This is a genomic window from Acutalibacter caecimuris (assembly GCF_034335085.1).
In the GTDB taxonomy this organism is placed as follows: Bacteria; Bacillota; Clostridia; order Oscillospirales; family Acutalibacteraceae; genus Acutalibacter; species Acutalibacter caecimuris.
Genome location: NZ_JAWXXJ010000016.1, coordinates 1 through 57671 on the forward strand (window position 1 = coordinate 1; position 57671 = coordinate 57671).

General features: G+C 61.0%; 53 protein-coding genes (1 of these 53 running past the window's edge). 33 read left to right on the forward strand and 20 right to left on the reverse strand.

Features of this window, described 5'->3' with window-relative positions; translation table 11 throughout:
* The first annotated feature begins 455 nt into the window (after nt 1-455).
* The 9 genes from U8U01_RS10515 to U8U01_RS10555 all read left to right on the forward strand — a co-directional run bounded on the left by U8U01_RS10515 (nt 456) and on the right by U8U01_RS10555 (nt 11463).
* Nucleotides 456-1328, forward strand: coding sequence for a MurR/RpiR family transcriptional regulator (locus U8U01_RS10515; protein ID WP_322173990.1), 873 nt, complete (start codon nt 456-458; stop codon nt 1326-1328).
* Nucleotides 1325-2572, forward strand: a complete 1248-nt coding sequence (locus U8U01_RS10520) for a BaiN/RdsA family NAD(P)/FAD-dependent oxidoreductase (RefSeq protein WP_322173991.1) — start codon at nt 1325-1327, stop codon at nt 2570-2572. The genes U8U01_RS10515 and U8U01_RS10520 overlap by 4 nt, the downstream gene beginning before the upstream one ends.
* On the forward strand, nt 2560-3576 hold the full coding sequence (locus U8U01_RS10525; protein WP_322173993.1) for a GNAT family N-acetyltransferase: 1017 nt from the start codon (nt 2560-2562) through the stop codon (nt 3574-3576). The genes U8U01_RS10520 and U8U01_RS10525 overlap by 13 nt, the downstream gene beginning before the upstream one ends.
* Nucleotides 3577-3966: 390 nt before the next feature.
* The gene (gene cmk / locus U8U01_RS10530; RefSeq protein ID WP_322173995.1) at nt 3967-4665 is read left to right on the forward strand and encodes a (d)CMP kinase; all 699 of its coding nucleotides are present in this window, start codon (nt 3967-3969) and stop codon (nt 4663-4665) included.
* Complete coding sequence (locus U8U01_RS10535; RefSeq protein WP_322173997.1) at nt 4649-5329, forward strand: lysophospholipid acyltransferase family protein; 681 nt, start codon at nt 4649-4651, stop codon at nt 5327-5329. Before cmk ends, U8U01_RS10535 begins: the two co-directional genes overlap by 17 nt.
* Nucleotides 5326-7332 carry a bifunctional 4-hydroxy-3-methylbut-2-enyl diphosphate reductase/30S ribosomal protein S1 gene (locus U8U01_RS10540; protein WP_322173999.1) on the forward strand — a complete coding sequence of 669 codons (2007 nt, stop codon included), beginning with the start codon at nt 5326-5328 and terminating at the stop codon, nt 7330-7332. The genes U8U01_RS10535 and U8U01_RS10540 overlap by 4 nt, the downstream gene beginning before the upstream one ends.
* Nucleotides 7333-7617: 285 nt before the next feature.
* Nucleotides 7618-9963 carry a protein translocase subunit SecF gene (gene secF, locus U8U01_RS10545; RefSeq protein WP_322174001.1) on the forward strand — a complete coding sequence of 782 codons (2346 nt, stop codon included), beginning with the start codon at nt 7618-7620 and terminating at the stop codon, nt 9961-9963.
* 126 nt (nt 9964-10089) lie between these two features.
* Nucleotides 10090-11031: a transglutaminase-like domain-containing protein gene (locus U8U01_RS10550; RefSeq protein ID WP_322174002.1), complete on the forward strand. Its 942-nt coding sequence runs from the start codon at nt 10090-10092 to the stop codon at nt 11029-11031.
* 210 nt (nt 11032-11241) lie between these two features.
* Nucleotides 11242-11463, forward strand: coding sequence for a DUF378 domain-containing protein (locus U8U01_RS10555; protein WP_437124391.1), 222 nt, complete (start codon nt 11242-11244; stop codon nt 11461-11463).
* 152 nt (nt 11464-11615) lie between these two features.
* Here U8U01_RS10555 and U8U01_RS10560 read toward each other — a convergent pair whose 3' ends face one another.
* From U8U01_RS10560 to yfcE, 5 genes are all read right to left on the reverse strand, one after another.
* Nucleotides 11616-12542 carry an alpha/beta hydrolase gene (locus tag U8U01_RS10560; RefSeq protein WP_322174005.1) on the reverse strand — a complete coding sequence of 309 codons (927 nt, stop codon included), beginning with the start codon at nt 12540-12542 and terminating at the stop codon, nt 11616-11618.
* Nucleotides 12543-12559: 17 nt separating this feature from the next.
* Entirely contained in the window at nt 12560-12793 is a 234-nt protein-coding gene (locus tag U8U01_RS10565) for a hypothetical protein (RefSeq protein ID WP_322174007.1), read from the reverse strand.
* 159 nt (nt 12794-12952) lie between these two features.
* Nucleotides 12953-14155 carry a GNAT family N-acetyltransferase gene (locus U8U01_RS10570; RefSeq protein WP_322174009.1) on the reverse strand — a complete coding sequence of 401 codons (1203 nt, stop codon included), beginning with the start codon at nt 14153-14155 and terminating at the stop codon, nt 12953-12955.
* Nucleotides 14156-14430: 275 nt separating this feature from the next.
* Nucleotides 14431-15525, reverse strand: a complete 1095-nt coding sequence (gene ychF / locus U8U01_RS10575; protein ID WP_322174011.1) for a redox-regulated ATPase YchF — start codon at nt 15523-15525, stop codon at nt 14431-14433.
* 36 nt (nt 15526-15561) lie between these two features.
* The gene (yfcE, locus tag U8U01_RS10580) at nt 15562-16128 is read right to left on the reverse strand and encodes a phosphodiesterase (RefSeq protein WP_322174012.1); all 567 of its coding nucleotides are present in this window, start codon (nt 16126-16128) and stop codon (nt 15562-15564) included.
* Between the two features lie 533 nt (nt 16129-16661).
* On the opposite strand from yfcE, the gene U8U01_RS10585 reads away from it, so the two are divergent.
* On the forward strand, nt 16662-17156 hold the full coding sequence (locus U8U01_RS10585) for a methylated-DNA--[protein]-cysteine S-methyltransferase (protein WP_322174014.1): 495 nt from the start codon (nt 16662-16664) through the stop codon (nt 17154-17156).
* A gap of 62 nt (nt 17157-17218) precedes the next feature.
* On the forward strand, nt 17219-18430 hold the full coding sequence (gene alr, locus U8U01_RS10590) for an alanine racemase (protein WP_322174016.1): 1212 nt from the start codon (nt 17219-17221) through the stop codon (nt 18428-18430).
* A 106-nt stretch (nt 18431-18536) separates the two neighbouring features.
* Here the strand turns inward: alr and U8U01_RS17630 are convergent, their stop codons facing one another.
* Nucleotides 18537-19418, reverse strand: coding sequence for a DUF6106 family protein (locus U8U01_RS17630; protein ID WP_496196410.1), 882 nt, complete (start codon nt 19416-19418; stop codon nt 18537-18539).
* Between U8U01_RS17630 and U8U01_RS10600 the strand changes: the two genes are divergently transcribed.
* The 9 genes from U8U01_RS10600 (at nt 19398) to U8U01_RS10640 (ending at nt 28569) form a co-directional block, all read left to right on the forward strand.
* Nucleotides 19398-21359, forward strand: a complete 1962-nt coding sequence (locus U8U01_RS10600) for an S-layer homology domain-containing protein (protein WP_322174020.1) — start codon at nt 19398-19400, stop codon at nt 21357-21359. The two genes, U8U01_RS17630 and U8U01_RS10600, sit on opposite strands and share 21 nt — an antisense overlap.
* Before the next feature lie 630 nt (nt 21360-21989).
* The gene (locus U8U01_RS10605; RefSeq protein WP_322174022.1) at nt 21990-22967 is read left to right on the forward strand and encodes a ComEC/Rec2 family competence protein; all 978 of its coding nucleotides are present in this window, start codon (nt 21990-21992) and stop codon (nt 22965-22967) included.
* 39 nt (nt 22968-23006) lie between these two features.
* Entirely contained in the window at nt 23007-23672 is a 666-nt protein-coding gene (gene pyrE / locus U8U01_RS10610; protein ID WP_322174024.1) for an orotate phosphoribosyltransferase, read from the forward strand.
* A gap of 6 nt (nt 23673-23678) precedes the next feature.
* Complete coding sequence (locus U8U01_RS10615) at nt 23679-24413, forward strand: RsmE family RNA methyltransferase (RefSeq protein WP_322174026.1); 735 nt, start codon at nt 23679-23681, stop codon at nt 24411-24413.
* Nucleotides 24414-24627: 214 nt separating this feature from the next.
* Nucleotides 24628-24900 (forward strand): hypothetical protein, encoded by a 273-nt coding sequence (locus tag U8U01_RS10620; protein WP_322174027.1) that lies wholly within the window; start codon nt 24628-24630, stop codon nt 24898-24900.
* Nucleotides 24900-25304 (forward strand): HAD family hydrolase, encoded by a 405-nt coding sequence (locus U8U01_RS10625; RefSeq protein WP_322174112.1) that lies wholly within the window; start codon nt 24900-24902, stop codon nt 25302-25304. The genes U8U01_RS10620 and U8U01_RS10625 overlap by 1 nt, the downstream gene beginning before the upstream one ends.
* 11 nt (nt 25305-25315) lie before the next feature.
* The gene (gene ymfI, locus U8U01_RS10630; RefSeq protein WP_322174028.1) at nt 25316-26056 is read left to right on the forward strand and encodes an elongation factor P 5-aminopentanone reductase; all 741 of its coding nucleotides are present in this window, start codon (nt 25316-25318) and stop codon (nt 26054-26056) included.
* Entirely contained in the window at nt 26053-26535 is a 483-nt protein-coding gene (locus U8U01_RS10635) for a GNAT family N-acetyltransferase (RefSeq protein WP_322174029.1), read from the forward strand. Before ymfI ends, U8U01_RS10635 begins: the two co-directional genes overlap by 4 nt.
* A gap of 336 nt (nt 26536-26871) precedes the next feature.
* A complete protein-coding gene (locus tag U8U01_RS10640) occupies nt 26872-28569 on the forward strand; it encodes a phospho-sugar mutase (RefSeq protein WP_322174031.1) in 1698 nt (565 codons plus the stop codon).
* A 107-nt stretch (nt 28570-28676) separates the two neighbouring features.
* Here the strand turns inward: U8U01_RS10640 and U8U01_RS10645 are convergent, their stop codons facing one another.
* From U8U01_RS10645 to U8U01_RS10680, 8 genes are all read right to left on the reverse strand, one after another.
* The gene (locus tag U8U01_RS10645; protein ID WP_322174032.1) at nt 28677-28862 is read right to left on the reverse strand and encodes a hypothetical protein; all 186 of its coding nucleotides are present in this window, start codon (nt 28860-28862) and stop codon (nt 28677-28679) included.
* Between the two features lie 33 nt (nt 28863-28895).
* The gene (locus U8U01_RS10650) at nt 28896-29018 is read right to left on the reverse strand and encodes a hypothetical protein (protein WP_322174034.1); all 123 of its coding nucleotides are present in this window, start codon (nt 29016-29018) and stop codon (nt 28896-28898) included.
* A 110-nt stretch (nt 29019-29128) separates the two neighbouring features.
* A complete protein-coding gene (locus tag U8U01_RS10655; protein ID WP_322174036.1) occupies nt 29129-29317 on the reverse strand; it encodes a hypothetical protein in 189 nt (62 codons plus the stop codon).
* 212 nt (nt 29318-29529) lie between these two features.
* Nucleotides 29530-30189 carry a YczE/YyaS/YitT family protein gene (locus U8U01_RS10660; RefSeq protein ID WP_322174038.1) on the reverse strand — a complete coding sequence of 220 codons (660 nt, stop codon included), beginning with the start codon at nt 30187-30189 and terminating at the stop codon, nt 29530-29532.
* 4 nt (nt 30190-30193) lie between these two features.
* On the reverse strand, nt 30194-31066 hold the full coding sequence (locus U8U01_RS10665; RefSeq protein WP_322174039.1) for a DegV family protein: 873 nt from the start codon (nt 31064-31066) through the stop codon (nt 30194-30196).
* 290 nt (nt 31067-31356) lie between these two features.
* Complete coding sequence (locus U8U01_RS10670; protein ID WP_322174040.1) at nt 31357-32739, reverse strand: PFL family protein; 1383 nt, start codon at nt 32737-32739, stop codon at nt 31357-31359.
* A gap of 18 nt (nt 32740-32757) precedes the next feature.
* Nucleotides 32758-32889 (reverse strand): hypothetical protein, encoded by a 132-nt coding sequence (locus U8U01_RS10675; RefSeq protein ID WP_322174042.1) that lies wholly within the window; start codon nt 32887-32889, stop codon nt 32758-32760.
* Nucleotides 32890-32898: 9 nt separating this feature from the next.
* Nucleotides 32899-33177: an ACT domain-containing protein gene (locus U8U01_RS10680; RefSeq protein ID WP_322174044.1), complete on the reverse strand. Its 279-nt coding sequence runs from the start codon at nt 33175-33177 to the stop codon at nt 32899-32901.
* 374 nt (nt 33178-33551) lie between these two features.
* On the opposite strand from U8U01_RS10680, the gene U8U01_RS17460 reads away from it, so the two are divergent.
* Nucleotides 33552-35003, forward strand: coding sequence for a DUF2238 domain-containing protein (locus U8U01_RS17460; RefSeq protein WP_367575616.1), 1452 nt, complete (start codon nt 33552-33554; stop codon nt 35001-35003).
* A gap of 126 nt (nt 35004-35129) precedes the next feature.
* Nucleotides 35130-36413 (forward strand): carboxylesterase/lipase family protein, encoded by a 1284-nt coding sequence (locus U8U01_RS10695; RefSeq protein ID WP_322174046.1) that lies wholly within the window; start codon nt 35130-35132, stop codon nt 36411-36413.
* A gap of 72 nt (nt 36414-36485) precedes the next feature.
* Here the strand turns inward: U8U01_RS10695 and U8U01_RS10700 are convergent, their stop codons facing one another.
* The 6 genes from U8U01_RS10700 to U8U01_RS10725 form a co-directional block, all read right to left on the reverse strand.
* Complete coding sequence (locus U8U01_RS10700) at nt 36486-38711, reverse strand: ComEC/Rec2 family competence protein (RefSeq protein ID WP_322174048.1); 2226 nt, start codon at nt 38709-38711, stop codon at nt 36486-36488.
* Nucleotides 38711-39247, reverse strand: a complete 537-nt coding sequence (locus tag U8U01_RS10705; RefSeq protein WP_322174050.1) for a phosphoribosyltransferase family protein — start codon at nt 39245-39247, stop codon at nt 38711-38713. The genes U8U01_RS10700 and U8U01_RS10705 overlap by 1 nt, the downstream gene beginning before the upstream one ends.
* 193 nt (nt 39248-39440) lie before the next feature.
* Nucleotides 39441-39797 carry a histidine triad nucleotide-binding protein gene (locus tag U8U01_RS10710; RefSeq protein WP_322174052.1) on the reverse strand — a complete coding sequence of 119 codons (357 nt, stop codon included), beginning with the start codon at nt 39795-39797 and terminating at the stop codon, nt 39441-39443.
* A gap of 47 nt (nt 39798-39844) precedes the next feature.
* Nucleotides 39845-40369, reverse strand: a complete 525-nt coding sequence (locus tag U8U01_RS10715; RefSeq protein ID WP_322174053.1) for an AAA family ATPase — start codon at nt 40367-40369, stop codon at nt 39845-39847.
* Entirely contained in the window at nt 40366-42996 is a 2631-nt protein-coding gene (gene alaS / locus U8U01_RS10720; RefSeq protein WP_322174054.1) for an alanine--tRNA ligase, read from the reverse strand. Before alaS ends, U8U01_RS10715 begins: the two co-directional genes overlap by 4 nt.
* 62 nt (nt 42997-43058) lie before the next feature.
* Nucleotides 43059-43568, reverse strand: a complete 510-nt coding sequence (locus U8U01_RS10725) for a P-loop nucleotide/nucleoside kinase family protein (RefSeq protein ID WP_322174056.1) — start codon at nt 43566-43568, stop codon at nt 43059-43061.
* 623 nt (nt 43569-44191) lie between these two features.
* Between U8U01_RS10725 and typA the strand changes: the two genes are divergently transcribed.
* The 11 genes from typA to U8U01_RS10785 form a co-directional block, all read left to right on the forward strand.
* Nucleotides 44192-46024, forward strand: a complete 1833-nt coding sequence (typA, locus tag U8U01_RS10730) for a translational GTPase TypA (protein ID WP_322174058.1) — start codon at nt 44192-44194, stop codon at nt 46022-46024.
* Nucleotides 46025-46193: 169 nt separating this feature from the next.
* A complete protein-coding gene (gene pgeF, locus U8U01_RS10735; protein WP_322174060.1) occupies nt 46194-47876 on the forward strand; it encodes a peptidoglycan editing factor PgeF in 1683 nt (560 codons plus the stop codon).
* Complete coding sequence (locus tag U8U01_RS10740) at nt 47873-48772, forward strand: radical SAM protein (protein WP_322174062.1); 900 nt, start codon at nt 47873-47875, stop codon at nt 48770-48772. Before pgeF ends, U8U01_RS10740 begins: the two co-directional genes overlap by 4 nt.
* A gap of 51 nt (nt 48773-48823) precedes the next feature.
* Nucleotides 48824-49339 carry a CHAP domain-containing protein gene (locus U8U01_RS10745; protein WP_322174064.1) on the forward strand — a complete coding sequence of 172 codons (516 nt, stop codon included), beginning with the start codon at nt 48824-48826 and terminating at the stop codon, nt 49337-49339.
* A complete protein-coding gene (locus U8U01_RS10750; protein ID WP_322174066.1) occupies nt 49339-50223 on the forward strand; it encodes a GNAT family N-acetyltransferase in 885 nt (294 codons plus the stop codon). Before U8U01_RS10745 ends, U8U01_RS10750 begins: the two co-directional genes overlap by 1 nt.
* A gap of 226 nt (nt 50224-50449) precedes the next feature.
* A complete protein-coding gene (locus tag U8U01_RS10755; protein WP_322174067.1) occupies nt 50450-51745 on the forward strand; it encodes a M18 family aminopeptidase in 1296 nt (431 codons plus the stop codon).
* A 10-nt stretch (nt 51746-51755) separates the two neighbouring features.
* Nucleotides 51756-52154, forward strand: a complete 399-nt coding sequence (locus U8U01_RS10760; protein WP_322174069.1) for a GNAT family N-acetyltransferase — start codon at nt 51756-51758, stop codon at nt 52152-52154.
* Between the two features lie 22 nt (nt 52155-52176).
* Nucleotides 52177-54174: a GNAT family N-acetyltransferase gene (locus U8U01_RS10765; protein ID WP_367575617.1), complete on the forward strand. Its 1998-nt coding sequence runs from the start codon at nt 52177-52179 to the stop codon at nt 54172-54174.
* Nucleotides 54175-54269: 95 nt separating this feature from the next.
* Nucleotides 54270-54911, forward strand: coding sequence for a lysoplasmalogenase family protein (locus U8U01_RS10775; protein ID WP_322174071.1), 642 nt, complete (start codon nt 54270-54272; stop codon nt 54909-54911).
* 307 nt (nt 54912-55218) lie between these two features.
* Nucleotides 55219-56667, forward strand: coding sequence for a UDP-N-acetylmuramoyl-L-alanyl-D-glutamate--2,6-diaminopimelate ligase (locus U8U01_RS10780; RefSeq protein WP_322174073.1), 1449 nt, complete (start codon nt 55219-55221; stop codon nt 56665-56667).
* Between the two features lie 47 nt (nt 56668-56714).
* Nucleotides 56715-57671: the 5' portion of a C1 family peptidase gene (locus U8U01_RS10785; protein WP_322174075.1), read on the forward strand. The gene runs 378 nt beyond the window's last position; the window shows 957 of its 1335 coding nt (coding positions 1-957); the start codon lies at nt 56715-56717; its stop codon lies off the right edge, out of view.

Genomic DNA, 57671 nt, shown 5'->3' on the forward strand with positions numbered 1-57671 from the left:
CGCGCCCCCAACCCCATCGCCCCATCCCCCTCCCCGCGTAAAAGGGTTCCCAAAGGGGCTGTGCCCCTTTGGCAGGGTGCAGGGGCAGCGCCCCTGTCCGCCGGAGGCAAACTAGGCGCCCCTGTCCGCCGGAGGCAAAACCGGGGGTAAGATATGCCCAATACCTGCCAGATACCGGCCCAACACCCTGCTGGTATGTGGGGGATATCCCCCGCATAACCCCTCTCGAACGCCCCCGGCCGGGCCCGTTTTTGCAAGATGCCCGCCCCTTTGATGCAAAAAGCCCTTTTTTACCCCCTTTTCGTCCTTCCGTAGCCGGGGTTTGGGGGAGCGGGGTCTTTTGCCCCTCTATTTACAAGTTGCGGCTGCCTTTATTGCAAAAACCACTTGATTTTACAGAAAAAATGGCGTAAAATAGCCCTTATAACGTTTTTTTTGAAGGAGAGGACACACCTATGAACGATCAGCTATCCCAGCGCATCCAGAAGAACCGGCAAGGCTTTTCCAAAAGCCAGCGCGCCATCGCCCAGTATCTTCAGGAGCACCCAGAAGAGGTCGCCTTTATGACCGCCTCGCGGCTGGGGGCGACGGTAGGGGTCAGCGAGTCCACAGTGGTGCGTTTCGCTACGGAAATCGGCTATTCTGGCTACCCGGCCATGCAGCAGGCAGTGCAGGAGATGATCCGGAACAAGCTTACCAGTTTCCAGCGCCTGGAGATGACCTCCCGGAACATCCCCCAGGGCAAGCTGCTGGACGCGGTGCTGGAGCAGGACATCGACATCCTCCGCCGTACACGGGAAAGCCTGGAGCGGGAGGCGTTCTACCAGGCGGCGCAGGCCCTGGTAGGGGCCAAGCGGGTGTTTGTGCTGGGGGCGGGCAGTTCCCTGGCCCTGGCCACGCTGCTGGCCCACTATCTCCGGCTGATCTTTGACACCGTCCAGTTGGTCGAGGCCACCAGCGAATCGGCCATTTTCCAGCAGATGGTACGTGTCGGCCAGGGGGACGCCATTATCGCCATCAGTTTCCCCCGCTACTCCAAAAAGGCGGCAAAAGCCCTGCAATACGCCTCCGACCGGGGCATGACGGCCATCGCCATTACCGACAGCTACCAGTCCCCCCTGGCAAAATGGGCCTCCAACGTGCTGCTGGCCCGCAGCGATATGGTGTCCTTTGTAGACTCCCTGGTGGGCCCCCTCAGCCTTATCAACGCGCTGATCGTCACGGTGGCCATCCAAAAAAAGACAGAGGTGCTGGAAAACCTCCAGTACATCGAATCCATCTGGGACGAGTACGGGGTCTACGAAAAAGTGGAAGAGGGAAACGCTTGAGGGATATTATCATTATAGGCGGGGGCCCGGCCGGGCTCATGGCTGCGGGCACAGCCGCCGCCCGGGGCGCCGGGGTGCTGCTGTTTGATAAGAACCGCCGGTTAGGCCGCAAGCTGCGTATTACCGGCAAAGGGCGGTGCAACCTAACCAACCACTGCGCCCCCCAGGAGGTAGCCGCCCTGACAAACGGGGGCAAGTTTCTGTACGGGGCGCTGGCCGCCTTCCCGCCGGAGGCGGTCATGGCCTTTTTCGAGGGCCTGGGCGTGCCCCTTAAAACCGAGCGGGGCCGGCGGGTGTTCCCCCGTTCAGACAGCGCCCATGACGTCGCCGATGCCCTGGCAGCCTATGCCCTGGGCCAGGGCGTACAGGTGCGCCAGGAAACCGTCACCGGCCTGCTGATAGAAAACGGCAGGGTACAGGGGGTGGCCGCCGCTGGGCGGGAGTACCCGTCCCACACGGTGCTGGTCGCCTGTGGCGGGGCCTCCTACCCGGCCACGGGCTCCGACGGCGCGGGCTACCGGCTGGCCGGGCAGGCGGGGCACAGCATTGTGCCCCCCGCCCCGGCGCTGGTGCCGCTGGTGGCCGCGGGGGACGCCTGCCGGCGGCTGATGGGCCTCTCCCTGCGCAACTGCGGGGTCAGGGTGACCCGCACCGGGCAAAAAAAGCCGGTATATGAGGACTTCGGCGAACTGCTCTTCACCCATTTCGGGCTCAGCGGGCCCACCATCCTCAGCGCGTCCAGCCATATGCGGCCTATGGAGCCCGGTACCTACCGGGTGCATATCGACCTCAAGCCCGCCCTGGACGAGAGCCAGTTGGACGCCCGCCTGCTGCGGGATCTGGAAGAAAACAAAAACCGCCAGTTCTCCAACGCCCTGGACAGGCTGCTGCCCCAAAAGCTTATCCCCGTGGTGGTAGAGCGCAGCGGCATCCCCGGCGGCGCCCGCTGCAACGGGGTAACAAAGGCCCAGCGCCGGGCCCTTTTGGCACTTCTGAAGGACTTTACCGTAGAGATACAGGGTTTCCGGCCCATGGCAGAGGCTATCGTCACCGCGGGGGGCGTAACCCGCAGGGAGGTAGACCCCCGGACCATGGCCTCCAAGCTGGTAGAAGGGCTCTACTTTGCGGGCGAGGTGCTGGACGTAGACGCGCCCACCGGGGGCTACAACTTACAAATCGCCTTTGCCACAGGCAGGCTGGCCGGAGAAAACATGGCAGAAAGGAGCCTAAAATGGGAGCAATAGGGTATACGGAGGGAAAACTTCTGCGCCGGGAGGACATCCTGCGCATAGCCGCCGGGCTGGATTTTTTAGGCGAGGATTGCTGGCTGACCTCCGGCGCGGCGCTGGTGCTGTACGGTGTAAAGGAAACCACGCGGGATATAGACGTTATCTGCACCAGCCGGCTGGCAGACGAGCTGGAAAAGCGGGGCGTCCCCTTTAAGCGGGACGGGCTGGACAACACCCGCATATTTGCCGTCAACCCCTGGGTGGAGGTGCTGGAGGACTGGGAAACGGAGGAAGTCACCCAGGTGGCGGGCCTGCGGGCGGCCAGCCTGCCCAGCATCCGCAAGCAAAAGGCGGCCCTGGGCCGGGAGAAGGACTGGGCGGACATTGCCCGCATCGACGCCTTTCTGCAAAGGGAAGGGCCCCAAAAGATCCGGCTGGAAACAGGGCGGCTGGTGCTGCGGGATTATACCCCCGCCGACGAGGCGGAATACTACCAGTTGAAAAGCGACGAGGGGGCCATGCGCCGCTACCAGTGGGATATCATGTTGCATAGCCCGGAGGAGGCCCACAGGGAATTCGCCGGAATATTGGCCGATGCCCAAAAGCCCGACCGGGAATTCTACTTTCTGCGGGTCGAGCGGAAGGCCGACGGCCGGCAGCTGGGCTCGGTGGGGTACACGGTGGCAGGCCGCACCCCGGTAGGCAAGCTGGTACACGCCGGCTACTTCTATTTCCCCGCGTTCTGGGGCCAGGGCTACGGCACCGAGGCCATGAAAGCGGTCGTCCGCTTTGCTTTTGAGCAGAACGGGGTGTACCGGATCTCCACCGGCTGCCTGGCAGAAAACCGGGGTTCCGCGCGCATCATGGAGAAATGCGGCATGATTTTGGAAGCCCGGCGCCCCGGCTGGACCTGGCACGAGGGCCAGATGAAAACCCGCCTGGAATACCGCCTGCTGCGGGAAGAATATGAAACATTAAGCGTTTCCCCGGCCTCTTTGCCTCCGGCGGCAAAGAGTTAGCTGCGCTAACTCTGGGGCTTTGCCCCTTGGGAATCCCCACCACTTTTGAAAAAGTGGACAAAACTTTTATGTTCCCCCCCTTTTTTTACAATTCGAAACTTAAGCACTTTCCCCCTACGGAAAAAGCTAGGAAATAGGGCCCCTTTCCCCTAAAAACACCATGTTTCCCGCCAACCTCCCAACCCACCGGCCTTAGCCCCATTCCCAAGCCGGGAGCCCCACGGCACACCGGGTATGGCGGGAGGAATTTGAAAAAATAAGCGGAATCCTTTCTAAAAAGGCATTGCGGAACCCCCGCGGGATATGTTATAATAAAGTTTAACCTACCGGCGGGAGGGCCTGCCGGCGGGAGGCCCGCTATCATCACCATTGTTGGGAGGTCATATCAGAATGTTCGCCATTGCCATTGACGGCCCCGCCGGGGCGGGGAAATCCAGCGTGGCCAAGGCCGCGGCAAAAGCCCTGGGCTTTACCTATGTGGATACCGGCGCCCTTTACCGGGCCATTGCCCTGTATATGCTGGAAAACCAGGTGCCCCTTACGGAGCCCGAGGCGGTAATCGCCGCGCTGCCGGGCGTACAGGTTTCGCTGGAGTACGGCGAGGGGGGCCAGCGCACCCTTCTGTGCGGGCGGGATGTTTCCCAGCAGATCCGCACCGAGGAGGTGTCCATCGCCACCTCCCGCTGGGTAGCCCACATCCCTCAGGTCCGCGCCTTTTTGATAGGCCTGCAACAACAACTCGCCAAAAACGCCAACGTGGTCATGGACGGCCGGGACATCGGCACCGTGATTTTGCCCGGTGCCCAGCTAAAAATCTTCCTCACCGCCACCGCGGAGGAGCGGGCCCGCCGCCGCACCCGGCAGCTAGAAGAAACCGGCCAACTTGCCAATTACGCCCAGGTGTTGGAAGAGGTAGTGCGCCGGGACAAGCAGGATGCGGGCCAACTGGAACGCCTGCCCCCTGACGGGATCACCCTGGACACCACGGGCCTTAGCTTTGACCAGGTGGTGGAGCGGTTGACGGCCCTGGCCCGGCAGCGCATGGGCCTGCCGGAGGAGGGGGGTGAGGGCGTTGGCCCAAACGCTTAAGCCGAAACGCAAAACCGTGCTGTACGCCATTGGCCAGTTCCTTTTGGCTCTGTTCTATTACCCGGTATTCAGGATGCAGGTGAAAGGGCGGGAGAACATCCCCCAAACCGGCCCGGTGCTGCTGTGCTGCAACCATATGGCCAAGCGGGACCCGGTGATGCTGGGGGTGGCCGCCTGGCGCCAGGTGTTCTACATGGCAAAGGAGGAGCTGTTCCAAAACTGGTTTATTGGGGGGCTTTTGCGCAAGCTGGGGGCATTCCCGGTAAGCAGGGGCACCGGCGGGGCAGACGCCCTGGCCGAAGCCTACTGCCTGCTGGACAGCAACGGGATGGTAGGGGTATTTATCGAGGGGCACCGCTCTAAGGACGGGCGGCTGCAAAAGCCCAAAACCGGCGCGGCTTTACTGGCCTACCGCACCAAAGCCCCGGTGGTGCCTGTATGCATCACCGCCGGGGACGGGGGCCTGCCGAAGATGTTCAAGCGGCACATAGTGGTATTCGGCAAGCCCATCAGCCCCCAGGCGCTGGATATCCCGGACGACTCCGGGATGCAGTTGCGCAAGGCCAGCCGGGTGATCATGGGCGAGATCAGCGCCCTGCGGGAGGCCACCCTGAAGGAGCTGGGGCTGCCCTCCCAGCTACCGGAGGAGGTGGGGAAACCGTGAAGGTAGAGCTGGCCCCCTCCGCCGGGTTCTGCTTTGGGGCCCAGCGGGCGGTGGACATGGTGTACGCCCTGCTGGCCGGGGGCAAAAAGGCGGCCACGTTGGGGGCGCTGCTCCATAACCCCCAGTTGGTAGAGGAGTTGGCCGCCCTGGGGGTAAAAATCGCCCAAACCCCAGGGGATGTGCCGCCGGGCTATGTGCTGGTGCTGCGTTCCCACGGGGTAGAGCTGGCGGTGGAAGAAGAGGCCGCCCGGCTGGGGCTGGAAACCGCGGACGCCACCTGCCCCTTTGTGAAGAAGATCCACCACCTGGCCCGGCAGGCCGGGGAGGAGGGCCGGGCCTTTATCCTGTTTGGCGATCAGGGGCACCCGGAGGTGCAGGGCAGCGTTAGCCACTGCACCGGGCCCTATTATGTGTGCAAAAACCGGGAAGAACTGGCGGATTTGCTAAAAACCCACCCGGAATTGGCGTGTGCGCCGGTAGCGGCGGCGGCGCAGACCACTTTTCACACGAAAGAATGGGAAAATTGTTCCGAAAGTCTGAAAAAACTATGTACAAACGCCGCAGTTTTTGATACAATATGTAATGCAACAGCGAAACGGCAGAAAGAGGCGCTGGACCTGGCCCACAGATGTGACGTGATGGTGGTCATTGGGGGCAGGAACAGTTCAAATACGGCCAAGCTCCGGGACATCTGCGCGGGGCAGTGTAAAACGTACCTCATCGAGAAGGCGAGCGAGCTTTACGGCTTGCCTGTGTTTTCCGCCGGCCTGAGCGTTGGCATAACCGCAGGGGCGTCGACCCCCGCAAGCATAATTAAGGAGGTACTAGATACCATGGCTGAAGTTAACAACACCGAACTGAATTTTGAGGAGATGCTTGAGGAATCGCTCAAGAGCATGAATACAGACGAAAAGGTACATGGCGTAGTGGTTGGCATCTCCCCTACGGAGGTCTATGTAGATGTAGGCCGCAAGCAGGCAGGGTTCATCCCCGCCGCCGAGCTTTCCAACGACCCCTCTGTAAAGCCGGAGGACGTGGTGAAGATCGGCGACGAGATGGAATTGCTGATCATGAAAACCAACGACCAGGAGGGCACCATCATGCTCTCCAAGCGCCGGGTAGACGCCATGCGGGGCTGGGATGACATCCAGGCCGCGCTGGACAGCAACGAGGTTTTGGAAGGCAAGGTCATTGAGGTGGTCAAGGGCGGCGTTATCGTGCTGAAGGACGCCATGCGCATTTTCGTGCCTGCCTCCCAGGCCACAGCCAACCGGGGGGACGACCTCCAGGCTTTGCAGGGCCAGGAGGTGCGGTTCCGCATTATTGAGGTGAACCGCCAGCGCCGCCGGGCCGTGGGCTCTATCCGCAGCGTGCTGCGCGAGGAGCGCAAGGCAGCCCAGGCCAAGTTCTGGGAGCAGGTGGAGGAAGGCCAGAACTACACCGGCAAGGTGAAGTCTTTGACCAACTTCGGCGCCTTTGTGGACTTGGGCGGCGTGGACGGCATGGTCCATATCTCCGAACTGAGCTGGAACCGGGTAAAGCACCCCAGCGAGGTGGTGAAGGTGGGCGATACCGTAGACGTGTACGTAAAGGGCCTGGACCGGGAAAACGAGAAAATCTCCCTGGGCTACAAGCGGCCGGAGGATAACCCCTGGGTCAAGCTGGAGCGGGAGTTCCCTGTGGGCACGGTGTGCGAGGCCAAGATCGTGGGCATGACGGCCTTTGGTGCCTTTGCCAGCGTGATCCCCGGTATCGACGGCCTGGTGCATATCTCCCAGATTGCCGACCACCGTATCGACAAGCCCCAGGACGTGCTGAAGGTGGGCGACATGGTGAAGGTCAAGATCACCGACGTGGACCTGGAGCGCCACCGGGTGTCCCTGTCCATCCGCGCGGTGCTGGAGGACGAGCAGGCCGCGGCGGACGAGGCGGCGGAAGAGGCCCCGGAGGATGCGGTGGTGTTCAGCACCGAGGATACGGACGCCACAGAGATGCCCGTCTAAAAGGCATGGCCTTGTAGCGATTTAAGAAAAAAGCACGGGCCTGTGCCCTGGCGCCGGGCGGCATACAGCGCCCCCAAAGCGTTTGGGCGCGCCGGCCCTTTCCCTAAAAAGGCTTTGCTACTTCGCCCCCTGGTGTAAGTAGGCCGCCCCCAGCAGCAAACTGAAGATACAGACAGGGTAGTTTTTGCTGCCCTGTTTTGTATGTACAGGGCTGTGTGTATAAAAGTTTTGTTTCTGCCTGTGGATTTTTTAACAGTTTTGGGCAGGAAACGGAGGAATATCAACATGAGACGAGGAAAGAAACCTGTATTTTTCGTGGTGCTGCTTTTGATAGCCGCCCTGGTGTACACGGCGCTGTTCGGCGTGTATGGGCAAAACGGCGATTTCAAGGTCACGTACCTGAAGGGCGCCGGCGACATCCGCTGGGGCATTGACATCCGGGGCGGCGTGGAGGCTACCTTCAGCCCTGCCGGGGGCGTGGCCGCCACGGCCGGTGAACTGGAAAGCGCCAAGCAGATCATCGAAACCCGCATGGTGGCCCAGAACATCACCGACTACGAACTGTACACCGACGAGGCCAACAACCGCATCATCGTGCGTTTCCCCTGGAAAAGCGACGAAACGGATTTTGACCCGGAGAAGGCCATTAACGAGCTCTCCGCCACGGCCATGCTGACCTTCCGGGAGGGGGGCCAGTACGAAACCGTCGACTATGACGAGAACGGCCGGGAGATCTACAAGACCCCTGCCGGCACCACCGCCGACACCGTTATCCTGGAGGGTGCGGACGTGGTAAGCGCCCAGGCCGGCGTGCAGCAGAACCCGGAAACCGGCGCGACCCAGTATGTGGTGTCGTTGGAGTTTAGCGAGGCGGGCAAAGAGAAGTTCGCCGAGGCCACAGGCCGGCTGGTGGGCCAGACCATCTCCATCTGGATGGACGATGTGCGGCTCTCCGCGCCCACGGTCAATTCCGTTATCAGCGACGGCAAGTGCATTATCGAGGGCAACTTTACCAGCGAAGGCGCCACCACCCTGGCCGCCCAGATACAGGCCGGCGCCCTGCCTTTTGCCCTGGAAACCTCCAACTTCAACTCCCTAGCCCCCACTTTGGGCAGCCAGGCCCTGGATGCCATGCTGCTGGCAGGCGTCATCGCCTTTGCGGTCATCGCCGTGCTGATGGTGGTCTGTTTCCGCCTGCCGGGCGTGGTGGCGGTCATCTCCCTGGCAGGGCAGATGGGCATCTGCTTTGCGGCCGTGTCCGGGTTCTTCCCCAACATGAACTCCTTCACCATGACCCTGCCGGGCATCGCGGGCCTGATCCTCTCCATCGGTATCGGCGTGGATGCCAACGTAATCACCGCCGCCCGGGTGCGGGAGGAACTGAACACCGGCAAAACCCTGGACGGGGCTTTGCAGAAGGGTTTCCAAAGCAGTTTCTGGGCCATTTTTGACGGCAACATCACCACGGCCATTGTGGCCATTATGCTGATGATGGTCTTTGGCCCCAGCAATATCCTCTCCATGATCTTCGGCCAGTCCACCACAGGCTCCATCTTCTCCTTCGGCTTTACCCTGCTGGTGGGCATCATTGCCAACTTTGTCATGGGCGTGTTCGCCACACGGGTCATGACCCTCTCCCTGGCCGCCTTTAAGCCCCTGCGGAACCGCTGGCTGTTTGGTGGCAGCAAAGAGGGCCAGCCGGCGCGGCAGCCCAAGGCGCTTCGGTTCTTCCAAAGCCGCAAGACCTACTTTGCCATCTCCGCGGTGATCATTGTGGTAGGGCTGGCCGCCAGCCTGGTGATGGGCCCCAAGCTGGACATCCAGTTTGCCGGCGGCGCCATGATCCGCTATGCCGTAGACGGCACCGAGGTGGCCGGGGACGAGATCCGCAATGTGATCTCCAGTGAACTGGGGATGGACAGCGCCGTGTCTCTCAATAAGGATATGAGCACCGGCAAGGACCAGGTTACCATCTCCTTTGCGGGCAACAAGAGCCTGACCCCCGACGAGCAGGCAAAGGTGGCGGACACCCTCAGCAATGCCTTTGACCAGGCCAACTTCACCCTGCTGGAGTCCAACTCCGTAGACGCCACCATGGGCGCCAAGTTCTTCCAGAAATGTATGGTGTGCTTTGTGCTCACGGCCATTTTGCTGCTGGTGTATATCGCCCTGCGGTTTAAGAAGATCGGCGGCCTGTCCGCCGGCATGACCGCCATTGTGGCGCTGCTCCACGACGTAGTGATCGCCTTCTGCGTGTTTGTGGTATTCGGTATGCCCATCAATGACATTTTCATCGCCGTTGTGCTCACCCTGCTGGGCTACTCCCTGAACAGCACCATCGTCATCTACGACCGGGTGCGGGAGAACAAGCGCAAAAACGGCCCCCGGGCAGAGTTTACCGCCACCATGGACGAGAGCCTGAACCAGACCCTGGGCCGCACCCTGCTCACCTCGTTGACCACCTTCCTGGCGCTGGTGGTGGTGCTGGCCGTGGCGGGTATGTTCTCCATCAGCACGGTGGTGTCCTTCTCCCTGCCCATGATGGTGGGCGTGGCCGCGGGCTGTTTCTCCTCCCAGTTCATCGCCCCCAACCTGTTTGCCATGTGGCAGATAAAAAAGGCGCAGAAATAACCCAATAAATAGATAAAACAATGCCGTGGGGGCCTGGCCCCTGCGGCATTCCTGTTTTGACAGATTTCCGGTATAGGTAGGCCCATAAAAACACCCCAAAGGCAACCGGGAAAGGAAGGATAAGCAATGGACGGCAAAACATCACAGGCACAAATACTACAGCACTATTTGCAAACCAGCGTTTACACCTACGCAGGGGCCTACCGGCAGTTCCTGCAATCCCTGCCGGAGGATATCCCCCAAACCGGCAGGCTGGTGTGCGGGCAGATCACCCACCCCACGCTGCTGTATACAGCGCCCTCCGCCTATTTGGAGGAAACATACTTCGGGAAGTTCTCCGCCTACCCCCAACACCGTTTTAAAAACGAGGACGAGTTGTACATAACGGCCGTGGCCATGATCGCCGGAATATTGCGCCTGGATGAGCGGGGCTTTACCGAGGGCCGGGACGTAACCAAGCGCATTACGGTGTCTTGCCGCCAGGCCGCGGTGCTGTTTAGCGCCATTTTAAAGGCCAAGGGCATACCCTGCCGGTGCAGGGCCGGGTTTATGGATTTTGGCAATCAGGGGGCAAGCTACACAGAGCACTGGGTGAATGAGTACTGGAGCCGGCCGGAGGGCAGGTGGGTCCTGGTGGACGCGGACGGGTACTATGAATATGAGGGGCGTTTCGGGTACAGCCAGTTCGACCTGCCCCGGCGCAAGTTCCTGCCAGCCGCACAGGCGTGGCTGGCGCTAAGGCGCGGCACACTGGATAAGCAACTGGACCTGTTTGGCAGCAGCCTGCCCACCGGGGTCTGCGAATACCTGTTTATGGATTTTCACGCGCTGATGAACAACGAGATCTTTTACTCCTACCAGCCGCCCTGCCTGCGCCACGGGATAGAGAGGCTGGGGGAGCCTCTGCTGCAAAAGTTGGACCGCTTGGCAACATGGATGCTGGAGCCGGATGAAAATTTTGACAAAATTGCCGCGGCCTGGCAGAACGACGAGGCGCTGTATATCCTCACCAATAACACGCAAAATATCCATGAAGATTGCTTTTCGGGCGCGCAAAAGATAGAGTGAGCACAGCGCCGCGCCCAAAAGCGTAAACAGGCCCCAAACGTTTTCCCCCGGCTGGGGAAGTTGGGGGAATCAGGGAGAATAAGCGGGAAATGGTAATTTCATGCCAGGCATAGTTTGGGGCGGGCGGCGCAAACTAGCACAGAGGGGCATGGGCTGCCTGATAGGGGCAGCCCCGAAAACCGCCCTGAGAAAGAGGGGAAAGGTATGAACATCATTGACAGGATCGCATTGGCGCTGACGGTGATCGGCGGCGTGAACTGGGGCCTGGTGGGCGTGTTCCGCTTTGACCTGATAGCCTGGATTTGCGGCGGCCAGACCGGCGTTGTGTCGCGGATCATCTACACGCTGGTAGGTATCTCCGCACTGTGGTGCCTGGCCCTGCTCTTCCGCGATTGGGACAACGAGCGGGAAACGGCCAGCGTAGTGCACTAAAGGCGTTTCCGGCAGCCGGTTTCCGTTTAAAAGAAACCGCAGGCCCTAGGGACGTGTATACCGCCGCAAACATGGCGGTAAAAGATAGCGGCTGGCCATCCGTAGGCCAGCCGTTGTCTTTTTATACCGGAAGTTAGAGCCCTGCCTCCCCCTTAAGAGGCGGCCAGCTTATCAGAGAGCCAGCTAAGCAGGTCGGCATAGACGGCCTCCTTACCCTTCTCGTTAAGGACTTCGTGGCGCATACCGGGGTATAGCGTAAGGGAAACATCCTGCACACCGGCAGCCTTCAGCATAGCGGCCACCTGCCGGGGGCCTTCGCCGTAGTTGCCCACCGGGTCCTGGTCGCCGGCAATCAGCAACACAGGCAGGGTTTTCGGCACCCGCGCCGCCCATTGGGGCGAGGAGATCTCCGTCAGGCCGGTAAACAGGTCATGGTAGCCCGCGGCGGTAAAGGGGAAATTGCTCAGGGGGTCGGCCTCAAAGGCTTTACACACGCTGTCGTCGGTAGAGAGCCAGGCAGAGCCGTTCACCGGGTTCTCAATACGCCGGTTGTACCCGGCGGTAGCCAGGCTGTTCAGCTTTTTGCCAGAGGAGCGGGGGCCCATCAGCCGCATCTGCATGGCGGCCACCAGCTTGCCGGCCGCTACCCCAGGGTTTTTCCCCATCGTGCCGCAAAGGACACAGCCCGCCAGCGGCCGGCTGTACCGGGCAATATAAGAGCGGGTGAGGAACGACCCCATGCTGTGGCCCATAATCAGCAGGGGCAGCCCTGGGTGGGCCTCCACCGCATGGGCAATCAAAGCGTCTATGTCCTTAACCACGCAGGCCCAGCCGTCCTGGTCGGCAAAATGGCCCTTAATCTGGGCAGAGCGGCCGTGGCCGGCATGGTCGTTCATGTACACCGCAAAGCCCTTTTCCGCCATGTAACGGGCAAAGGGGCCGTAGCGGCCGCTGTGCTCCGCCATGCCGTGAACAATCACCAGCAGGGCCTTGGGCGCGGCACACTGCCAGCTACGGGAAAATATCTGCCCCCATCCACTACTGGCGGGGCGGAACCATTCGTTAACGGTAACACACATAGGGATGACCTCCTGAATCAAAGTTTGGGTTGTGCAGTTTGGTTTGCCTCCGGCGGGCAGGGGAACTTTTTGAAAAAAGTTCCCCTGCACCCTTCCAAAACTTTTAAGCCGTTACCTGCCGCAATGTCGCGCAGGGCTGCTTGCTCGACCACCGGCAGGGCAATGGGCCGGGTATGATTATTAATTTTTTTCTTTTTCTTTCTTTTATTCTTTTTAATTATAGTATACGCTAAATTTGCTGATATTGGCAAGGTGTTTAAAAACAGTAGGGGAATTTTTGCGCATCGCCAGAGGCCCCCCCGGAACCAGCGCCCGCCCCCGCAAAAGTTTTTGGGGATTCTTAAACCCCTTTTTTCAAAAAGGGGTTTAAGCCGCCGGAGGCAGTCCGGAGGCCGCCCGGAGGCACCCCTTTAGAAGAGGTCAAGCACATGGCAGCCCTTGCGGTAAAAGACCTGGCTGATGGCAGGGGTATCGTGGTGGAGGGCAATGCCCGGTGTCAGGGGGATGCTGGAAGCGTCCCGTGCGCCGCCCAGCAAGACGGCCAGGTCGCCCACATCCAGCGTAAGGTCCGGGTCGCCGCCGCGCTCCACCCGGTTTTCCCCACCGGGGGTGAAGGAAAGGGTAAAAACGCCGTCGTTCTCCGGCAGGATAGTGTCAGTCACCCGCAGGGATAACCGCCCCTCCCCCTTGCAGCGGCAGAGCCGCAGCAGGGTTTCCACGTCCAGGGCGCGGGCCATCCCGTTTAGGGCCGGGCGGCAGTCCATGCCGCTCAGCTCAGGGAGCAGCCCGCAAAGGTCCATATGGGCGGGAACGCAGAACTGGATATCCGCAAAATTGGCGATAAAAGCCGTGCGGACAAAGTTCAGCAAACCAATCAGCGCCGTGGGCCCGGTAAAGAGGAAAGCGTCCCGCGAGGAGAAATCCGGCACACAGTGCAGGGTGTCCTTATTCCGGGTGCCCACCAGCAGGCCGCCGGGAACCCCGTCCCCGTCATACCAAACAAACACCCAGCGCTTGGCAGCCAGGGGCTTGTCCCCTTCCAGCCCCTTGTCGAATACCTGCCGCAGGCAGGAGAAGTTGATGTCCCCGTACATCCGGTCGTAAATCTCCCGCAAAGGGGAGAGGTCATCTCCGGGGAAAAGCTGGCGCACCGTACCGCCCACCTCCGGCAGGCCCCGCAAATCCCGCAGTTTCACGGTCCAGCGGACGCTTTGCCCGGCCGGGGCAAAGCCGAACTGCCGGTAATAGGCCGTGCTAAAGGGGTAGAGATGGGAGAGGGCATAGCCCTCGTCCCGGAAATCCCGCAGGGCCTGGACCATGCAGGCCCTGATGGCCCCGCCCCGGCGGTTAGCCGGCTGGGTGGCCACGCCGCCCACCCCGGCCATCTTCACAATGTGCCCGTCAAAGCGCACTTCTTTGCGGTTCATCACCAAAGAGGCCACCGGGGGGCCGTCCTGGCTGAGGAAAGCGCCGTACTGCTCCTCGGTACCGTCCGGCTGGGCGCTTTGCGATTTTTCCCGCTCCTTCTCAAACTCAAAGGGGCTTTCAAAGGCCACGGCCATATTCAGGCCGGCAAGCCAGTATTCCTGTGGGCTAAGCTTTCTGGCAAACATAAAGTTGTTCCTCCTGTTCCGTAAAATTGTCGCCTAACGGGTTAAGGCAACACCGCACAAAGATTGTGCGTGCGTTGCGCCGTCAGATTTTTTGTCAAGGTGTACAGATTGAGCGCCGTCAATTCCGGGATTGGCAAGCGAAAGCTGTGTGCTATGACGGAAAATAGGCAAGCAGACCGTGAGCAAAGGCCGTAGGCCGGTCTTTGTGCGGTGTTGCCTTAAAACCGGGCAATTCTTCCGGGCGCGCCAAAAAAGGGCCCATACCCCTGTACCGCCTATACGTTAAACCGGAACAGCACAATATCCCCGTCCCGCATCACATACTCCTTGCCCTCCGAGCGCACCAGCCCCTTTTCTTTGGCAGCGGCCATGGTGCCGCAGGCCATCAGGTCGTCAAAGGAGATCACCTCGGCCCGGATAAAGCCCCGCTCAAAATCCGTGTGGATCTTCCCGGCAGCCTGGGGGGCCTTGGTGCCTTTGGTGATGGTCCAGGCCCGCACCTCGTCCTTGCCGGCCGTCATGTAAGACATTAGCCCCAGCAGGTCATAGCAGGCGGTGATCAGCCGGTCCAAGCCGGACTCGTCAAGGCCCATATCCGCAAGAAACAGTTCTTTTTCCTCCGGCTCCATCCCGGCAATCTGCGCCTCATTTTCGGCGCAGATGGGCAGCACCGCGGCACGCTCCTTCCGGGCGGCCGCCTGCACGGCCCGGAAGAAGGGGTTGCCCTCCACCCCGGCCTGGAAGTCCGCCTCGCTCAGGTTGGCGGCAAAGATAATGGGCTTGTTGGTCAGCAGGGAAACCGAAGCCAGCAGTTGGGCCTCCTCCTCGCTGCACGCCACGCTGCGGGCCGAGTTCCCCGCCTCCAGGGCCTCCCGCACCCCCAAAAAGAAGTCCAACTCACCCTGGAACTTCTTGTCCGATTTAAGCAGCTTGCGGGTCTTGTCAATGCGCCTGTCCAGCACCTCTATGTCCGAGAGGATCAGCTCCAGGTCAATGGTTTCTATATCCCTGGCCGGGTCAATGCTGCCCTCCACATGGACAATGTCCCCGTCCTCAAAGCAGCGCACCACATGGACGATAGCATCCACCTCCCGGATGTTGGAGAGGAACTTGTTGCCCAGCCCCTCCCCCTGCGAGGCGCCCCGCACCAGGCCTGCAATATCCACAAACTCTATGGTGGCGGGGGTAAACTTGTTGGGCTCATACATATCCCGCAGTTTTTCCAGGCGCTTGTCCGGCACCGTCACCATGCCCACATTGGGCTCAATGGTACAAAAGGGGTAGTTGGCAGACTGGGCCCCCGCGTTAGTAATGGCGTTAAACAGTGTGCTTTTGCCCACATTGGGCAGGCCGACGATTCCTAGTTTCATAGCATGGGTTCCTCGTTTCCTTATGATGATGGCAGATTATAGCGTTTCCCTGTCCCGTAAGTCCAGCCGGTCGTACGCCGTGCCGTCCAGGGCCTTCCACACAAACAGGCCGTCCTGTAAGGTCATGTACCCCCGCCGGCTGCCCTCTTTGGGCAGGGAAACCGAACCGGGGTTCAGGTACCACCAGCCGCCGGGGGCCAGGGTTTTGGCAGGCACATGGGTGTGGCCGTGCAAAAGCACCTCTCCGGGGGAGAGGGGCGGCGGGCTTTCCAGGTTATAGTGGTGGCCGTGGGTGGCAAAAACCAGCCGCCCGGCAGATTCCAGCAGGCAGTATTCCGCCATTACCGGGAAAGCCAGCACCATTTGGTCCACCTCGGCCTCACAGTTGCCCCGTACGCAAAAAATCTTCCCCTTCAGCCCGTTAAGCAGGGCGATGACCTCCTTGGGCGCGTAGTCCTCCGGCAGGTCGTTGCGGGGGCCGTGGTACAGCAGGTCGCCCAGCAAAAGCAGGCGCCCGGCGCCCTCCCGTTCAAAGGCATCCGCCACAGCCCTGGCATAACGCCGGGAGCCGTGGATGTCAGAGGCAATAAGCCATTTTTCCATGTCCAATCTCCTTTCTTCTGGGCCTTTGGTTCGTACGGCATGGGCTGCCAGGAACAGCCGGGCGTGTCCATAAAGAAGAGGTTAAAAGCGGGGTTCCGGCCAACAAATAGTAAAAGTTTCGTTTTCTCACCTGCCGGTTCGGTCGGCTCGTGACGGCCGTTCTACTTGGCTGCGCCAAGTAGCCGGCGGCCCTCGCCCTTTTCAAAGGTGGTGGGGTTCTTAGGGGGCGACAATCGCCAGTGGCGATTTCCCGTCGCCGACCGAGGCGGCAGCCGAGAATCAACGCCCACGCCGGAGGCCAAAATTTCGTCATAAACTCCCCTTTTCGTACACGCCCCTTTAGCCCGGAGGCTTGCGGTTTTTGCGGGAAAGTGGTATAGTATTCCGTGAAACGGCCGGGGCAAGCGCTGCGCCGGCCGCCGGGGTACCACCCCCCGCAGGATAAGGCCATTTTTCATATAGTATAACGGAAAAAGCCCCTGCCCGCAAGTGGAAAAGGAGAAAATCATGCAAATCGACAAGGAGGAAACACCATGGCCAGCTTATTTTGGGATTCCCCCCTGGGGCCCCTGACTTTGGCAGAAAAAGACGGCGCGCTGACCCACCTGCTGTTTGGCCGGGAGATACTGCCCGGCAGCCCGGAAGAGGAAACGCCCCTGCTGCTGCGGGCAAAGGGGGAGTTGGAGGAATACTTCGGGGGCAAGCGGCGGGCCTTTGGGCTGCCCCTGGCCCCCAAAGGCACCGGGTTCCAGCAGCGGGTCTGGCAGGCCCTGCTGGCCATCCCCTACGGGGAAACCCGCAGCTACCGGCAGTTGGCGGAAATGGTCGGCTGCCCCAAGGGGTTCCGGGCAGTGGGTATGGCCAACCACCGCAACCCCATCTCCATCCTCATCCCCTGCCACAGGGTCATAGGGGCCGACGGCTCCCTCACCGGCTACGGCGGCGGGATCGGCCGCAAGCAAAAGCTGCTACAGTTAGAAGGCGCCCTGCCGCCCACCCCCGCAGGGTGCCTTGCCAAGCAGCGGTAAAGGTGGTATAATACCCAAAAGATGGTCATGGAAAGCCCCGGCACCGGGAGAGGGAGGCGTTTATGGAAGAGATACTGAGAAGGACATGGGCGGAGATCGACCTGGATGCGCTGGCGCACAATTTCGCCCAGGTACGGCAGGCAGCCGGCCCCAAGGCCGCCGTCTGTTGCGTGGTCAAGGCAGACGGCTACGGCCACGGGGCCCAACGGGTTGCCGGCGAACTGGAGGCCCTGGGCGCCGGGTGGTTTGCGGTTTCCAACCTGGAGGAAGCCCTACAGTTGCGGCAGCAGGGTATCCGCCGGCCGGTGCTGGTGCTGGGCTTTACCCCGGCGGAAGAGGCCGCAACGCTGGCCCTGGAGGACATCTCCCAGTGCGTCTATTCCACCGAGTACGCCCAGGCCCTGTCTGCCCATGCCCAGCGGGCCGGGGTGCGGGTGAAGATACACGCCAAGGTGGATACGGGCATGAGCCGGCTGGGGTTCTACTTCCAGGACATCAACCGGGACGAAGGGGCGGTGGCCCAGGTCAGGGCGGCCTGCACCCTGCCGGGCCTGGAGCCGGAAGGCATCTTCACCCACTTTGCCGTTTCGGACGAGGGCCGGGCGGGGGACGCCTTTACCATGCGGCAGTTCGGCTGTTTTAAAGAGATGGTAGAGGCCCTGCAACGGGAGGGGCTGCGGTTTAAGTACAGGCACTGCGCCAACTCGGCGGCGGTGTTCGACTACCCCCTCTCCCATATGGATATGGTGCGGGCCGGGGTAGTGCTGTATGGCCTGCGCCCTTCGGGTGAGATGCGGGCCCAGCCCAGGCTGCAACCGGCGCTGGCGCTGCGGTCGGTGGTATCCCATGTAAAAACGGTGCAGGCCGGGGCAACGGTAAGCTATGGGCGCAAGTTTACCGCCCAGGGGGCCATGCGGGTGGCCACCGTGCCGGTAGGGTATGCCGACGGCTACCCCCGGGCGCTTTCCGGCGGCGGGGCGCAGGTGTTAATCCACGGGAAACGCTGCCCGGTGCTGGGGCGCATCTGTATGGACCAGTTGATGGCCGACGTGACCGCGCTGGGGCCGGTCAGTATGGGGGATAGGGTCACCCTGATCGGCCGGGACGGGGCGGAGGAGATCACCGCCACGGAGCTGGCCGGCTGGGAGGGCACCATCAACTATGAGGTGGTGTGCGCGCTGTCCAAAAGGGTGCCGCGGGTCTACCTAAAAGGCGGCCAAGTAGAGAGCATCTACAACCAGTTGATAAAAAATAACCCCCACAAAAGCCGTTGAAGACCCTGCGGGGACTTTCTACAGAAAGCCCCTTCTGTTTTATCTCCGATGAAACCGGCCGCAAAAAGAGAGGGAGCCCACAGGCTCCCTCTCTTTTTATGCCTTTTTACCCCCGGCCAAACTTTTCAAACTTCAGCGAGCGGGGGATATACTTCTTAATAGCCTCCAGCAAATCCTCATCCGGGTCAAACACAACCAGCGTTTTCCCGGTCTTGCCGCTGCGCACAATCATAAACCACGAGTCCCGGTGGTCCGAAAATTCCGTGGCATATACCCTGGTGTCAAAGGAGCGGGTCTTAAGCCGGGCCTCGTTTTCCGTAAACTTGCCGATGTCCTCGCAGGAGTCGCACTCAAACGAGGTCATCCGTTTCCGGCTGGATTTATTAAGGATCTTGTCCACCGTAACAAACCCGTTGGTCAGGCTGTATTCAAACTCCAGCATCCGCATACCCACCAATTTGTAGCCGCCAAAAACCGAGCCCGCCGCAACCAGCAGGGTGATCATGGGGAAGGGGATGATCATCATACCAACCACAAAACCCACCGCGCTCAGCAAAATGATCCCCAGCACCACCCCGATGACAACCAGCAGGTCGGTGCTCTCAAATCTCTTTTTTACCATGCGTTCTATAAATACATCGCCCATTTTGGTTTCCTTTCCCGGTGCACCGGTGCAGTTATAAATTTTCGTATAGCTTTTCCATTCATTGTACCATAACAGCGCGGGGAATTCAACCGCTATTTCATAAAAACTTACAAAATCCCCCGCCTTCCCCTGCCGTCCGGGTCGTAGGCTGCCGGTATTTTGGCGGCTTTGGGGAAGGGGCGGGCAGGGGGATGGAATTTGACGAGAGAAAAACCGCTGGGGTGTATTCCCTTTTGCGGGAATATATAGTATAATGGTCTTGCCGTTTCGCATAGATACGGGACGGCGGAGCATAAAAAGACGAAGAGGAGCAATGAAACCATGAAAACGCCCGTTTCCCATCCCCCCAAAAAATTCCGGCAGATCCTCTCCCTCTGCCTGTGTGTCCTGCTGGTGGCCTGCCTGGCGCTGCCGGCCTCCAGCGCCGCCGGGCCGGAAAGCGCCCCCGGCCTGACGGATGCCCCGGACGTAACAGCCCCGGAGGAGGACGGGGCCGCGGAAGAGGGCCCCGGCGAAAGCGGGCCCAGCAGCCCGGACGAAAGCAGCCCGGAGGAACCCGGCGAAGAATCCTCCGCCCCGGAAGAAAGCCCGGCCCCCGAAGAATCCCCGGCCCCTGGGGAAAGCCCGGGCCCGGAAGAAAGCCCCGCCCCCGAAGAATCCCCCGCCCCTGAGGAAAGCCCCGCCCCTGAAGAAAGCCCGGCCCCCAAGGAGAAGGTAACGGTCAGCTTTATCCTGCGCCCGGAGGAGTGGGTGGTCACCGTAACCCTCCTGGCCGGGGAAAGCCTGAAACCGGAAGATATCCCCACCGGCGCGGGGGAGGAACTGCTGCTGGACGGCTGGCTGGACGCGGACGGCCAGGAGGCCGACCCCCTGGCCCAGCCGGTCATGGAAGATACCTCTTTTACAGCCCGTTGGACAAAAACCATCGAGAGCCTGTTTGATACCGTGTCCCACCGGGCCTATATGCAGGGCTACGAAAACGGCACCTTTAAGCCCAATAAGAAGGTAACGCGGGCCGAGGCCGCGGCCATCTTTTACGGCCTGCTGAAAAAACAGACCGGCGGCGAGGCCCGGTTCTCCGACGTAACCACCCAGTGGTTCGCCCCGGCCGTAAACAAGATCCAAAGCCTGGGCGTCATCAACGGGTACGCGGACGGCACCTACCGGCCCAACCAGGTGATCACCCGGGCGGAGTTCGCCACCATTGCCGCCTCCTGCGACGGGCTGCTGGAAGGGGACTGCCCCTTCCCGGATGTAAGCGGGAACCACTGGGCCAGGGACTACATCATTTCCTCCTACCAGCGGGGGTGGATCAGCGGCGACCAGAAGGGCAACTTCAACCCCTCCCAGGGCATTACCCGGGCCGAGGCTGTCACCGTGGTCAACCGGATGATGGGCCGCACCCCCGAGGGCACGGTGCAGACCAAGGCCGGGGTCAAAAACTTCTATGACCTGTTCCCGGAAAGCTGGTTCTACGGCCAGGTGGTAGAGGCCACCACGACCCATGACTATATTATCCCGGTGCCGGGCAGCGAGCGCTGGACGGATTTTGTGGCAGATACCACAACCCCCAAAGTGGGCTGGCTGCAAGACGGCGGGCAGAAGTACTATGTGGGCCCCAAAGGGAAGTTCCTGCGGGGCGAGCAGGTGATCGACGGCAAAACCTACCTGTTTGACCAAAACGGCGCGGCGGCTACGGGCTTTTACATGAAATCCGGCTGGAAACGCTACTATAAAGACGGCCTGATGCAGGAGGATATCTCCGGCTTAGGGGTGGTAGAGGGCCCCTACTACATCAAGGTGTACAAGCCCGCCAACTACCTGATCATCTTTGCCAAGGGGGATGACGGGAAATACAACATCCCCGTGCGTTCCATGCTGGTGTCCTGCGGCAACCCCACGCCCACCGGCACCTACTACACCCCGGCCCGCTACCGCTGGCTGGAGATGGTAGGGGGCAGTTGGGCCCAGTGGTGCACCCAAATTGAGGGCAACTACCTCTTCCACTCCGTGCCCAACGACCAGCGGAACAACTACACCATGTGGTCCGGCGAGTACAACAACCTGGGCACCACCCGCTCTCTGGGCTGCATCCGGCTGAACTGCCGGGACGCCAAGTGGATCTACGATAACTGCGCGCTGGGCACAGAGATCTACATATCACCCACCGAAACCAGCGGCCCCATGGCCAAACCGGCCGGGCTCAAGCTGGCGTGGGGCCATACCTGGGACCCCACCGACCCCACAGCCTATTGGCGGTGCCAGCAGCAGGGCTGCCACTAACCACAACCAACCACCGTCTACACCATCAACCATAAGCGGCAAAAAACCGTGTACCGGCAGGGCCCCACAAGGGCCCTGCCGGCCCGTCTATAAGCGGATAACGGCAATAATCCCCCAAAAAAACATAAAAGAAATAAAGGCTAACAAAAAGCCTTTCCTTCCCCTTCCTCCTCCCCATAAACTACACAAACCATATAAGCCCCCAACCCCGCCACAGAAACGTGTAAAGTCCCCATTAAAAAATAGCACAAAAGTTTCGTCGTCTCACCTGCCGGTTCGGTCGGCCCGTGACGGCCACGCTACCTTGGCTGCGCCAAGTAGCCGGTGGCCCTCGCCCTTTTCAAAGGTGGTGGGGATTCCAAAGGGGTGAAACCCCTTTGGCCGCCGGAGGCAGGGAGTGTCCCAAAATGAAGAGTTTAAAAGCAATGATCCGGCGAACAAATGGTAAGAGTTTCGTCCACCTTTTCAAAGGTGGCGGGGTTCTTAGGGGCAGAGCCCCTAAGCCGCCGGAGGCCAAAATTTCGTTATAAACTCTCCGCTTTGGACACACCCTGAAACGCCCAAATCTTGACCTTTCCCCAGGGCTATGCTATAATAAATCAGTATAACCATAAAAAGGAGGGAAACCTTGTGAGCCAGAACAGAAAGGGCGGCAAGTTCCGGCGGCAGCCGGGGCTGGGGCCTGTAGCGGGGCTCATTTTGCTGGTGCTGATCTTTTTCCTGTCCAGCCAATTCAAGCAAACCGGTACAGACGCCCCGGAAGGGGTGCAGACGGTACCCCTTCCAGAGGGCGCCGGGGACAGGCCCCTACAGGTGTACTACCTGGACGTGGGCCAGGGCGACAGCCAGTTGGTGCGCATACCCGGCGAGGGGGGCTATTTCAATATGCTGATAGATACCGGCGAGTACGCGTACGCCGACGGCCTGACCGCTTACCTGCAAGAGTTGGGCGTAGCCCGCATCGACGCGCTGGTCTGCTCCCATCCCCATACCGACCACATGGGCTGTATGGCCCGCATTGTCCAGCGGTTTGAGGTAGGGGCGCTGTATATGCCCCGGCTGCCGGAGGACAAAACCCCCACCACCGCGGCCTACGAAAAGCTTTTGGACGCCGCGGAGGAAAAGAACCTGACCATCAACCGGCTGATGGAAGACGCGTCCATCGAGTCCCCGGCAGGCTCCCAGATCCAGGTCATGTCCCCACGGGTAGACGCGGACTGGGAGGGCGCCAACAACTACTCGGCGGTCATGCGCCTGGTGTATGGCGACACCTCCTTCCTGTTTACCGGCGACGCGGAGGAGGAGAGCGAAGCCATCATCCTGGAGGACGGCTACCTGCTGGCCTCCGATGTGCTCAAGTGCGGGCATCACGGCTCCAGCAGTTCTACCTCAGACGCCTTCCTGGCAGCAGTAGACCCCCTCTACGCGGTCATCAGTTGCGAAACCGGCAACCGCTACGGCCACCCCCACCGGGAAACCATGGAGAAACTGGGGGAGGCGGAGATCATCGTCTACCGCACCGACAAGGACGGCACCGTGCTGGCGGAAAGCGACGGCACAAGGGTCAGCTTTACCAAAAACCTGCCCTCGGTAGAGGGCAAGGACTGAGGGACGGTACATACAACAGAAAGTAAAGGAGAAAAACCCATGCTCACCGCGAAAAAAAAGGAATTCATCGCATTTATGCTCTCGGCCAATGTGCTGCGTTTCGGCGATTTCGTCACCAAGTCCGGGCGCAATACCCAGTACTTTGTCAACACCGGCCTGTACCGCACCGGGGCCCAGCTCTCCCGGCTGGGCAGCTACTACGCCGCTATGGTAAAAGAACAACTGGGCGAGGGCTTTGACGCCATGTTCGGCCCGGCCTACAAGGGCATCCCCCTGGTGTCCGCCTGTGCCACCGCCCTGTGGCAGGAGCACCACATCGACAAGCCCTATTTCTTTAACCGCAAAGAGGCCAAGGACCACGGCGAGGGCGGCGTCACCGTGGGCTACCAGCCGAAAGAGGGGGACCGGGTGGTGATCATCGAGGACGTGATCACCGCCGGCACCGCTGTGCGGGAGTCCATGTCCGTGTTGCAGGCCTGTGCCCCGGTCAAGGTAACGGACGTGTTCATCAGCGTAGACCGCTGCGAGATAGGCCAGACGCCGGGCAAAACCGCCATTATGGAGGTGCAGGAAACCTTCGGCCTCCGGGTGCACCCCCTTGTCACGGTGGTGGATATCCACGACTACTTACAGGAAACCGGCGCGGACCCGGCTTTGGTCCAGGCGATGGAAGGGTACATGGCGCGCTACTGCGTGTTGGGTTAGCCCGGTATGCCCAGGTTTTTTGTAGAGGGCGCCCCGGCCGGGGCCTACCTGCTGGCCGGGGAGGACGGCCGCCATGGGGCCAAATCCCTGCGCCTGCGGCCGGGTGAGGCCGTAACCCTTTGCGACGGCCGGGGCTCGGATTACCACGGGGTGGTCCAGGAGGTGCTGCCCCAGGGCCTGCTATTGGATGTAGGGCAGCCCGTGCCCAGCCGGGGGGAACCGGCCATCCGGGTAACGGTGTGCCAGTGCCTGCCCAAGGCGGACAAGCTGGAAACCGTGGCCCAAAAGTCCGTAGAGTTGGGGGCCGCCGCCCTGTGGCCCATAGAGAGCAGCCGCTGTGTGGCCCGCTGGGAGCCAAAGGCCGTGCCCAAAAAGCTGGAGCGTCTGCAAAAAATTGTCCGGGAGGCGGCTATGCAAAGCGGCCGGGGGATCATCCCCCCGGTGCTGGAGCCCGCCCCCCTGGCAAAGGCCCTGGAAAGCGCCGTTGCCCAGGGGGAGGCGCTGTTCCTGTACGAGGGCGGGGGCATGGGGTTCAAGGCGGCCCTGCAAAGCCTTCGCCCCGGCCTGCCCCTGTTCCTGTTCGTAGGGCCGGAGGGGGGCTTTTCCCCGGCGGAAGCGGCCCTGGCCCGGCGGCTGGGGGCGCGCCCCGTAACCCTCGGCCCCCGCATCCTGCGCACAGAAACAGCCCCCCTGGCAGCCCTGTCCGCAACCCTGTACGAAAAAGGGGAGATGGAACCGTGACCGGCCTGTGTCCAAGACAAAGCGTGTATGACGGAATTTTGGCCTTCCGCCATATAGCCTTGGCTACGCCAACGCTCCGCCGCCGGAGGCCGTCCGAATTGCCAAAAACTCCGCTCTTGGACACTCGCCCATGCCAGGCCAAAAGCCACGGCGCGCGCCTCCCCACCGGTGCCGCCCTGTCCGCAATTCTGTACGAAAAAGGGGAGATGGGACCATGACCGGCCTAAAAGCCGTTATCTTCGATGCCTACGGCACACGCCTCTCCACCGGCGCCGGCCCGCTGGATGCCACCCGGCAGATTCTGGAACGGGTGGGCCGCCCGGACCTGTCGCCCACAGCCTTTTATGGCCAGTGGAAGGAACTGCACCGGGCGCACACCGCCAGCCTGCCGGCCTTTGAAACAGAGGCCGCCCTATTTGCGCGGGACCTAAGCTGCCTGTATGCCGGATTGGGTTGCACGGCGACCCCCGGCAGGACGTGGGGCTGATGTTGGCCACCCTGGGGCAGCGCCGGGCATTCCCGGAGATCCCGGCGGTGTGGCAGCGCCTTTCCGCCCGGTACACCCTGGCCGTGGCATCCACCACAGACGCCGCGCCCCTGTTGGCGGACCTGGCCCGGGCGGGCCTGCACACGCCCCGTATCTTTACCTCAAAGGGCTTGCGCGCCTACAAGCCTCACCCGGCCTTTTACAGGGCAGTCTTACAGGCAATGGGCCTGTCCCCGGCGCAGGCGCTCTTTGTGGGGGACTCCCCCCTGGACGATGTGGAGGGCCCCAGCCGGGCAGGCATGAAAACCGGCTGGGTCAACCGTGCGGAAAAGGCATTTTCGGGAAAAATCACGCCAGATTACCGGCTGAGAAGCCTGGATGATCTGCTTACTATCCTGCTATAAGGAGGCTGAAAGTGGCAACTAACCGGGGTAATACCGTACTGGTAACAGGGGCTTCCGGGGGCATTGGCGGGGCCATTGCCCGCGCTTTCGGGGTCCGGGGCCACCGGGTGGCGGTGCACTACCACACCCGTCCCGCCCCCGCCCAGGCCGTGGTAGAGGGCATCCGCCAGGCAGGCGGCCAGGCCGCGGCCTTCTGCGCCGACCTGACCCAGGAGGCCGAAGTAGAGCGGCTTTTTGCCGGAATAGAGGCCCATTTTGGCCCTGTAGAGGTGCTGGTCAACAACGCCGGCGTGGCCTGGCAGGGCCTGCTGACCGATATGTCCCTGGCCCAGTGGCGGCAGGTAATGGACAGCGACCTTGGCAGCGTATTCCTCTGCTGCCGCCGGGCCCTGCCGGGGATGATCCGCCAAAAAAGCGGGTGTATCCTCAATATCAGCTCCATGTGGGGGCAGCAGGGGGCCTCCTGCGAGGCCGCCTACTCAGCGGCAAAAGCCGGGGTTATCGGGCTGACCAAGGCTTTGGCCCAGGAAGAGGGCCCCTCCGGCGTGCGGGTAAACTGTATCGCCCCAGGGGTCATCGATACCCCCATGAATGGCCACCTTTCGGCCGCGGATTTGGCCGCCCTGCAAGAGGAAACCCCCCTGATGCGGATCGGTACGCCGGAGGACGTGGCCCAGGCGGCCGTATTCCTCAGCGAGAGCCCCTTTATCACCGGGCAGGTGCTGGGGGTAAACGGGGGATTTGTCCTATGAACAGGCAAATTCGGCCCCTGGCGCGGCAAGATATCCCGGCAGCGGTGGGGCTCATCCGGGAGAGTTTTGCCACCGTGGCCCAGGCGTTGCGGTTTACCCAGGAGGACGCGCCCCGCTTTACGGCCTTTTCCACTACGGAGGAGCGCCTTCTCTGGCAGATGGAGCAGGAGCGGCGGCCCATGTTCGCCCTCTTTGTAGAGGGGGCCATGGCGGGGTATTACTCGTTGCGCATGGAGCCGGCTGCGTGTGAGTTGAACAACCTGTGCGTGTTGCCCGCTTACCGGCACAAGGGGCTGGGGGGCATACTCTTGCGGGACGCCTTCTTCCGGGCCGCCGGGCTGGGCGCCACTGTTATGAAAATCGGCATTGTAGAGGAAAACCGGCGGCTGCGGGCCTGGTACGAGGCGGCCGGCTTTATACACACCGGCACAGAAAAATTCCCCTTTACCTGCGGGTATATGGAAAGGGCGCTGCCCTAGAGTCTGTTTTAAAACTCCGAAACGCCGTCTATTTTGCCTAAAAACGGTGCTTTCTGTGTCAAAAATCCTCGAAAGGCGGCAAGCCTTTCTTGCAGTTTTTTCCTTGAAAGCCCTCGTTTTTGGACAAAAATCCGGCATTTCTCCGGTTTCAAAACAGGCTCTAGGGCGTGTGCCCCCGCTGAAGTCCGGAGCGCAGGGGGAACACAGAAAAACAGTGGGAGCGGATACGCCCTGTGACAGAATTTGAGTTGACTTTTCGCACAAAAAATGGTAATCTTATTATAAATAATCCGGCTGTATTAGAGCATCCCGCCGGGGGAGAAAGGACGATGGAGTATGACAGAATTTGAAAGATGGCTGGCCCAGGACCTGGACGACCAGGACCTGGCCGCCGAGTTGGAGGCCGTCAAAGGCCAGGCCGAGGAGATCAACGACCGCTTTTACCGGGATTTGGAGTTCGGCACCGGCGGCCTGCGGGGCGTTATCGGCGCGGGCACCAACCGTATGAACGTCTATACCGTGCGCAAGGCCACCCAGGGCATGGCCAACTACCTGCTCAAACACGCGGACGGCAAGCCCCAAAGCGTGGCCATCGCCCATGACAGCCGCAATAAGGGCGTTGCCTTTGCCCAGCAGTCAGCGGCGGTGCTGGCAGCCAATGGCATCAAGGCCTACCTGTACCCCCAGTTGATGCCCACCCCGGCCCTAAGCTTTGCCGTGCGGCACCTGCACTGCGACGCTGGCATTTGCGTAACCGCCAGCCATAACCCCGCCAAGTACAACGGCTATAAGGCCTATGGTTCTGACGGCTGCCAGGTAACGGCCGATATGGCCGACGGCATCATGAACGAGATCAACGCCCTGGATATTTTCACCGGCGTCAAGAAGATGGACTTCCAGGAGGGTGTGGACAAGGGGCTGATCACCTATATCGGCGACGACACCGTGGATGCTTTCCTGGACAGCGTCTACGCCGAGAGCATGAACGTAGACGCCTCCGCCCTGAAAGTGGTGTACACCCCCCTTAACGGCAGCGGCAAAATGTGCGTCACCCGCATTTTGGACCGTATCGGCGTAAAGGACGTGACCATTGTGCCGGAGCAGAGCGAGCCGGACGGAAACTTCCCCACCTGCCCATACCCCAACCCGGAGATCCGGGAGGCCCTACAGAAGGGTCTGGAACTGTGCGAGAAGGTGCAGCCCGACCTGCTGCTGGCCACGGACCCGGACTGCGACCGGGTGGGCATCGCGGTAAACCAGCACGGGGAGTATGTGCTGATGACCGGCAACGAGGTAGGCATTCTGTTGCTGGACTTTATCGCCGGGGTGAAGAAGGAGCAGGGCCGCCTGCCCGCCCACCCCGTGGCCGTCACCACCATTGTCAGCACCGACATGGTGGACCCCATTGCCAAAGAGTACGGTGTGGAGTTGCGCCGCTGCCTGACGGGCTTTAAGTATATCGGCGATATTATCGCGGAGTTGGAGGAAAAAGAGGGCAATGCCGACAGCTATCTGCTGGGGTTCGAGGAGAGCTATGGCTACCTCTCCGGCGGGTATGTGCGGGATAAGGACGCGGTAGACGGCAGTATGCTCATTTGCCAGATGGCCGCCTACTATAAGCAGCACAATATGACCCTGGTAGACGCCATGAACGCCCTGTATGAGGCATTCGGCTACTACAAGAACGACCTGTGCAACTTTGCCTTTGAGGGCGAGGACGGCATGAAAACCATGAACGGCATCATGGAGAAACTGCGCAATGCCTCGCCCGCGGAGATCGCCGGGTCCAAGGTGGTGGGCCGCAGCGATTACCAGGCCTCCCTTTCCTATGGCGACGTGGAAGGGGCCATTGACCTGCCTAAGTCCAATGTACTGGAGTACCGGATGGAAAACGGCTGCAAGCTGATCGTCCGCCCCTCCGGCACAGAGCCGAAAATCAAGATCTACCTCTCCGGCAAGGGTGACACAAAGGCCCAGGCAGAGGAGATCATCCAGAAGATGAAAGACCAGGTGCCGGCGCTGCTGGGTATCTGAGAAAAAACGGTAGAAGGAAAGGCTCTCCCCTAGGGGAGGGCCTTTTTGCATGGGTAGCGGGGTTCAAACAGCCCGCCGGGTTTCCCCGGCGGGCCATTGTTTTTAGTTTACCGCCTGATTTCCGGCGTATTGAAACGGTGGGCCAGGCCGGTCTGAAACCTGCCTGCAACCGTCATGGTTTCATCGGGCTGCCTGCCCTTCCGCCCGCGGCCGGACATAATCCGCCACAGGGCTACAACCAGTGCCACAACCGCGGCAATGAACAAGATATTGTAGAAAACCTGACCGGACATACTTGCCGCCTCCTCTTTTTGAGGGTTGCGCGCCTAGCGGATCCGCCGCTGCATACTGTCAATCATGCTGGTGGCCTTAAAGTGGGCCATAAACTCCAACAGGCCGATGGCCCTGTTCTCGCCCTTCTTTTTGCGGCCAAAGGCCAGCCAAAACACCGCCAGGCATAGGCATAGGGCGAAAATGCCCGTTAAAATCGGCGCGCCGCAGATAAAAGACCAAAAAAACTCATAAAACGGGCCTCCCTTGCCCGGTAGCTGTGGGGCGCCTACCGCATCCGCGTCCCGTTGTTGATGGAGTTGGCGCCCTTAAAAAACGCCATCTGTTCCAAAATGCCAATGGCCTTGTCCTCGCCCCGTCTTTTGTGGCCAAAGACCAACCACAGCACCACAAAGCCAAGGATCAACCCGGCAACCAAAATGGCCAATCCAACCATAAAATAGAAGGTGGTACCCATACCATTTGCCTCCTCTCCTGCCGCAACCGTGTGCCCTTACCCGTGCCGAAACCGCCCTTATCCCTGTGGACGCCCCAGGCTGGCCCGGAATAAACGCCCACTGCTGCTGAACTGGCCCATAGGAGAACGCCTCTTTCTATCAAAAATTTCGTCTTTCTATCTATATTATACCCTGGTGTTCCCCAAGCGTCAATATGCAAAGTGCACAAGGTTCAAGGGGACTTCCTGTACGCCTGCGCCCCCAGCAGGGGCCCCGCCACATAGCGGTTCAGCAGGGGTAAAACGGGGCCCGTGCAAAAGGCCATCAGCAGGGTGCCAATGCCAATGGCCGCCCCACAAGCAAAGCCTACGGCCACGCATACCACGTCCAGTCCCATGCGCCACCACCGGAAGGGTATGCGGGTACGCTCTGGCACAATATAGCTGACACAGTCATAGGGGGCCATGCCCAGGCCGCAGGTCACATAAAAGGCGCACCCGATAAGCTGCATGGAAACCCCCAGCAGGGTCATGGCCACCCGGCTGGGAAGGCCCAGGGAGGCGGCGTCCACCACTTGGCGCAGCAGGGCGCTGGTGATGTCAGCGGCATAGCCGACCAGAAACATATTCCCCAGGGTGCCCAGCCCCAGCTTAGAGCGGTCGGTCAGCACCACCACGGCCAGCAGGAGGATGTTGAAAATAGCCTGCCAGGTGCCAAAGCTCAGGTGCAGCCGGGCGGATACCCCCAGGTTCAGGGTGGAAAAGGGGTCGCTGCCCATAGCGGCCAGCATAAAAAAACCTACCCCCACGCCCATCATCGTAACAGCCAACAGCATGGCGGCAATCCGCCTGGGCAGGTGCTGCCCGGCAAAGCGGAGAAAAAAGGATGCCATCGGTTCAGCCCTCCGTTTCAAATAGGATGCCCAAGGTATTGGGCCCACAGTGGCTGGCAATGGTGCAACTGGCCTTGGTGGCGTGTATCTCGCCAAAGGGCATGGTTTCGCAGATGGTCTGGCGCACCAGCGCCTCCAGTTCCGGGCTGATGCTGGAATAGGTGATAAAAATGTGGTCCCGCTTGATGTTGGGGTATTGGGCCAGCTTATCTTTCACATAGCTTTTTAGCGCTTTCCCCAGGGCCCCCCGGTACTTTTTGCCCACGTGCATACTGCCGTCAGAGTGGTCCACCTCTATGCAGGGCTTAAGGCCCAACAGGTTGGCGCCTACGGCCGCCACGGTAGAGCACCGGCCGCCGGCCCGCATAAAGTCCAGGGTGTCCAAAATAAAGCTGGCATGGATATTATGCCGGTTGGCTTTTAATTTACCGGCAATCTCCCCGGCGGGCAGGCCGGCCTTTATCATCTCCCCGGCGTCAATCACCTGTAGGGCAATGCCTGTGGAAAGGCTAAAGCTGTCAATAGGGTACACCCGGCCGGGCGCGCCGCCTGCTGCCAGTTCCTGGGCGGCCAGTACGCAGTTTTGGTGGGCGCTGGAAATGGCCCCGCCCAGGTTCAGGTGGATTACGTCAAAGCCCTCCTGGACCCAGGCCGAAAAGTAGTCTACATACTCGCTTACATTGATGGCAGCCGTACGGGGCAAAGCCTTGTGGTCGTAATAGGCCGCAAAAATTTCTTTTACCGTAATGTCCACATTGTCCTGGTAGTCCTTTTCGTCCAGAATAATGTGGAAGGGATAGTAGCTGACCTGATACCGCTCCTTCAGCTCTTCCCCCAAATCGCAGGTGCTGTCCGCACTCAGGATGATTTTTTGCATGGGATTACTTCCTTCGTTTAAGTTGATGGGGCAGCCATAAAAGGCCGCCCCCGGTAGCCGGTTTCACCGTAGGGATATGTCCCAACCATGTGGGCCGTTGCCCCTCAAAAGGGGCGGTACAGGTTTACCGGCCCCAAAAACCACAAAAAGCAACACAAAAAACGGCGCCCTTCCCACCGAAAATTGCCATACCCCCTCGCGGGCCGGAAACCCTGGCTGCCATCTCCCCCAGCGCGCGCCGACGGGTTTCCCAAGGGGCCGCGCCCCTTTGGGCTGGCCCCTTGGGCCGTCTAATTCTTCAGGCTTTGCAGCGGGGCCGGGATTTTGCCACCACGGCGGATAAAAGCGGCGGGGGAGGCAGTGTTAACGGGCATGACCGGGCCCTGCCCCAACAGGCCGCCAAAGTCCAGTTCCTCGCCGGCCTGCTTGCCAATGGCGGGGATGACCCGCACGGCGGTGGTTTTGCTGTTGACCATGCCAATGGCAGCCTCGTCGGCGATGATGCCGGAGATGACTTCGGGGGTGGTATCGCCGGGGATGACGATCATATCCAGGCCCACCGAGCAGACGGCGGTCATGGCCTCCAGCTTGGAGAGGGTCAGGCAGCCGCTGCGGGCTGCGGCGATCATGCCGGCGTCCTCCGTCACCGGGATAAAAGCCCCGGAGAGCCCGCCCACGCTGGAGGAGGCCATAACGCCGCCCTTCTTTACGGCGTCATTCAGCAGGGCCAGGGCAGCGGTGGTACCGTGGGCCCCGCACTGCTCCAGGCCCATGCCCTCCAGTATGTAGGCCACGCTGTCGCCAATGGCCGGGGTAGGGGCCAAAGACAGGTCCACAATGCCAAAGGGCACGCTCAGCCGGCGGGAGGCCTCCTGCGCCACCAGTTGGCCCATGCGGGTGATTTTAAAAGCCGTGCGCTTGATCAGTTCGGCAATCTCCGTCAGGCTGCGGCCCGCGCCGTCCTTCTCAATGGCGGCCCGCACCACCCCCGGCCCGGACACACCCACGTTGATCACGCAGTCGGGCTCGCCGGGCCCGTGGAAGGCCCCGGCCATAAAGGGGTTGTCCTCCGGCGCGTTGCAGAACACCACCAGCTTGGCCGCGCCAATGCACTCCCGGTCCGCCGTAAGCTGGGCGGCCTTTTGCACAATCTTTCCCATTTTGCCGACAGCGTCCATGTTGATGCCGGCCTTTGTGCTGCCAATGTTTACGGAGGAGCAGACCAGTTCCGTTTCACTGAGGGCCTGGGGGATGCTCTCGATCAGGGCGTAATCGCCGGGGCCAAAGCCCTTTTGCACCAAAGCCGAGTACCCGCCGATAAAGTTTACCCCCACCGTATGGGCAGCCCGGTCCAGGGCCTTGGCAAAGCGCAGGGGCGAGGCGGCCTGGCAGGCCCCGGCCACCATGGCAATGGGCGTTACGGAGATGCGCTTGTTGATAATGGGGATGCCGTACTGCCGGCTGATGTCCTCCCCGGTTTTCACCAGGTCCTGGGCGTAGCGGCAAATCTTGTCGTACACCCGGTTGGCGGCAGCATCGGGGTCAGGGCCGGCGCAGTCCAGCAGGGAAATGCCCATGGTGATGGTGCGCACGTCCAGGTTTTCGTTGTCGATCATATTGATCGTTTCCAGAATCTCGTTGGTATTCAAGTCAGACTTCCCCCTTTGGGTCATTTTCCGGCGGGCCGGGGCCTATCCATCGCGGCCCGGCCCGGCGCCCGCCGTTATCCTGTAGTTCTGCCGGCAAGGCCGCTGCCCGGTAGCCGCGGTGCCAAACCGGGCGTTTGCAGGCAAGCCTTTGGGCAGGGCCTTGCTGCGTTTCATAAAGCCGGCTTAGATGCGGTGCATAGAGTTGAAGATATCCTCGTGCATCACATGGATTTTCAACCCCAGTTCCTGCCCCAGGGCGTCCATCCGTCCGGAAAGGGCCGCTACGTCCACCGCGTGGCCCATGTCTACCAGCATAACCATGACGAACAGGTCCTGCAAGATGGACTGGGTCACTTCCAGCACATTCACGCCGCTTTGGGCGCAAATGTCTGAAACCTTGGCCAGTATGCCAACCATATCCTTGCCTATAACGGTTATAACCGCTTTTTGTGATGTTTCCATTTACTTTCCTTCCTTTCCCTTTCCTGAAGATACTACCATTATGGGGCAGAATGGCGCGGCTGTCAAGAGGGAAAATGGCCGCCTCTTGCTGCTGTAGGGCACAGGGCCTGGCCAAACCGGGCGGTATGCCCTGCCGCCTGCAAAACCCTGCGATATTTTTTGACCATGCCGGCTTTTTGTGGTATAATACCAGCCAGAAGGGCTATTACCCCTGGAACCGGCAGCAGGAGCGTAACCGCCCCTGTCCTTGGGGCAGCGGGATAGCAATCGTGCTCCAAACCGTCATGTGCACAGGCAATAGTAGGGGAAAGCCAGGAGGGGACAGGCTGCTCCCGCTGCCAATACCCCATGTTCCCCCACGGAGGGCTTTATATATGCCTAAAAAGAAAAAAGTGAAACTGACCAAAGAAGAACGCGCCCAGCGCCGTACGGAGGACATCCGAAAGGCCAGGGCAGAAGTAAAGGCCCACCCGGTACTGTTTACCGTTTACGTCGTACTGCGGGTGCTGGTGGTGGCCGTGTTGATTTTGCAGTTGTTTAACCGGGAGTACTACGATGTATTCCTCTGCGCCCTTACCTTGACCCTTTTCCTGATCCCCAGCTTTGTGGAACGCCGGCTGCATATCGACGTGCCCAATACCCTGGAGGTTCTCATCTTGCTGTTCATCTTTTCCGCGGAAATACTGGGGGAGATCCAGGAATACTACCTGATCTTCCCTTTCTGGGACACCATGCTCCACACCATCAACGGGTTCCTCATGGCGGCCATCGGCATTGCCATGGTGGACATCCTCAACCGCTCCCGGCGGTTTAAGGTACGCCTGTCGCCGGTGTTTGTGGCGGTGGTCGCCTTCTGCTTTTCCATGACCATCGGCGTGCTGTGGGAGTTCTTTGAGTACGGCATGGACACCTTCTTTAATATGGATATGCAAAAGGATACCTGGGTCAGCGTAGTAAACACCGTCAGCCTGAACCCGGAGGGGAAAAATTCCCCGGTAAGCATCCCCATTGAGAGCGTGGTGGTCAACGGCCAGGAATGGCCGGGGTACCTGGACATCGGCATACACGACACCATGAAGGACCTGTTCGTAAACTTCATCGGCGCGGTGGTGTTCTCCCTGATCGGTATGATCTACATTATGGGCCGGGGCCGGGGAAACTTTGCCCCACGCTTTATCCCCCGGCTAAAGGAAAACGAGTTGCCCGCGCCGGAAAACAAGGGGAAATCGGAGGAACGCCTCGGTTTGCTGGAGCCTATCCCCCTGGAGGGCCCCGAAACCCAGGCTGGCCCGGAGTTAATAGACCTGTACACCAAGGACGGCAAGTTTACCGGCCAGACTATAGAGCGCGGCGGGGATAAGGGCAGCAGCTTTACGTTAGGCGTCCATGTGTTTATTTATGACGGTAAGGGGCGGTTCCTGCTGCAAAAACGGGCGGCGGGCAAAAAGTTCCGGCCCGGCCAGTGGGAGGTGGCCATGGGCCATGTGCTGGCCGGCGAAACGCCCATAGAGTGCGCCCTGCGGGAAGTCAAAGAGGAATTGGGCGTACAGTTGCCAGCGGAGGAATTTGTAAAACTGTACCGCTGGGTAGATTGGGAGAACCGGATGCACACGGACCTTTTCTTTGCCCGGGCGGAGTTGGACGAAAGCACCCTCACCCTGCAAAAGGAAGAGGTCATGGGCGTGCAGTGGGTGACAAAGGCAGAGATGCTGGGTTTCATCCACGGCATAGATTACCGGCCGGCGCGCTATAAGGAGATCACCGCCGAGTATGTGGAGAACTGTGTGGAGGAAACACAGGAACCCCAAGCAGAAGAGGAACCGTAAAACAGGAAAGCTTAAAGCCGCCTCTTTCGGAGGATGGTGAACCCCAGGCAACCCCGTTAAGTTTGGAGCGCCTGGGGATAAGCAAAACAGGGCCCACGCCGGCCCAAAACCAAAGGAGGAACCACCATGCAAACCATTGTGCAAACCAAACAGGGGGCCGTAGAGGGCGTCCTGTCCCAGGACGGGCAGACCGCGATCTTTAAAGGCGTCCCCTATGCCGCGCCCCCGGTGGGCGAACTGCGTTTCCGCCGGCCCCAGGCCCACGCCCCCTGGGAGGGGGTGCGTGCCTGCAAGACATTCGGCCCCAGTTGTATGCAGGCCGATCTGGGCGCGGGGGGCTTTTACGCAAAGGAGTTTTACGACGTACCCCTGCCGCCCCTTTCGGAGGACTGCCTTTACCTGAACATCTGGACGCCGCGGGACGCTACGCCGGACAGCGGCCTGCCGGTACTGTTCTGGATCCACGGCGGGGCCTTTATGCATGGCTCCGGCAGCGAGAAAGAGTTTGACGGCGAGGGATTTGCCCACAAGGGCGTCATCCTTGTCACCATCAACTACCGGGTCAATGCTTTCGGCTTTTTTGCCCACCCGGAGCTGGAGGAGGAAAACGAGCAGGGCGTTTCCGGCAATTACGGCATCCTGGACCAGATCTTTGCCCTAGGCTGGGTGCGGGAGAACATCGGCAGTTTTGGCGGCGACCCGGAAAAGATCACGATTTTCGGCCAGTCGGCAGGCTGCATGAGCGTGCAAACCATCGTGTCCTCCCCCCTTTCCCAAGGCATGATGCGGGCGGCTATCCTGCAAAGCGGCGGGGGTATAAGGGCGCTGCATAAAACGCCCTCCAAAGAGCAGGCATGGGAGCAGGGGAAAAAGCTGATGGACTACCTGCATATAGATACCATAGAGGCCCTGCGCCAAGTACCGGCGGGTCAACTGCGGGAGGGCGCCTACGCCACCGGCGGCCAGCAGTTGGGGTGGACGCCCCATGTGGACGGCTGGATGCTGCAAGGGGACGTAGACCAGTTGGCCGAGAGCGGGGCCATCCATGACATTGTGTACATGATCGGCTCGTTGGGGGACGATATTGGCGGGCAGACCACCCTACAGGAAGCCGGGGCCCGGTGGTGCGAAAACCTACTGAAACTGGGCCGGGCGCCTGGCTACCACTATTTGTTTGACCGCAAGCTGCCCGGAGATGACGCAGGGGCCTTCCATTCCGGGGAACTATGGTATGTGTTTGAAACCCAGGACCGCTGCTGGCGGCCTTGGGAGGAACATGACCGGGAATTGGCCAGGGAACTTTCCGGCTACTGGGCCAACTTTGCCAAAAACTTAGACCCCAACGGGGAGGGCCTGCCCCAGTGGCCGGCCTTTACCCCGGCGCATCGCGAAACAAAAGTGTGGCAATAACAGGCACTTGACCCAATCAAAAAACAGGAGGGCGCCGGCGGCCAATCAAGCCGGCGCCCTCCTGTTTTGCGGTCAATCTCCCTTCTCAAAGGAGAGGGAACCGTCCGGATGGATGTATAGGTAAAGGACCTCCTGCCCGTCCACGGGAAGATAGCTGCCCGGGCGGGCGTCCCGGAAAATCTCCTCCCAACCGGCCTGGTCCGGGTCCAACAGGACGGTAAGCCCCGCCGGCAGTTGCAAGTCTTTTTGCCCGGTAATGCGCAGGTCATATGCGCCGGTACCGGCGGCAGAGGTTTCAACCGCCACCCACAGGCCGTTGGCCCGGAACAGCACCTGGCCCGTATCCGCCAGAAAATGTGCCGGCAGGGTAGGCAGGGCTTGCCACCGCTGGCCGGACGCCACATACCGGATGGGGACGCCGGGCTTTTGCAGGTCTTTGCCCGCGTAAGCCCCCTGGGGCAGCAAAAGCGTTTCTACTGGGACAGAGCCCAGCAGGGAAACGGCCATCTCCCGTGCGTAAAGGTCCTGCTGGGGCAAAAAGGCCGTGTGCAGGGTGGCGATGTTGTGATCCCGTAGCACCCGCCGGGCAACGCCGCTGTTAAACCCGCCCAGGGACAAAGCAGCCGCGCGGCCGTCCTGCAAAACCAGGACGCAGAGGGAACTGCCTTCGCCGGTAACAGCCAGGGTGATGGTTTCGCGGGAGAGGGCCAGTGTAGAACTGGCCCCTATGCCTGCCAAAAGCAGGAGCGTAAGGGCTGTGGCCAGCATGACTTTGTATTTGACACGGTACAAAAGCAGCACAAGCAGGCATAAAAGGCAGACGCCCAGCGTAATGGGCCAAATGCTATGGCGAAAGGAGAAATAGCCGCCGGGAATGGAAGCCAGCTTGTCCGCCATGCCCATAGCCAGCCGGGCCAGCCACCCGGCACAAAAGGCAAAGGGCCTTGCCAAAGACTGGGTGAGGGGGAAGGGCGCCAGCGCGGCCAGGGGAAGGGAAACGTAAAGCATGGCGGTAACCACCGGGGTTAGCAAAAGGGTGGCAAGGGGGTTCAAAAGGGAAATGCCCCCAAATACCGCCACCTGGATAGGCAACGAAAAAGCAGACGCCGCCATGGACAGGGCCAGGGCCCCACAGGCCGGCCGCCGCAACCCGGCCGGCAAAGGCCGGAGCAGCCGGGTGAAAAGGGCGGATAAAGGGCCGTACAGGGTGATGATGCCCGCTGTGGCGGTAACGGATAGGCAAAACCCTACATCGCCGCCGGAAAAGGGGCGGGCAAGGCAAATGGCCAGCACCCCACCGCCCAGGGAGTTCAGGCTGTCTGCCTTGCGGCCCAGGGCTTGGCCCAGCAAAAGGAAAAAGAACATAGCGCAGCTTCGGAAGGCGGACAAAGGGAACCCAATGATGCAGAGATAGGCCAGCAGCGCGGCCATGTTCGCCAGGGCACGGCCCCACCGGCCCAGGGGCAGCTTGTTGACCATGAGCCCGGTCAGCAGCGCCAGGGCCGTCATATGTAAGCCGGAAACCGCCATCAGGTGCGCGCTGCCAGTCTGGACAAAATCATCGTAGCAGGCGTCGGAAAGCCCGGCGCGCTGGCCCAGCAGGCTGGCTTGTACCAGGCCGGCCTCGTCCCCTGGCAGGTAGCGGGCAATGCCCCGGCTGACAGCCTGCCGTATCTCCGCCAGAATACGCCCAGGTGGCCAGATAATATAGGGGGCGCAGGGCGGGTCAAAATCAGCCAGATAGGCCCCCAGCACATGGCCGTCGGCCAGTTGGGCGTTCTCCTGGGAGAACAGCCCGCCGGCGGAAAAGCGGTAAAATACCACTTGGGTTTCGGCAACGTCATAGGGGCGGCAGGCCAATGGCTCGCTACAGGAAAGCCGGATGTGGAAGGGCTCTACCTGGTAGCCCTCCACCCATATGACCCGGCCCGGGTAATAGAAACGGTGGTAGCGCTCCTCCGGGTAGTCAGTCAGTTGCACCTGTACCACAGCTTTTACGCCGTCAAGGGCCTGGAAAGGCTCAACCTGCGCATACCAGCCGGCCACATAAAGGGCCAAGGCCAGCGAAAGGGTAAGGCTGGCCATCGCCACAGGGGGTATGGCCTTTGCGGCCAGCGCCCACAGCGGGCCCTTCTGGCAGGTAATGCGCCGGAAAAGCGCGGCCAGCAGCGCCAACGACCCACAGGCCCCGGCCGCCACAGCCAGTTGCTGTGAAAGGCCGGGGCCTGCTTGGGCAGCCAACAGCGTCCCCGCAAAGGCAGAAAAGCCTGCTACGCAAAGGGGGCGGCGTAGGGCCATTACTTAAAGAAAAGCGGCAGGGGCTCCAGGAAGATAATATCCTCCCGGTCCTTGGCGTCGCCTTCAGCCAGCACGCAGGCCTTGCCCACCACCTGCCCACCAATGGTGTGCAGCAACTCCTCAATGGCGGCCAGGGACTCGCCGGTGGAAATCACGTCGTCCACCACCAAAATCCGCTTGCCCCTAAGGTTTTCGCAGTCTGCCTTGGAGAGGTACAGCTTTTGCACATGGTCGGTGGTAATGGACTTGACCTCCACGTGGATGGGGTCCTCCATATATGCCTTAATCCCCTTGCGGGCAACCACATAGTTCCGGCAGCCGGTGCGGGCCATCTCATAGGCCAAGGGGATGCCCTTGCTCTCCGCGGTGACAATGATGTCGTGGGCCGGGCATTTGTCCAACAGGGCTTTTGCCACTGCCTCCGTCACCTCCACGTCGCCAAACATCACAAAGCCGGCAATGTCCATGTGCTCGTTAATGGGGCAGATGGGCAATTCCCGCTCACAGCCCGCTATGTTGATCTTGTACACGCTCATGTTGATTTCTCCTTTCATGGGCCGGGGCCATGCCCCAAGCAGGGCCCCGGCCGGAACCACGCTTTCGAACAGGTGCGGGGCCGGCACGTGCTTTTTATTCTATGCCACCCATGCCGCCCAAAGTAGCCGGGGGCTTTCTGATACGCCCCCTTCTCCGCCGCCGCGCCCGGAATCTCCACCGGGTAGGGCCCGGTCACGGGCGCTCCGGGGGGAAGGGGGGCCAGCCCATCTGTTTCCCGCCCAGCAGGTGGAAGTGTAGGTGCTGAACGCTCTGCATCCCGTCAGCCCCGCAGTTGTTGACGATGCGGAACCCGTTGGTAAGGCCCAGGTCAGCGGCCAGCTTGGCCGCCACCTCAAAGATATGCGCCACCAGGCTGCTGTTTTCCTGGGTAATCTCTGCGGCGCTCCCGATGTGCGTTTTGGGGATGATCAGCACATGGGTAGGGGCCTGGGGGTCAAGATCCCGGAAAGCAAGGACAGACCCGTCCTCATAGACTTTGGTGGAGGGGATTTCCCCTGCCGCTATTTTACAAAAGATACAGTCTGGCATGGTTGCACACTCCTTTATATTTGCCCAATCAAGCATTTCTCCCGCCGCTATATGCTTGCCTGCGCCCCATCCAGCAGGGCCAGGATGCGGTCCCGTACCTGTTCCGGCGTTTTATCCGCTGTATCTATTTGGATACCGGGCAAGCTGCCGAAAGTTTCCAGAGAGCAAAGGCTGATTTTTAAATTCTCCTCTGTGCGCCACGGGCAAAGGCTATCGCCCAGCCAGCGGCGTTTCAGCCCCGGCCCGGTGCAAAGCAGGGTAAACCAGGCGGTTTCCAGGCCCGCGGACCGGGCCCCGCGCTCCAGGGCCCGGCAGATCTCCGGCCGGTCCATCAGCCAGGACACCACCATCTGCCGGCAGTGGGTGCACTGGTTATACCCCGCCAACAGGTGCAGGATGTTCCCCGCTGCCATCGACCGGGTTTCGCTGTCCCCCACAAAGGGCTCCAAATCCAGGCACCAGTCCCCGTCAATAAACGCCGCCGGGGAAAGGGCCTTTTGCAGCAGCCTGCCTACGGTAGTCTTACCCACGCCCATGGGCCCGTTCACAAAGACGACCCGTTTCCCGCTCATCCAAGCTGCTCTTTTACCAGCCCCGGCACCGCCGCCAAAGCCTCGTCCAGTTTGGTCTGGTCTTTGGCGCCGGCCATAGCGAAGTCCGGCCGGCCGCCGCCGTTACCGCCGGTAAGCTGGGCCACGGCTTTCACCAGTATGCCGGCCTTTAATCCCTTTTCCTGGGCGGGCTTGTTGCAGGCCGCGGCCAGGCTGGCCTTGCCGTCGCTGATACCGGCAAACACCGCCACAACAGGCTCCGGGCGCTCCTTGACCTTGTCGCACAGGGCCCGTAGCGCGTCGCTTCCAGTACCGGAAAGCAGGGCGTACACCACCTTCACGCCGTCCACCTCCGCGGCGTTCTGGAACACGCCCTCCAGCTTGGCAGAGGCCACCTTGGTGTGCAGGCTCTCAATCTGCCGGTCCTTCTCCTTCAGCTCAGCCGCCAGTTGCTTGGCCCTGGCAGGCAGTTCTAACGTATTCGTCACCTTCAGGGCCTTGGCGGTTTCCTGCAAGGCGTCTATCTGGCGGCCCAGTTCCACCAGCACACGTTTGCCGGTCACGCCCTCAATGCGCCGCACCCCCGAAGCCACAGAGGACTCGGAAACGATCTTAAACAGCCCCAGCCGGGCAGTGTTGTCCATGTGGGTGCCGCCGCATAATTCCATGGAGAACCCGTCCCCCACAGAAACGACCCGCACCACGTCCCCGTACTTCTCGCCAAACAGGGCCATAGCCCCCAGTTTCCGGGCCTCGTCAATGGGCATTTCCCGCACGTCTACAGGCAAAGCCTTTAAAATCTCCAGGTTCACCATGCCCTCTACCTGGGCCAGTTCTTCCGCGGTAAGGGCGGCAAAGTGGGTAAAGTCAAAGCGCACATGCTGCCCGTTTACCAGTTGGCCTGCCTGTTCCACATGGTTGCCCAGTACCTTGCGCAGGGCAGCCTGCAAAAGGTGGGCGGCCGTGTGGTTGCGCATCGTGTCCAGGCGCTGGGCAATGTTTATCTCCGCGTCAACCGTGCCGCCGGTGCAAAGGGTGCCCACGCTTACCTGGGCCCGGTGCAGGAAGATACCCTCATGCCGGGTGGTGTCGATCACGTCAACCGCAACGCCCTCGGCCCGCAGTTGGCCGCTGTCCCCGGCCTGGCCGCCGCTCTCACCATAGAAAGGCGTGCGGTCCAGCACGATGGAAACATCCTCCCCGGCCTCCGCGGCATCCACCCGCTGGCCGTCCCGGATGATTGCCAGCACCTTTGCCTGGCAGGCAAAGGCGGTATATCCCAGGAACTCCGTGGCGGGCAGGCCGCTTACAGCCCCGCCCTCGCCCTTCCAGGCGTCGGCCCCGGCGTCCTTACGGGCAGAGCGGGCCCGCTCCTTCTGCTGGCGCATCAGTTCCATAAAGCGCTCCTCGTCCACCAGCATCCCCCGCTCGGCCAAGATCTCCTTGGTCAGGTCCAGCGGGAACCCAAAGGTATCGTTCAGGGTAAAGGCGCTCTCGCCGGAGAACACCTTGCTGTCCGCCTTGTCAATGAACTCGTTGAGCATGGCCATACCCTTATCAATGGTGCGCTCAAAGCTATCCTCTTCATAGGCCACCACCTGTTTGATGGTAGCCTGCTTTTCCTTAAGTTCCGGGTAGGCAGCGCCGTTTTCCGCAATCACGGTGTCCACAACGTCCTTCAAAAAGGCACTGTTTATCCCTAGCAGGCGGCCGTGGCGGGCGGCGCGCCGGAGCAGGCGGCGCAGTACATAGCCCCGGCCTTCGTTAGAGGGCGTCACCCCGTCGCCGATCATGAACACAATGGAGCGCATATGGTCGGTGATAATGCGCAGGGAGATGTCGGTTTTTGGGTTTTCGCCGTACGCCACACCGGTAATTTCGCTGATCTTCTTCATGATGTTCTGCACCGTGTCCACCAAAAAGAGGTTGTCCACCCCCTGCATCACGCAGGCCAGGCGCTCTATGCCCATGCCGGTGTCAATGTTCTCCCGGCCCAGGGGCGTATAATTACCCTCTCCGTCGCTGTTGAACTGGGTAAATACCAGGTTCCATACCTCCACGTACCGGTCGCAGTCGCAGCCCACACCGCAGCCAGGTTTGCCGCAGCCGTGTTCAGGGCCCCGGTCAAAGAAGATTTCCGAACTGGGGCCGCAGGGGCCGCTGCCGTGCTCCCAAAAGTTGTCCTCCCGGCCCAGACGTTTCATGTGGCTTTCCGGCACGCCTATCTCTTTGGTCCAGATGTCCCAGGCGTCGTCGTCGCTCTCAAACACAGTGACATACAGCTTTTCCGCCGGGATCTCCAGCACCTTGGTAAAGAACTCCCAGGCCCAGGAGATGGCCTCCCGCTTAAAGTAGTCGTTAAAGCTGAAATTGCCCAGCATCTCAAAAAAGGTGCCGTGGCGGTCGGTAATGCCCACGCTGTCAATGTCCGGGGTGCGGATGCACTTCTGGCAGGTAGTCACCCGGTGGCGGGGGGGCTCCTCCTCCCCGGTAAAGTACTTTTTCATGGGGGCCATGCCCGCGCCGATGAGCAGCAGGCTTTTATCCCCCTGGGGGATCAGGGAAAAGCTGGGCAGCCGTAGGTGGCCCTTGCTCTCAAAAAAAGCCAGGTATTTTTCTCTCAGTTCGTTCAGTCCTGTCCACTGCATATGGATCCTCTCCTTTAATTTTCCGTTTAGGTTTTGCGAAAGGCCCGTCCCCGGCGGCCGGATCACAGGTCCAAATCCACCCGGTAGCCTTCGTCAATCAAAATATACTCCATCCCCCTGGCCCGGCACTGCCGCAGGTTTTCCTCGTTCTCCGCAATCAGCGCGGCCTTGTCCAACTGGTCCTCCAGCCGTTCCTCTATCACCGACGCGTGCCGGTAGATATCCTCCAGGTGGTTTTCGATGTACCGCCGGGTCATGGCCAGGCACACATAGCGCATCTCCCGCAGATACGGCTCCTCCAGCCCTTCCTGCCAGGTAAAGGGGATATAGCAGCCCTCTATCACCAGGTTCTGGCGGTTTTCTATGGCGGTTTTGGAAATTTCCCGCAAAATAGGCCACAGGTATTCCGTAAGCTGGGGGTCGTCCTCCGGGGTCAGGGGCGTCTGCCCGCTACGGATCAGCCCCATCTTCAGGTGGTCGATGGACAGGTACGGGTACCTGTACTTTTCCAGCAGCCGCTGGGCCAGGGCGGTTTTACCCGTATGGGTGCTCCCGGCAAGCAGCAGGACCATAAGCTTTGCCCTCCTTTTTCAAATACTCCACGTCCATGGCAGGCCACAAAACCGGCGGGGAAAACAAAAAAAGCCCGCCTGTCCCTATGGGACGGGCAAGCCCGCGGTACCACCCAAATTGCGCCAACCCGGCCTACAGCCACAGGGACGCCTGCTTGTCCCGTTAACGCCTGGTACGCCGCCGCTCCTCGCGGCAGGTGCGCACGGGCTTGCCCGCCAAAGGGAGCGGCCCGCTTTCCTGCCGGTAATGGCTTGCACCAACCGCCATCTCTCTGTAAACGGCACAAAAAGCGTCTTCTCCGCGCAATGCACTCTATTCTGGATATGTTTTTTTCAGTATAACGCCTTTGGGCAGGTTTGTCAAGCCCTTTCGGCCCGCGGAATTGCCCCTCCCTGGGGGCCATAGCGTGTGTACGGGTAGGAGATACATAAAAACGTTCCACATACTGCGCGCCCCGGCCTGTCCGGCAGCGGTTTTGGGCGTTACTTTTACAAGTTTCCCCTTTTCAAATCCGGCGTTTCATGCTATAATTGCAAATTAGACGATAAAAGGTTATCCTGAGGCGGCGCCATTTTAGAAGAAAAGCCACCATAGGCCCAAAAGGAAAGGATTGGATCAAAGAATGGGGACAAGGAACGATTTGCGCAATGTGGCCATTATCGCCCACGTTGACCACGGCAAGACCACGCTGGTAGACCAACTGCTACGGCAAAGCGGCATTTTCCGCGCCAATGAGGCAGTGGCTGAGCGGGTCATGGACTCCGGCGACCTGGAGCGGGAGAGGGGCATCACCATCCTCTCCAAAAATACCGCCGTGAAATACCAGGACACGAAGATAAACATTGTAGATACCCCCGGCCATGCGGATTTTGGCGGCGAGGTGGAACGGGTGCTGATGATGGTGGACGCCGTTATCCTGCTGGTGGACGCTTTTGAGGGCTGTATGCCCCAAACCCGTTTTGTGCTGAAAAAGGCCCTGGCCCTGGGTAAAAAGCCCCTGGTGGTGCTCAACAAGATCGACCGCCCCGGCGCCCGCCCGGCCGAGGTGGTGGACGAGGTGCTGGACCTGTTTATAGAACTGGGCGCCAACGACGACCAGTTGGAGTTCCCGGTAGCTTACTGTTCCGCACGGGAGGGCTACGCCACCCTGGATCCGGGGCAGCCCGGCACGGACATGGCCCCGCTGTTTGAGATGATCCTACAGGAGGTGCCCGCCCCCCAGGGGGACATGGAAGCCCCCACCCAGGTGCGTTTTTCCAACATTGACTATGACGAATACGTGGGCCGCATCGGTATTGGCCGGGTAGAGCGGGGTGTGATAAAGGCCGGCCAGCAGGTAGTCATCTGCGGGGGCGGCGAAGAGGGCCATAAACTGAGCAAGGTGACAAAGCTTTACCAGTTCGAGGGCCTAAAACGGGTGGAATCCGAGAGCGCCGGGGTAGGGGATATCATCGCGGTTTCCGGTATCGCCGACTTGAACATCGGCCAAACCGCCTGCGCCCCCGACTGCGTGGAGCCCCTGCCCTTTGTGAAGATCGACGAGCCGACGGTTTCCATGATGTTCAAGGTGAACGACTCCCCCTTTGCCGGCCGGGAGGGCAAATTCGTCACCTCCCGCAACCTGCGGGACAGGCTCTTCAAAGAGGTGGAAACCAACGTGGCCATGCGGGTGGAGGAAACGGACAGCATGGATACCTTTAAGGTTTCCGGCCGGGGGGAACTGCACCTGTCCATCCTCATTGAGCAGATGCGCCGCCAGGGGTATGAGTTCCAGGTGTCGCCCCCCACGGTGATTTTTAAGGAAAAGGGCGGGGAACGCCTGGAGCCGATGGAACTTTTGATGATCGAAACCCCGGACAGCTACGTGGGGGCCGTCATGGAGAAGATCGGTTCCCGCAAGGCGGAACTGCTGAACATGGGCACCCGCGACGGCGGCATGACCCATTTGGAGTTTAAGATCCCCGCCCGGGGGCTGATGGGCTACCGCTCGGAGTTCCTGACCGATACCAACGGCAACGGCATCATGAACCATGTGTTCGAGGGGTACGAGCCCTATAAGGGGGACATCGCCCAGCGCCAGCAGGGCTCGCTGGTCGCCTTTGAAACCGGGACGGCAACGGCCTACGGGCTGTTCTATGCCCAGGATAGGGGCCGGATGTTCATTGGGCCCGGCGTAGAGGTGTATGAGGGGATGATCGTGGGCTCCAACCCCAAAAGCGAGGACATCGTGGTAAATGTGTGCAAGAAAAAGCACGCCACCAACACCCGCTCCTCCGGCGCGGACGAGGCCCTGAAACTTACCCCCCACTCCGTACTCAGCCTGGAGCAGTGCCTGGAGTTTATCAGCAATGACGAGTATGTGGAGGTCACGCCCAAAAGCGTGCGGATGCGCAAAGCCGTGCTCTCCCACGAGCAGCGGATGAAACAGCAAAGCCGGAAAAAGAACAACGGCTGAGGATGGGGGGCGCCGGCCGCGTAAGCGGCATTTGGCCTGCCTCCCGTTGCCCCGCCCGTCAAAAAAAGAGAAAAGCTTATTTTCCCTTAACCGAAAGCGGAAGGGCCCCTGTGCCTATGTCGGGGCTACAGGCGGTGCCTGCAATCACAAAATAAAGGAGGCGATGCCTATGGAGATCGCCATATTAGACCTGGAATGGAACTCGGCCTACAGCCGGAAACGGAAGGGGTACATCAACGAGATCATTGAGTTTGGCGCGGTGCGGTGCGACGGCAGGCTGCAACCTGCGGGGCAGTTTACCTGCCTGGTGCGCCCCCAGGTGTCCAAGCACCTGAACGCCGTGGTGCTGGATTTGACCAGCATCACGGACCAAGACCTTACGGCGGGCGTGGCCTTCATGCAGGCAGCCCAGCGGTTCCGCCGCTGGCTGGGGGGCCGGGTGCTGATGACCTGGGGTTCGGCGGATATCCTGACGCTGATAGAGAACTGCCGGTACTTCAGCGGCGATATGCGGGTCCCCTTCCTTACCCGGTACTGCGATTTGCAGCGCTACGCCGAAGAATACCTGGGCCTGGGCACGGCCGAGCAGGCCGGGCTGGAAAAGGTAGCCGCCCTGCTGGAACTGGACCTCTCCGACCTGGAGCAGCACCGGGCCCTGGATGACAGCATCCTGGCCCTGCGTATCTTGCAACGCATTTATGACCCGGAGGCCATCCACCCCTTTATTGAAACCTGTGATGAGGAATTCTACCGCAAGATGACCTTCCGCACCAGTTATGTGCGGGATATGGACGACGAGCGGATGAAACCGGAATACCTACATTTCGATTGCCCCCACTGTGGCGGGGCCAGCGTGCCCCAAAACGCCTGGCTCCCCCGGAACCGGGGCTTTCAAACCGCTTTCCACTGCCAGGGCTGCGGCTATGACTTTGTGGGCCGGGTGATGATAAAAGAGAAATACGAGGGGATCATTGTGAATAAAAAGACATATCCTGTGCCCGTAATCGAAGAACCCCAGGCGGCTGTGCCCGGGCCCGTCGGCCACATGGAGCTGGAAGTAAAAGACGGCGTGGGCCTGTTGCAGTTCCCGGCCTGGAAGGGGATGGAAGGGATCTCCCACGCCTTTTCCACCCGGCTGGGAGGCGTCAGCGGCGGGGAGTTTGCCGCCATGAACCTGGGTTTTGGCCGGGGGGACAGCGAGGAGAACGTCAGTGAGAACTACCGGCGGCTCTGCGCCGCCCTGGGGGTAGAGCCCGGCTCGCTGGTGTGCGGGGCCCAGGTGCATAAAACGGATATCCGCCGGGTAGACGGGAGCCACCGGGGGCTGGGCATCTGGAAAGAGAACGATATTGCCTCTGCCGACGGCCTGTGTACGGATGTGCCCGGGGTAACGTTGACGGTTTATGCCGCCGATTGCGTGCCCGTGTACTTTTATGACCCGGTCCGCCGGGCCATTGGCCTGGCCCACGCGGGGTGGCGGGGCGCGGTACTGGATATGCCCGGGGTAATGGCCCGCCGGATGGTAACAGAGTTTGGCTGCCGCCCGGCGGACATCCTGGCGGCGGTAGGGCCCTCCATCTGTCCGGGCTGCTTTGAGGTAGACGAGCCCGTAGCCCAAGAGTTCCTGTCCCTGGAGGGCGCGGCCGGTTTTGTCACCGGCCCGGCGCACGGCAAGTACCATGTGGACCTGTGGGAGTGCTGCCGCCAGTCCCTGCTGCGGGCAGGGGTGCCGGCGGGGCATATCACCCTGGGCGGTGTGTGCACAATGGAGAACAGCACCCTGCTGTTCTCCCACCGCAAAACCAGGGGCCGCCGGGGCAGCAACTGTGCCCTGCTGGCCCTGAAACCGTGAGCGCCTTTGCCTGCCGGCTATGCCCCCGCCTGTGCGGGGCAGACCGGGAAACCGCCCTGGGCCGCTGCCATAGCGGCCGGGAGATCCGGGTAGCCCGGGCGGCCCTGCACCACTGGGAGGAGCCGCCTGTCAGCGGGGAAAGGGGATCGGGGGCGGTGTTTTTTACCGGCTGCCCCCTGGGCTGTGTGTACTGCCAGAATTATGAGATCAGCACAGGGGGGCAGCCCGGCCGGGCCGTCACCCCGGCGGGGCTCAGCCGCATCTTTTCCCGGCTGGCCGGCGAAGGCGCCCATAACATCAACCTGGTAACGCCAACCCACTTTGTGCCGGGTATCCGGCAGGCGCTGTTGCTGGAAAAGCTGCCGGTGCCGGTGGTCTATAACACTGCCGGCTATGAGCGGGTAGAAACCCTGCGCAGCCTGGAAGGGCTGGTGGATGTGTACCTGCCCGACTACAAATACGCCGAAAGCGGCCTGGCCGGGGCCCTCTCCGGGGCAGGGGATTATCCGGGGACGGCCCTAGCCGCCATAAAAGAAATGGTGCGCCAGGTGGGCCCGCCGGTGTATGACAGCCGGGGCCTGCTGGTGCGGGGGGTGCTGATACGCCACCTGATCCTGCCCGGCCACACAAAAAACTCTATCGCCGCACTGGAATGCATAGCCCGTACGTTCCCCGGCGTGCCGGTGAGCCTGATGGCCCAGTACACCCCCTGGGGCCTGGCCAAGCAGCCGGGCGGCGTGCCGGGGTACCCAGAACTCTCCCGGCCCATTACCCGCCGGGAACTGGAAAAAGTACAGGAGGCCCTTTTCTCCCTGGGGCTGGACGGGTTCGTCCAGTCCCGGAATGCTAGGGGGGCAGAGTATATCCCTGATTTTAAGGAAGGGGCGGGGCTGTAAGCGGGCCCGCCGAAACCGCGTAAAAAACCTGAGAAAGAGGAGGGTGCTGGAATGGCAACTCGTAACGAACTGGCAGAGGTAGCCCGCCGGGAGGCCCAGAGGGCCTGGCATGGGCGGGTGATGGGGCTCAAGCCCAACCTGGAGCCCATCATTAGCCCTTTTCCCCGGTGGAAACCGGAAGAGGCCGAGGGCCTCTGGTGTGCGGCCTTTGTCTACTATTGCTGTGCCACGGCAGGGTACGGCATCCCGGTGCGGCCCAAAGAGTGCGTTTCCTGCAACCTGGCAGGCTGCGGCGCCTGGGAGGAATGGGCAAAGGCCGATAACCGCATAGGCTGGCGGTCCAATACCTGCTTGTCCCAGTCCGGGGACATTGTCATCTTCGACAAGGTGTTTGAGGATAAGCCCCATGACCACATGGGCATTGTATTGGAGGACCGGGGAGATACCCTGCTGACAGCCGAGGGGAACCTGGGCAATATGTCCGGGGTGGTGGAACGGCCCAAAGACGGGCATATCCGGGGCTACATCAGCCTGCCGGACAACTTCGTGTACGGAGGTGACGCGTAATGGACGGACAGGCGATTCTGCCCATGACCCCGGCGTTGGCCGAAGAGATCGCCGGCTGGCGCTATCCCGCCCCCTACCATGTGTATAATTGGGGTGAAGAAGATCCCCTGGATGAGTTGCTGGACGGCAGCACATATGCTGTACAGAACCTGGCCGGGGATCTGGTGGGGTTCTACCAGTTTGGCGCCGGGGCCAGGGTCCCCACGGTAGAGGAAAGCCCGTACCCGGACGGCCCCATGGACATGGGCCTGGGCCTGCACCCAGAGCTGTGCGGCCTGGGGCTGGGGAAGGCGTTCTTGCTGGCCGGTATGCGGTTTGCCCGGGAAAAGCTGGGGGCGCCCTCCCTGCGGCTGACCGTGGCGGACTTTAACCTGCGTGCCAGAAAGGTCTACGAAAGCTGCGGCTTTTCCCCCATCCGCCGCGTGACCCACCAGGTATCCGGCGATGGTTTCATCGTGATGGGCACCCAGGGCCTGCAATACCGCAACGCCATCAGTACCGAGGACTACTGCCGCCTGCGGGCCGCGGTGGGCTGGAGCCCTATCCCGCCGGAGCAGGCGGGGGCCGGGCTGGCGGGTTCGGCCTGTGTGGTGGGCTGCTATGACGGCGAAAAGGCGGTAGGCAGCGCCCGGCTGCTGTGGGACGGCGGCTACGAGGCCCACCTTACCAATGTGATGGTGCTGCCGGCCTATCAGGGGCTGGGTATAGGCACCAGTATGGTAGAGCGCTGTATGCTGTTTTTGCGCTTACGGCTGCGGCCGGGCTGGCGGTTCAAGGTGCACCTGCGGGCAAGCGGCGGGACGTCCGGTTTTTACGAGCAGTTCGGCTTTACCGCGGCCCCCGGCGAAAGCGCCGGCCAGGCAATGGATATGTGGATGGAGTGAAAGCTCCTCCCCGCTCACAAAGAAAAAGGTAGTCCTTCGGAAATTTCCGGGGGACTGCCTTTTGTTTGTCCCCGTCTTTTCGTGGCCACGTGGCCGCCGGGGAAGAGGACCCTTGTATTTTCTTCTTGCTAAAAAGCGGAAAGTGTGATAGGATATAAATTAGTGAACATCAACAGTTTTTAAGGGCCGTCAGAGAAATTACTTCTGCGAAAAGGAAGGGATACGGATGACAGACAAGCAAACCAATCAATTCTTTGATTTTGTTGAGAGCAGCCCCACTGCTTTTCATACGGTAAACGCCGTGCGGGCCCTGCTGCTCCATGCCGGCTTTACCGAACTGGGCGAGGAGCAGCCCTGGCAGATGGAGCCGGGCAAGGGCTATTTTACCACCCGCAGCATGAGCAGCATTTTGGCGTTCCGCTGCCCTAAAAAGGAGTTTGCAGCCTTTTCCATTGTGGCGCCCCACGGGGATTCCCCCTGTTTCAAGGTAAAAGGCGCCCCGGAAATGCGGTCGGAGAACCACTATACCCGCCTGAATACCGAGGTCTACGGCGGCATGGCCCTGAACCTGTGGCTGGATAGGCCCCTTTCCGTGGCGGGAAGGCTGGCCTTGCGCACCGAAGAGGGCCTGCGTATGCAGCTAATCGACCTGCACCGGGATCTGCTGCTGATCCCCAGCCTGGCCATCCACATGAACCGGGAGGCCAATTCCGGCAGCAAGACGGACCCCCAGCGGGACACCCTGCCCCTGCTGGGCGGCAATGAGGCCAACCTGCTGGCCCTGGCCGCGGAACGTGCCGGGGTAAAGGAGGAAGATATCCTCTCCCACGAGTTGTATCTCTACAACCGGGCCAGGGGCACGGTGTTCGGGGCCGGTAACGAGTTTATAGCCGCCCCCAAACTGGACGACCTGGAATGCGCCTTCTCGGCCGTGACAGCTTTCCTGCAAAGCGATAATCCGGAAAACTGCACCGTCTGCGTGATATTTGACAATGAGGAAACCGGCAGCGCCACCCGCCAGGGGGCGGGCTCCACCTTTTTGGCAGATGCGGTAGCCCGCATTTGCCAGTGGGCCGGTAAGGGTGAGGAACATAGGCAGGCAGCCATCCAGAACAGCCTGCTGCTCTCTGCCGACAACGCCCACGCGGTGCACCCCAATTACCCGGACAAGGCCGACCCCACCAGCCGCTGCTACATGAACGGCGGCGTAGTCATCAAGCACAGCACCCGCTACGCCACAGACGGGGCCACCGCCGCTATGTTCAAGCTGGTGTGCGAGCGGGCCGGCGTACCCACCCAGGACTACTACAACAATTCCTCCGCCCCAGGCGGCGGCACCCTGGGGCTGATCTCCGGCTCCCAGGTGCCCATCCCCACGGTGGATATCGGCCTGGCCCAGCTTAGTATGCACTCCCCCTATGAAACGGCGGGCCGGGAGGACCTGCAACACATGGTCAACGCCATGACGGCTTTTTATAACAGCGTGTTCCACTGGGACGGGAACGCCTGCCGCCTGGATTGAGGGGCCCATTATGCTGCACTACCGGATAAACCCGGACGTACCCCCTGCAAGTATCGCCGCCCTGCGCCGCTGGGTGGGCTGGGGCGGTATGGAAACGGAACTGAAAGACCCGGCCCTGCGGGACTACCTCCGTATCGCCCGCTATGACGGGGAAACTTTGGTGGGCTTTCTGGCGGTAGTAAGCAACGGCGTGACCGATGCCTATATCCAGGATGTCATGGTACATCCGGATTACCAGGGAAAAGGCATGGGCACGGAACTGATGAGCCGGGCGATCGGCCGCCTAAAGGCCAACCATATCTATATGATCTCCGTGATTTACGGCGAGGAGGCGTTGCGTCCCTTTTACGAGAAGTTCGGCTTTACCACCATGCTCTGCGGCCAGTTGGAAACCCGCCCGGAAAGTTAGGCAAAGAAAGGAAACCATCATCATGCGCAATATCATCCACCTAGAAAACCAGCCCGGCTGGCAGAACAGCGCCATGTTCTACCAGATCTACCCCATGGGCTTTTGCGGCGCGCCCTATGAGAACGACGGCAAGCCGGAAAGCCGCATCCGCAAGGTGATCGACTGGGTGCCCCACCTAAAGGGCCTTAGCACCGGCGCGGTGTACTTCTCCCCGGTGTTCGAGTCCGACACCCACGGCTATGACACACGGGACTTCCGCAAAATCGACACCCGCCTGGGCACAAACCAGGACTTCACCGATGTGTGCAACGCCCTCCACGAGGCCGGCATCCGGGTGGTGCTGGACGGGGTGTTCAACCATGTGGGCCGGGGGTTCTGGGCCTTCCAGGACGTGCTGAAAAACCGGGAGGCGTCCCCCTACCGGGACTGGTTCCACATCAACTTTGGGGGCAACTCCAACTATAACGACGGCCTGTGGTACGAGGGCTGGGAGGGCCACTTCGAGCTGGTCAAGCTGAACCTCCACAACCCCGCCGTCGTAGACCATATTTTAGAGTGCGTGGCCGGCTGGATGGACCAGTTTGCCATTGACGGCCTGCGGCTGGACGTGGCCTACCTGCTGGACGAAAACTTCCTGCGCCGGCTGCACCAGTTTTGCAAGGGGCGCGACCCCGGTTTCTTCCTGCTGGGGGAGATGATCCACGGGGACTACCGGCGCATCATGAACCCGGATATGCTGGACAGCGTGACCAATTACGAGTGCTATAAGGGCCTCTACTCCTCCTTTAACGACAAGAATATGTTCGAGATCGCCCACTCCCTGAACCGGCAGTTCGGCAGCGAGAACTGGTGCCTGTACCGGGGTGAGCACCTGTTGTGCTTTGCCGATAACCACGACGTCAGCCGCATCCACACCATCCTCAAGGAAAAGGAGCAGTTGCCGGGCCTGTACGCCATGCTGTACGGTATGCCCGGCATCCCCTGCCTCTATTACGGCAGCGAGTGGGGCGCGGACGGCGACAAGAAAAACGGGGATCCCAGCCTGCGCCCCTGCTTTGAGGCGCCGGTAGAAAACGAACTGACAGCCTTCATCGGCCGGCTCAGCCAGATCAAGCTGAACAGCAAAGCCCTAAGTGACGGCGACTATAAAAACGAAACCCTTTTGAACAAGCAGATCGTTTTCCGCCGCAGTTGCCCGGAAGAAACAGTTTTTGTGGCGATCAATGCGGACCAGAGCGGCTTTAACATCAACGTAAACTACCACGGACCTGCCGTAGACCTCTTTACCGGCGAGGCCAGGGAGCTTAACGGCTGTATTGAGCTGCCCCCCTACGGCGTGAAGATCTACCGCCTGGGCGGGCCCACCGAAAAGGACAAAGCCCCTGCCGCCAAGCCCGAAGCCGTCACCGTCAGCCAACCGGCTGCCCCCGCAAGCGTGCCGGCCCCCACGCCCGCTCCCGCCCCTGCCCCGGCCCCTGTGGGGGAGAAGGGCAGCGCCCCGGCGGCCGAGCCTCCCAAAGCCCCGGAAACGCCCCGGCCCATAGAGGTTTCCTACGGGCCGGTGGGCCCCCAGGACCGGGCGCTGGCCAACGCCTATTTGTGGGAGCACGGGCTTTCCAACCGGGTCATTCGCGGGGTGCTGGTAGAGATAGCCAACCACCCGGCCTTTGCCGCCTGGGCCCAGGGGAAGATCGTGGGCCTTGCGGCCTATACCGTGGCCGCCGGTGTGTGCGAGATCGTGGCCCTGCACCGGGACGCTCCGGGCCAGGGGATCGGCCGGGCGCTGGTGGAACAGGTCAAAGCCGCTGCCAAGGGGCAGGGCTGCCGCACACTGATCGCGGTGGCCGCCAACGATGACCTGGACGCCATAGGCTCCTACCAGCAGCAGGGCTTTGATATGGCCCGCCTTTACCGGGGCTCCCTTCTATATGCCCGTCAGGCTAAGCCCCAACTGCCCGAAATCGGCCGGCACGGCATCCCCCTCCGGCACGAGATCGAGTTTGAAATGTTCCTGGATTGAGCCCACAGCATACGCGCCCGCATACGGTGCCGTATGCAGAAAAAGCCCGCCTTTTGGCGGGCTTTTTCACCAAAAAACAGAAAGAGGTGCCCTCTATGAGCCTACCTGTATATGCCTGCTTTGCGCTGCCCCTGTGGGCGGCCCTGTTTGCCCTGTACTTCATCCTGCGCAAGGCCCGGCTGGCCCGGCAAAGCCTCATCGCCAAGTGCGGCGGCAGTTTCCTGGCCGTGGCCTCCGCCGGGTTAGCGCTGTACCTGCGGGGTGAAAACCCCCTGGCCCACTGGGCTTTCTGGTTCTTTGTGCTGTGTACAGGGGCCGATGCCCTGCTGGAGATCCGTTTCGTGCCGGGTATGCTCCTGTTTGGCGCGGCCCATGTGTGCCTGATCGTCTGGCTCTGGGGCCTGGCCCCTGCCGGCTGGTTCAGCCTGGTTGCCTGGCTGCTGGCCTACGGGGCCACCGCCCTGCTCTTCCGCCGGGAGATCCCCAGGCTGGGCAAGCTGCTGGTTCCCTTTTTGCTGTACCCGGCCCTGCTGGGGGCGTCCCTGGCCTTGGGGGTGGCCCTGCCCTTTACCGCCGGCAACAGCTACTGGCCCCTGGCCCTGGGAACCGCCTGCTTTTACATTTCCGACATGATGGTGGCAAAAAGCGAGCTCTCCCACCTGGATGAATCCTGGCAAAAACCCATTATGCTCCTCTACTGGGCCGCCCTGTTCCTCATTTCCACCGCCCTCTGGTAAGCCCGGTCCCCCGCCGCTAACAGCATACAAGCCTTTGGCAAAGGGGGTCGTCGGGGGGCGGGGCTGTGTCCAAAATGAAGAGGTTTAGAAACAAGGATTCAGCGGACAAATGGTAAAAGTTTCGTCCACCTTTTCAAAGGTGGTGGGGTTTTTAGGGGCAACGCCCCTAAACTGCCAGAGGCCAAAATTTCGTCATTAACGTTTCATTTTGGACACGCCCCGGAGGCCGCCTTAAGTTGACATCCCCGCCAAAAAGGCGTATGATAGGGAAGGCCGGATCCGTTAGGCCCAGGGAAGGAGAATGCAAATGCAGCTTTCACAACTTTTAGCGCCGTTGGGGGTCCCTTGCCCGGAGGACAGGGAGATCACAGGCATTGTATATGATTCCCGCCAGGCGGTGCCCGGGTGCGCCTTTGTGTGCATAAAGGGCTCCGCGGTAGACGGCCACAACTTTGCCGCAAAGGCTGCAAAGGCCGGGGCCGCGGCCGTTATCGCCCAGCAGCCGGTAGAGGTACCCGGCGTGCCAGTGGTGCAGGTAGAGGATACCAAAAAAGCGCTGGCCCTGATGAGCGCGGCCTTTTTCGGCGACCCGGCCCGGCATGGGCTACAGGTCATCGGCATAACCGGCACAAAGGGCAAAACCACCACCGCTTATATGGTGCGGGCGATTTTGGAGGCCGCGGGCCACAAAACCGGGGCAATGGGTACCATCGGCGTGGCGGTGGGGGAGGAAGTGACCCCCCTGGACAACACCACGCCCATCAGCTACGAGGTGCAAAGGCATTTGCGCCGTATGCTGGACGCGGGCTGCGAATACTGTGTAATGGAAGTCAGTTCCATCGGCCTAAAAGATGACAGGGTATATGGCGTCCCTTTTGCGGTAGGGGTGTTTACCAATTTCTCCGAGGACCACATCGGCGGGGTAGAGCACCAGGACATGGCCGAGTATCTGGCCTGCAAAGCCATGCTGTTCTCCCTGTGCAAGGTAGGGGTGGTCAACGCCGACGACCCGGCAGTGGAAAAGCTGCTGGAGGGCAGCACCTGCCAGGTATACCGCTACGGCATGGGGGCCGGGGTCGCCATACGGGGGGAGGGCTGCCACCACCTGAACCGGCCCGGCCTGCTGGGGGTAGCGTTCCATGTGGCGGGGGACCTGGACTTCACCGCCCAGGTAGGCATCCCCGGCAAATTCAACGCCTACAACGCCCTGGCGGCCATTGCCTGCTGCCACCGGCTGGGCATACCGGTAGCGGCCATGCAAGAGGGCCTGCGCACCGTCAAGGTAAAGGGCCGGGTAGAGCCGGTGCCTGTGCCGGGGAACTACACCCTGCTGCTGGATTACGCCCACAACGCCCTTAGCATGGAAAGCCTGCTCACCACCCTGCGGGAGTACGCCCCCAAGCGGCTGGTCTGCCTGTTCGGCGCCGGGGGCAACCGGCCACGGGTGCGCCGCTATGAGATGGGCGAGGCCAGCGGCCGGCTGGCGGACCTGTCCGTCATCACCGCGGACAATTCCCGGTTCGAAAATGTGCTGGATATCATCCAAGACATCAAGACCGGCATGGAGAAAACAGACGGCCAATATATTGAGATCCCCGACCGCCGGGAGGCCATCCGCTGGTGCCTCCGCAACGCCCAGGACGGCGATATCATCGTCCTGGCCGGCAAGGGCCACGAGGACTACCAGGAAATAGAAGGCGTCAAACACCCCTTCGACGAGCGGGTGGTGATCCGGGAGATCCTGGGAAGCCTCTAAAAGCATACCGTCATCATCACACCATAAGGGAAATTGGAGGAAAGAAAATGGATAAGAACATTACCGCCGCACAACTGGAAAGCTTTGAGAAAGGTTTTGCCGCCGACCCCGCCAAACGGGTAGCCCAACTGGCGGTCAGTACCAACGGGGTCAACAAATCGGCCACAAACCCCTTTGCCCAGCGGGAGGACCGGCACCAGTTCTCCGTACAACTGGAAACCGGCAAGATCACCAACCAGAAGAGTTCCGGCCGCTGCTGGATGTTCGCCGCGCTGAACACCATGCGGGTAGAGGTAATGCGCCGGTTGAACCTGGAAACCTTTGAGCTGTCCCAGAACTACCTGCTGTTTTATGACAAGCTGGAGAAGTCCAACTACTTCCTGGAGAGCATTTTGGATACCCTCGGCGAGCCCACCGGCGGCCGGCTGATCGCCCACCTGCTCAGTGCCCCCCTCAATGACGGCGGCCAGTGGGATATGCTGTGCAACCTGGTGGAGAAATACGGCGTGGTGCCCAAAGACGCCATGCCCGAAACCTTCTGCTCCTCCTCCACCTGGGAGGTCACCAGCTACATGACCCGCAAACTGCGGGAGTTCGCCTGCATCCTGCGGGAGGGCCACGCCGCCGGCAAAACGGTAGAGCAGTTGCGCAGCCAGAAAGAGGCCATGCTCCTTAGCATCTATACTATGCTGTGCATTGCCTTTGGCAACCCGCCCGCCTCCTTCACCTTTGAGGTCCGGGATAAAGACAAAAAGTTTATCCGGGATACCGGCCTCACCGGCAAGGCTTTTTACGAGAAATACGTGGGCTGGGATCTGGGCGAGTATGTAAGCCTTATCAACGCCCCCACCGCCGACAAGCCCTACCATAGGACATTCACCGTGAAGATGCTGGGCAATGTGGTAGAGGGCCGGCCGGTCCGGTACCTCAACCTGCCCATTGAAGACCTGAAACAGGCAGCCATCCGGCAGATGCAGGATAACCGGCCGGTATGGTTTGGCTGC

Coding starts and splice junctions, on each gene's coding strand:
- U8U01_RS17630 (WP_496196410.1), bottom strand. CDS start 19,418: ATGGGAAACGGGCGTTTTCATGGTTTCATTGCTCCTCTTCGTCTTTTT.
- U8U01_RS10675 (WP_322174042.1), bottom strand. CDS start 32,889: ATGAAACGCAGCAAGGCCCTGCCCAAAGGCTTGCCTGCAAACGCCCGG.
- secF (WP_322174001.1), top strand. CDS start 7,618: ATGAGACGAGGAAAGAAACCTGTATTTTTCGTGGTGCTGCTTTTGATA.
- U8U01_RS10625 (WP_322174112.1), top strand. CDS start 24,900: ATGTTGGCCACCCTGGGGCAGCGCCGGGCATTCCCGGAGATCCCGGCG.
- U8U01_RS10780 (WP_322174073.1), top strand. CDS start 55,219: ATGCAGCTTTCACAACTTTTAGCGCCGTTGGGGGTCCCTTGCCCGGAG.
- alaS (WP_322174054.1), bottom strand. CDS start 42,996: ATGCAGTGGACAGGACTGAACGAACTGAGAGAAAAATACCTGGCTTTT.
- U8U01_RS10710 (WP_322174052.1), bottom strand. CDS start 39,797: ATGCCAGACTGTATCTTTTGTAAAATAGCGGCAGGGGAAATCCCCTCC.
- pgeF (WP_322174060.1), top strand. CDS start 46,194: ATGGAGATCGCCATATTAGACCTGGAATGGAACTCGGCCTACAGCCGG.
- U8U01_RS10775 (WP_322174071.1), top strand. CDS start 54,270: ATGAGCCTACCTGTATATGCCTGCTTTGCGCTGCCCCTGTGGGCGGCC.
- U8U01_RS10615 (WP_322174026.1), top strand. CDS start 23,679: ATGCCCAGGTTTTTTGTAGAGGGCGCCCCGGCCGGGGCCTACCTGCTG.
- U8U01_RS10745 (WP_322174064.1), top strand. CDS start 48,824: ATGGCAACTCGTAACGAACTGGCAGAGGTAGCCCGCCGGGAGGCCCAG.
- U8U01_RS10645 (WP_322174032.1), bottom strand. CDS start 28,862: ATGTCCGGTCAGGTTTTCTACAATATCTTGTTCATTGCCGCGGTTGTG.
- U8U01_RS10620 (WP_322174027.1), top strand. CDS start 24,628: ATGACCGGCCTAAAAGCCGTTATCTTCGATGCCTACGGCACACGCCTC.
- U8U01_RS10660 (WP_322174038.1), bottom strand. CDS start 30,189: ATGGCATCCTTTTTTCTCCGCTTTGCCGGGCAGCACCTGCCCAGGCGG.
- U8U01_RS10700 (WP_322174048.1), bottom strand. CDS start 38,711: ATGGCCCTACGCCGCCCCCTTTGCGTAGCAGGCTTTTCTGCCTTTGCG.
- U8U01_RS10600 (WP_322174020.1), top strand. CDS start 19,398: ATGAAAACGCCCGTTTCCCATCCCCCCAAAAAATTCCGGCAGATCCTC.
- U8U01_RS10570 (WP_322174009.1), bottom strand. CDS start 14,155: ATGTTTGCCAGAAAGCTTAGCCCACAGGAATACTGGCTTGCCGGCCTG.
- U8U01_RS10560 (WP_322174005.1), bottom strand. CDS start 12,542: ATGTGTGTTACCGTTAACGAATGGTTCCGCCCCGCCAGTAGTGGATGG.
- yfcE (WP_322174012.1), bottom strand. CDS start 16,128: ATGGAAAAATGGCTTATTGCCTCTGACATCCACGGCTCCCGGCGTTAT.
- pyrE (WP_322174024.1), top strand. CDS start 23,007: ATGCTCACCGCGAAAAAAAAGGAATTCATCGCATTTATGCTCTCGGCC.
- cmk (WP_322173995.1), top strand. CDS start 3,967: ATGTTCGCCATTGCCATTGACGGCCCCGCCGGGGCGGGGAAATCCAGC.
- U8U01_RS10665 (WP_322174039.1), bottom strand. CDS start 31,066: ATGCAAAAAATCATCCTGAGTGCGGACAGCACCTGCGATTTGGGGGAA.
- U8U01_RS10550 (WP_322174002.1), top strand. CDS start 10,090: ATGGACGGCAAAACATCACAGGCACAAATACTACAGCACTATTTGCAA.
- U8U01_RS10705 (WP_322174050.1), bottom strand. CDS start 39,247: ATGAGCGTGTACAAGATCAACATAGCGGGCTGTGAGCGGGAATTGCCC.
- U8U01_RS10725 (WP_322174056.1), bottom strand. CDS start 43,568: ATGGTCCTGCTGCTTGCCGGGAGCACCCATACGGGTAAAACCGCCCTG.
- U8U01_RS10640 (WP_322174031.1), top strand. CDS start 26,872: ATGACAGAATTTGAAAGATGGCTGGCCCAGGACCTGGACGACCAGGAC.
- U8U01_RS10755 (WP_322174067.1), top strand. CDS start 50,450: ATGACAGACAAGCAAACCAATCAATTCTTTGATTTTGTTGAGAGCAGC.
- U8U01_RS10760 (WP_322174069.1), top strand. CDS start 51,756: ATGCTGCACTACCGGATAAACCCGGACGTACCCCCTGCAAGTATCGCC.
- U8U01_RS10525 (WP_322173993.1), top strand. CDS start 2,560: ATGGGAGCAATAGGGTATACGGAGGGAAAACTTCTGCGCCGGGAGGAC.
- U8U01_RS10635 (WP_322174029.1), top strand. CDS start 26,053: ATGAACAGGCAAATTCGGCCCCTGGCGCGGCAAGATATCCCGGCAGCG.
- U8U01_RS10585 (WP_322174014.1), top strand. CDS start 16,662: ATGGCCAGCTTATTTTGGGATTCCCCCCTGGGGCCCCTGACTTTGGCA.
- ychF (WP_322174011.1), bottom strand. CDS start 15,525: ATGAAACTAGGAATCGTCGGCCTGCCCAATGTGGGCAAAAGCACACTG.
- typA (WP_322174058.1), top strand. CDS start 44,192: ATGGGGACAAGGAACGATTTGCGCAATGTGGCCATTATCGCCCACGTT.
- U8U01_RS10680 (WP_322174044.1), bottom strand. CDS start 33,177: ATGGAAACATCACAAAAAGCGGTTATAACCGTTATAGGCAAGGATATG.
- U8U01_RS10750 (WP_322174066.1), top strand. CDS start 49,339: ATGGACGGACAGGCGATTCTGCCCATGACCCCGGCGTTGGCCGAAGAG.
- U8U01_RS10765 (WP_367575617.1), top strand. CDS start 52,177: ATGCGCAATATCATCCACCTAGAAAACCAGCCCGGCTGGCAGAACAGC.
- U8U01_RS10695 (WP_322174046.1), top strand. CDS start 35,130: ATGCAAACCATTGTGCAAACCAAACAGGGGGCCGTAGAGGGCGTCCTG.
- U8U01_RS10655 (WP_322174036.1), bottom strand. CDS start 29,317: ATGGGTACCACCTTCTATTTTATGGTTGGATTGGCCATTTTGGTTGCC.
- U8U01_RS10670 (WP_322174040.1), bottom strand. CDS start 32,739: ATGACCCAAAGGGGGAAGTCTGACTTGAATACCAACGAGATTCTGGAA.
- U8U01_RS10715 (WP_322174053.1), bottom strand. CDS start 40,369: ATGAGCGGGAAACGGGTCGTCTTTGTGAACGGGCCCATGGGCGTGGGT.
- U8U01_RS10515 (WP_322173990.1), top strand. CDS start 456: ATGAACGATCAGCTATCCCAGCGCATCCAGAAGAACCGGCAAGGCTTT.
- alr (WP_322174016.1), top strand. CDS start 17,219: ATGGAAGAGATACTGAGAAGGACATGGGCGGAGATCGACCTGGATGCG.
- U8U01_RS17460 (WP_367575616.1), top strand. CDS start 33,552: ATGCCTAAAAAGAAAAAAGTGAAACTGACCAAAGAAGAACGCGCCCAG.